Source organism: Staphylococcus sp. GDY8P85P, from assembly GCF_017892405.1.
GTDB lineage: Bacteria > Bacillota > Bacilli > Staphylococcales > Staphylococcaceae > Staphylococcus > Staphylococcus borealis.
In genome coordinates this window covers 44037-85943 of sequence record NZ_JAESLA010000021.1, presented here as the reverse complement: position 1 = coordinate 85943, position 41907 = coordinate 44037, and the positions used below count along the sequence as shown (strand labels likewise).

Sequence of the window (41907 nt, the reverse complement as noted above, 5' to 3'; positions counted from 1 at the left end):
CTGGGTATGTTTTTGTCGTTAAAAACATTGTACCGTAAAAGGACTGTTATATGGCCTTTTTACTTTTACACAATTATACGGACTTTATCAAAGGAGGTAATAGCTAAAATAGCTATTACCTCCTTTGATTGGCCATTATCAATTTGTTCTTGTGATGTATCATTATTATCTGTAGGTTGTTGCTCATTTCCATTGCTACATGATTTAAACAACAATATTACTAAACCAATCAATAATACTACAATGACTGCTACTAACCATTTATTTTTTCTTTTAGCTTTAGTGTTCTCTTGCTGCTGTTCTAAATCACGTCTAAAATCACGTTCATTATAGTAATCTTCCGGTCGATTTCTTGTTGATATATTTTCATTATATGAATCTTTATTTTTTTCAACTCTACTTAAATTATCATTAACATAATCATGATATAATAATTTAAATTTCAAACCGAAAACTTTTATCGAATCTTCATCAGTTATTGTGTTTGTATAAAATTGACTGTTTACTCTACCATGTTTATCTAAAGCAATGATTCTTCCATCATTCTCTATTTTTAAAATTTTAGGGTACTCTCTGAAATCTCCTGATTTACTCATAACGATTACCTCCATAATAAATTAATTATCTATATCTTTATATATTCCACTTTGATAATCTTTTTTTATTCTATATATGGTTTGTCTTGATAATCCTACTTTTTTAGCAATTTTACTAATTGCCATACCTTGATCTAAAAAACTAACAACACGATAATATACTGCCTGTTTATGTGGGTCTTTAGCAATAGGACTATATAATTTGGGTCGCCCTTTATATATACCTTTAGATTTTGCAACAGCTATTCCATCAGCCTGTCTACGTCTGCTATCATTTCGTTCTTGTTCTGAAATCATTGCCAGTAATTGAATAATTAAATTTTTTAAGAATTTATCTAACAATTCATTACCGATAATTTCATTCATCATTGGTAGGCTTGTAATTATTAATCTAACATTTTTTTCTTTAAGAAAATCTACTGTTTTAATTACTTCATCATAATTTCTGCCTAGCCTATCTAATGCATCGACTATTAAAGTATCTTCTTCTCGTACAAAATTCATTACTTCTTGAAATACTGGTCTTTCTTTAATATTTTTTCCTGATTGTTTTTCAGTAAATATTTTTTCTGCACCATTTGCTTTCAGTACTTCAATTTGTCTATCTAAATTCTGATTTTTAGATGATACTCGGGCATAACCAATTTTCAAAATCTCACCACCTTTTTGTTACACCCTAATCATACAATTTAAACCTTATGTCACTTTGCTTGATATATGAGAATTATTTAACCTTATAAATGAGAAAAAAGCAACGCACTTTAAATAAGATTAAGTAGTTCAGTTTTGGAGTACAAAATGACAAAATGTACTTCAAAATGGACTACTTTTTTCATTTTAACTTACATACCAAATTACATACAAAATGATTTATAAAATGCAATTGAAAATGATAATTGAATGAAAATTTGTGATTTTGTGGTATTATGATAATATAACTTATAGAAAAAATTGCTTATTCAACTAACGGGCAGGATAATGAGAAAAGGTTTTTTGATAGAAATAAGAAATTAGATGGTAAATTAGTTAAAAAGGCTGTGTTATAAATGAAAGTTTCTTTGATTGCTGCGATGGATAAGAATAGAGTGATTGGCAAAGAGAATGACATTCCTTGGAGGATTCCCAAGGACTGGGAATATGTTAAAAATACTACAAAGGGACATCCGATAATATTAGGTAGGAAGAACCTTGAATCAATCGGAAGAGCCTTACCTGACAGAAGAAATATTATTCTGACGAGAGATAAGGGGTTTACCTTTAATGGTTGTGAAATTGTTCATTCAATAGAAGATGTTTTTGAGTTATGTAAAAACGAAGAAGAAATTTTTATTTTCGGAGGAGAACAGATTTATAATTTGTTTTTCCCTTATGTTGAGAAAATGTACATCACAAAAATACATCATGAATTCGAAGGAGATACTTTTTTTCCAGAAGTGAATTATGAGGAATGGAATGAGGTATTTGCCCAAAAAGGGATAAAGAATGTTAAAAATCCGTATAACTACTATTTTCATGTATATGAAAGAAAAAACTTATTGAGTTAACGGGTGCGTTAATTGAAGAAGAACAGTAAAGATAAAGCACAAGAGCTTGGGATTACTCCAAGCTCTTTTTGTCATTTGAAATAAATTATATCTTTCCAATCAAATTGTTTATCTGTAATCCCTAATCTTTGAGCAGGTGTCAAAACCTTTTTATCCGCTGATTTAAAAGGGCGACAAAAGTTGTAGTAAGTTCTTAGAATTGTAATCGCAAATTGAGCATACTTCGGATTGAAGTTAGCGTAAATATAGCTCTTCTTATCACCACGAGCTGTTGTTAATGGTCTTTCAAGAGATGATATATAACGTCTTATCTGTTGAATAAAGCTATTGGTCGAATGGTCATTAACATTTAATAGCATCTTTGCGATTTCGTTTGGTTCCAGAGCAGATAAATCCGTTCTACAATCAACTGAATAAAATCCTTTATCCTTAGTGGCTAATGGATGTTTGATAGGGTTATCGGCATATTTGCGATATCTTTCTCCATCTTTACTAATAGCCTCTTCGTGGAATTGATGACTTGTTAGTAATTCAGTTAGATAATGAGATGCCAAAGTCCGTAGAAACTTTGTTTTGAATCCTCTGATATCTCCCCAATCGAGCAGTTCTGCTTTTGCTTGTCCGAATTCTTTTAAGCATTGTTTTCTGCTTTTCGTCTTGTTAACTTGGCAAATAAAATGATGTGCATCGCTCAACCTTAATTCTTTCGTGAATACTCTATAAAAGGCGTTTCTAATAGAGAAGTCATCATCACTAATCATTCGCCATTCGTCGGCATTAACCATTTGTTTAATTAACCAATAGTGAGCAGTTGTAGTATAAGGAGCATCAACATTTAAACCATCGACAAATCTACTCCTATTAGTAATTTTCCCTAATTCGTGAAGATAAGCATTCCTATTTTCGCTATCGTTAGCGGATGGTTCTTGTGGATAATAAGACCAATCTAACCTATCATTTTTACGACTAAAAGTATTGAGATGGTCTTCTTTGAATTTTCTTGTATCTTCATTTAATTCATCCATTGAAATATTCCAATCATAGGCAACATCAGAACGGAACACATATCTTGATAAGACCTCAGCAGATACAACTATATACGTTTGCATATTAAGGTCTTCAAACCCCGTATATTTCTTTGAACCTTGTCCTTTCTTACGGACGTTATTTAGGTAGTAGTGCATCTTGTCCGTATTAAGCCACATCTCGTTAAATTTCTTTGTTTGAAGGGGTTGTGTCTCATATCGTTCTAAAAACTCCAAACAACGCCTATACAGCCACTCCAGCTTATGATAGTAGGTTCCAACTCCAATTCCTAAAATATCACAAGTACGACTGACTGAAACCCTTCCAACAACCATCTTAGCGAACATTGGAAGAATGGTGTTCTTTTGTTGGTGATAAGTAGTGGTTTCTTCTCTTTTTGGTAGAACATTAGTGAACTTCTTACACGCCTTACATTGATAGCGTTGAGATTTGCCCCTACTTTTCCCCCTTTTGTAAAATTGCTTCGGCTCATTGAATGGGGTTGATTCTTCTTCCGAGCAGCCTTCTTTATGAAATTGATAATCTGGCTCAACATCTTGGATGCTATTGATTTCTATAAGGCGTTTAATTTCTTCAACAACAGACCAATTAGATAAAGGGGTTACTGTACAGTTTTGCGATACACCTCTGCCAATAGGATTGTCATTGCAGTACATACCTTTATGACCTTTATCTTTGGAACTACCAGTCATTTTATATCGACTTGGTTTCCCTTTTACATCTTTGAATTTGTGCTGTTCTTTCCCAAAATTACAACAAAACGGATTGATGCAGTAATTATATTGAATGGGATATTCAGAACCGTTCCATTTAAAAGACGTTGGCAAGAACAACATTTTGTTATACCTTGTTGCAAATCGTTTTGGAGTTAATAAATCATATTGTTTAGCCCTATCTTTTAATTCTTCGTTTGAAATCGGAATTTTAACATCTACAATTTCATCTTCCTTCGTGGCTAATCTTTTAAGCTTGGTCATTGTCTATCAACCCACTCTATCTTTGATACCCATTTTTTCAACAATCCGCTTATTACTTCGCTTGTTGGCAATCCATTCAATAAACTTCTTATCGTCTAAAATGTTCAATAAGAATTCATCCACTGCTTCGCTTTCAGTACGCTCTGCATATTCAGCGTATTGCTTAACTATCACCCTTACTTGCTCTGATATTTCCCAATCCACAGACTTAGCGTTCTTATTTTTTGGCTCAAGAAATTGCATAGGAAAATGCACCCCTTTTTGCTTAGTAAATTGTAACCATTTTAACACACCAATTTGCATTCCTACAATAATTATTTCACGTTCGCATTTTTATATACATTTTAACTTACATTTTGTGGTGTAAATTAACAACAAACGTTGATTTAACAATAAAAAACGAGTATCAAATTCAGTTGCAATTTGATACTCATTTAGGTTTACATTTTCACTTTTTGTACTCCAAAACTGAACTACTTAATTATTAGTATATTACCTTTAAAACCATGTAGAGCCTTCTTTACTTTATAGTAAAGGAGGCTCTTAATTATTCAAAATAAATAGTATTATTATTTTGATAAATAGTAATTAATGATATCTTGAAGATCATTATTAAGTAGTGTTGTGATAGAGTCATCATTCATAAAATCTTCATAGATTTTATCTAGTATTTCTTCATCTTCAATCGCTGTAAAATGATGTACTAAACCTTTCACTATTGAAACGTAATCTTGCGCTGCTAAGCAACTAGCAACCGTTCGCCAATCTGATTGTGTAGTGTTATGGTTCATAGATAATCCTCCTTTATTTCAATGTCCATTTTTGACGTGCTTTAGGATTAAGCGGATGCATAATGTCATTCGTTGCTGGATTAATGAGCTTTTTTACTTTCTTTTTATGAGGTTTTAACATTTCCATCACTTGCTCAACACGTTCGACGACAACAGGTCGTTTCGCATAAGCACCATAAGCTAGAATCACTGTGTCACTTTCACTAATTGCTTTCATTAAATGTATGTCCGTGTGTTTATCGTAAGGTTCTTTATCTTTGAGATGCTTTATACTCATAGGTGTTTTAATATTAGAGAAAAGATTAACGAGATAAACAGCGCCATATTGCTCAGAATTAGCTAATTGATTGAGGATAAGAACAGTTGTGAGATCGAGTGATAATACACCATCTAAATGAGGATACATCGTTATCACTGTACAAGCGGGTTTCTTTTCATCCCATGTCTTTTTGAGTAAGTAGCGATGTTGTTCATCATCGCTAAATATCGCTTCTGTGTGTATCGTACTTTTGATTGTATTCATATATCGTCACTTCCTTTAGTATTCTTCTGGCAAAAGCATCACATAATAAAAAGCGTCTACATCATCTTCTCGGATGACGTAGACTTTCTTAGGTAATGCATTTTGATTTTTTATATAGTTTGTATAGTGATATTCCAATTTGTATGCGGGTTGTTCTTGTTCATGTGTGATTGTGAGTATATTTTCATCTTCTTGCAGTCTAAAGATGTGTAGGTAATCTGTATAGGGTTGATTATCTCTTTCTTTCACCATATTCCAAAGTAATATTTGAAGCTCTAGAGATAGGTGTTCACTAATGCCTCTTGTGATGTATCGATTGATGTTCATACTATTTTCCTCCATTCTGCTTTTCTTTCATGATGTCAATCACTTCGTTAATGACTGTAACAGATAGTTGAGCAACCTTGATCCAGTTCATAATTACTCGCCCCCTTTTTGTAACAAGTAGCGTTCATCAATAATAATTTGATGAGTGTCATTTAAAAATATAAAGTCTAAATCAAAATTATCTAAATAACCTATTGCTATTAATTCCTTATCTAAATAGCATAAGAAAGGATAAATACTGATTTCATGTAATTCATCGTTATAATAAGTAAATGTGTTCAATATTTTATGTTCGAGTGGACTATTTTTAATATGTTTTTCAGGTAATACATCTTCTGCCACCGCGTCTACGGTTTCACAAGCCCAAGTTTCTTGATGATTTAATTTAAATCGTTCAGTAATATACGTTTTAAGTTGTTTGCTTAGCGTCATTATAATGACCTCCTTAATTAATAATGTGTACTCCATAAATAAAATATATATTTATAAAATATTTCAAAATTCCTTCACTTTTGTCACTCTAAAAAAGTGGTAAAAGTGATAAATTTTCAATCCTATTTTCATTTGTGACATTTATCACAAAGTTAAATTTAGGCATAAAAAAATTCCCACAATCCTTTTTAATGGATTGTGGGATAAGACTTTCGTCAATTTTATACCTTACAAGTTTTACTTGTTTATCTGTCGTAATTTCAATTGAATCAATTAACACTTTCATAAGTTGATTTTTAGCTTCGGGTGTAGCCTTTCTTAAGTACACGCTGAATCGTGTTATCATCAAAGTGAGTCGTCCTTTTAATTTATCAAAATTGGGTATTTCATCCTGTGATTGATTTGCTTGTTGCGCTTCTTTAATTTGTTGATCTAATACTTCTAACTGTTGATTCATTTGACTTTGTTTAGCTTTTAACATTTCGCTATCCATTTGATCATCTAAGAACAATTCTAACAATCGTTCTTGTTGTGTTTTAATCTTGGCTTTTTGTTTTTCCAAACTATCAATGTCATATTTAATTTCTGGTTGGCCACTGTGCTTTTGTTTCAATTCTTCGATCACATTTGACGCAATCTGCTTGATAATATCTGGTTGAGATAGAATACGATTCAAATGAACATTAATTACACGCTCGACTACTTCTGCATTGATGGAATTACTGTGACATGCTGAACTCCCGGAACGATTGAATAAGGAACAAATGTAATAACGCTTGATTGTCCGTTCTTTGGACTTTTTGGTTTTATAATAAGTCCGTCGACATATCATATTATTACCGCATTCTGGACATTTAATAAGGCTACGAAGGTAAAAATCTCCGCCAATAGGTCTGCCTGGTTTAAAACTTTTAGATGCTAATTTCTCATGAACTTGATCAAATACTTCTTCACTTATAATGGCTTCATGTTTCCCTTTGACCAATATCACATCATTTTCGTCACTTTTACCACTTCTTCGTTGAACTGACCAGTTTTGATGATTATTGAATCTAACAAAACCTTTATAAACAGGGTTGTTCAGAATATATTTGACACCAAATACCGAAAATGGATTTTTTTTGATGGTACGATATCCTTTTTTGTTCAATATTGTTGTAATTGCCTTAAGTCCTTTATTATGATTTAAATACAAATCGAATATTTCTCGAACAATGTTAGCTTCATTTTCTTCTATGACTAAATCGTTTTTCTGTGTCAATGGATTAAATGATAATTTGTAGCCTAAAACTCTACCTGTGATTGCTTCTCCACTACGTGCTTTTGCGTTCATTGACATTTTCACATTGCTGATTAGCGTTGAACGTTCTATAGAGCCTATTAATCCAAACATAGTCACGAGCACTTCCCCAGAGGCATTGGATGTATCAATATTCTCAGAAATCGATTTATACCCTACGCCATGCTCTTTGAATTCATGAATAATATTAAACACGTCTCTCATTGAGCGAGAAATACGATTCAATTTCCAACTTAATACCATTTCGATTTTATTATCCTTAACATCTTGTAATAGACGTTTCATTGCTGGTCGACCTTCAATATTTTTACCTGATATACCAGAATCGATATAAGTTTCATAGTCATAACCTGGATAGTTTTTCACAACCTCTTTGATAAGCACTTGTTCTTGTTCATGGATTGAGTACCCATGCTCCGACTGCTCTGACGTACTAACACGTGAATAAAGTGCAATTTTACCCTTCATATCATACCGCTCTCCTTTTATTAAATTATTGCTACAGACTACTGGTCTTGTAACATCATATAGATAATATATATTTATAATTTCGTTTCATTTTTATCACTTTTACCACTTAATCATATGAGTACTACAGGCAACTGCCTGTAGTACGTAATTAGCCTTACTTACCTTTATTGAGACGTTCTTCAATGATAGGTACAAGCACTTCTACAAATGCTTCAATTTGTTCATTATTCATCGTCAAAGTCCTCCCAATCAAAATCCAAATTCTCTTCATCTAATGCCTCATCGTCTGTTATATTTTCATTTTTATCTAATGAAATAATATTATCTTTTTTCGAAATATCATGAATCTCTTTTTTATCGGCTTCTTTCCAACCTAAATCAATCCAATAATCGTAGCCATTGTATAGTTTGGTTTGAGTATCAAAGTTTGCTTGAATTAACTGATTAATAACCTGAGAACTCACCTTTATTTCTTCATTAATAACTTTATTTAACTCGGATACTTTGATTCGTGATCCTGGTTTGATTTCTATAAGTTTTCTGAGTAAATTAATACACGCTTTCTGATTTGCAATACTTGCTGATTTACTAGAAACAAATTCATATCCAAAATTTAACCAATCGTGAGTAATTTCAGTGACACGACTATTTTCAAGGTACTCGATTTCTGCTTTTACAATCTGTTGATACACATACATCAAGTAAAGAAAGATTTCTTTCTTCTCACTCTGGAGCTTATCAATCAATGAAGTGTCCGCTTTTTCAACATAATATTCACATGGAATAACATTAATTCGACGCTCCAAAGCTTTCGCATGTTCAGCAGGAAAATTAAGTACCGCATTTGTACCAAAAACAAGTTTCAAATCCAAAGTGACCTCCACTTGAGTTTTTCCTTTACGATCAACATGCATTGATTCTACAGATAATAACTTTTTGAAGTCATTTACAATCTTTTCTTGAATCCTAGATTGCCCAATTTCATGACTTGCCATTAGACTTTTGTCAATTAAACTTTCCTTGTCAAAACGACCTTCAAGCTCATTAAGTGCCTTAGACACAATATCTTTACTATAGAAAAATGATTTAACTAGTTCAATATATACAGATTTACCATTCTTAGCTCCACCGTATAATATGAGACCCCTACGGTATTTAGTATTAGCTGTAAGTAATACTGCTGTATGTTGGAAAAGAAAATATTGTAAATCATGGTCATAATTCGCAAGTTGTAACATATATTGGTTAAAATAAGGCGGTATCTTATCAGTAATTACATCATTTGTACTTAATGATAAATTCAATCGTGTTTTTGGGAAAATATCGATTGAATTTTTAACGACTTGAAACGTATTAAGATCGAACATATTTTCACCACAACCAATATAGTGCTCATTCTCAACAAGTTCTTCTACATCTGTTGATTTTTGCAATCCATCTACGACATTTCTTAGAGTACTTAGTGAAGGCTTATAATCTACAAGCAATACTTGTATCATTTTAGATATCAAGTCTTGTAATTCATCTCCATTTATCTTTTGCCACCCGTTATCTTTGAAAACAAACAGTTCTGAATTAAAACGTTTGATATGAAAAACCTTTATCATCATTTCCATGAGTACTGTGTCATTGGGATTCTTCTTAATACCAAAATAGCTATAGATGTTAGGTCGATAGTCCGTATCTTTTGAGATGTTAAGTCGTAACTGATCGATAAGTTCGTTATACACGGTTTCACCTTGAGCCGTTTCTTCTATTTCATTGTCATTATTAACAGGAATAGTTAGGATAGCAATCAGACCTTGACGGTCGATTGCCTCCTTAGCCACACTTATTATTTTAGTTAACATTTCGAATATACTGGTCATTATAATATGCCTCCAGTTTCATTTAATGGTGCTACATCGTGTACATAATAATTACCATTATATTGACCAATATGGATTAAATGCTTTCGGTCAATGTAAGGTTCATACGTTTTATGACTCAGGTTATAGTTGCTATGACGTTTAAGCCAATCATGAATTGACAACTGATTAGCGCTCGGTTTTGTTGGAATATTACGATTCGCATATACAATCTGATTGTTCACTTCAATTTCATACGTGAATTGGTGCTTTATTTCACCTGAGAAATCTGTTTGGATCACAGAATGTAACGTAGCTACATATATATTATTTTCTTTGATTGGTGTACTACTTGGGATGTGTAGGCTTTGTCCTCTATCATTATTCATGGTCTACGCCTCCTATTTCTTCCACTGTCACATGTGCAAATTCACCATTGAACAACTGGTTAGCCGTATATTTCATTAACTGACCCACATTTTGTGCAATTTCTTCATCTTCACATTCAATCATAATCGCATCGTGTATCGGTATTATAATCTTGAACGTTTTTTGATCACACTGTGCTTTGTACACTTTTAGCAGAATGTGCTTGAAAATATAACTCGCTACAGTTTGTACGTAGATTGCCATAATACTGCTACCTTGAAATGCGCTCATATCATGTTCAATGCCGTAAGGCATAGGCATGGTTTTATGCTCTTCGATTTGTTTCTTAAGTTCAATGACTTTTGTAAATTGGCTGACCGCATCCAACCATTGCACTTCACTTACATAATGTTTCAACTTGAATTTAGGACTATTGAAGTTGCCACCAAATAGAAACGAACCAATAAATGCACGTTTAACAAATACTCGTAGCTCATCTGGTAAGTCTAATTCACTTAGCAATGTGTCATACAGTCCGTCTTTCTGATTTAAAAAGTCAATCAGTTTTGAATCTTGAGTCATGTACGCTACAACTGATGGTTCAAACGATTTAAAATCGACTGTATACACCTTCTTAAATTTTGAAGGTAAAATCGTATGTTGTACTGCTTTAGGTAAGCCTTGAAGATTAAAATTTTTAGTTGTAATTCGATGTGTTCGTGTACCAATCAACGATAATTGCGTATATAATCGATTCGTACCATTTAATGCCTGTTCTAACCTATCAAATAGCTTTTCGATCTTATCAGAATGTTCATCATTCTTGGCTCTTTCAAGCATTGTTGCTTTGATATCGGGTAATTTATCGATATTAAGCGAAATAGGTTCTGATTCAATCTCTTCCTTTAATGATTCCAATCCTTGATGTACTTCCACGTATTGGTCTAACTTAGCTTGTTCATCAGCTAAAAGTGCATTATATTGTTGATCTAGCTGCTGACTGAATTGTTGTTGCAATTGTTGAACGTCATCTTGGTTAGATGATTTGTCCATTAACCACTGCTGTGTTTTGTTACTTTGAGTCAACGACATCAGTTTGTCTCTTGTCTCCATGTAAATCTTCTCCTTTATAGTTAAAAGTGGCGCGCTCACTTTCAACTTAAAATTTGTTCAAAACGTTTTGACAAGACAATCTTAATACTAAATAGAGGTCGTTGATGAAGTGGCAAAAAAATTCAAAAAAATTCCCACCAAGCAAATAAGCTCAATCCCTTTATATGAGGGATTGAGCTTATAAATTATTAATCAACTTTCTACTTAACTTCAATTAGAGCTTTTCCGGTTATTCCTTCTTTTTAACAGTTGATTCTTAAATTGCTTCATTAACATTGCCATTGGGATGTTATTTTCGTGCGTCTTAGTCACTTCAATTTCATTATTATATGCATTATAAAATGATTTATATTCATTAATATAGCCATTTTTCATATCATTATAATGTTCAGTCTTATTAATGTATCGGTCTATCAATGTTACAACTTGCTGCATATCATCCATAAAATATTGAAACATTTCATTGTCTATGTATGAATGACTTTTCTGATTTAATACTGCTGCAGAATGAAAGTCTAATCGTTTACGTAACTCTAGTAAATGCTTTCTAATTTGTTCATCTTCATTAAAAAACTCAATATTGTCATTAATGACCTTTATCTTATTATCGAAGTCATATTTTTTAGATTGTTTATTTAAATTTTCCTTTTTGTTAAGCTCTTTATCTATCATCTTCGATACATCTCTAAGGAAATAATGCTCCATATCTCTAAATGTTTTTGTTCTATGATGCGGTTTAGCATTTCTCATTCCCCATCCATCCGCAGCTCGTTGAACTTTATTTAATATATTAATCAATAACCAATCTAATTGTTCATCTCTATCATATATAAATGCTCTCTCTTCATCTATACCTTCAGTTATTACATTATCTGTTAATTGATTTACAAAATAATTATATCGAAAATCATGCTGACTTGACCTTTCACTCGTTTGATGATGTTCATTAATTCGTTCATTATATTTGCTTTCTGAAAATGATGAATAAATAGTTTCGTGTATAGCAAGTGCAATTTTGTCACTTAATTCCACTTGTTTATCTATAGGTAATTGACTCATTACTTCAGAAGCTAATTGTAACTTATTGTTTATTTTACTCCCTGAATCAAACACTTTTTTTACATCTTGGTATGCTTTTTGTGCATGTATATGTAACTTTAATGGTTTAAATTCAATTTTATCTATGTCATTCTTAACATTTTTAATAAAATTCGCATATTGGGTAATATCAATATGCCCTATCGCATCTTTTCTCAACCTTACATCTTTATCCGTAATTGCTTTCGGTATATTATCATCTGTCATATTATTTAATAAGACACATAATATATCAAAAGCAACACCGTTGAAACTATATGCAGCTCTTTCGCTCTCGCCAGAATTTTTTTGGAATTTCTTCATATCAACCTTATAAATATCAACTAATTTATCAATTCTTTTCTGTAATTGAGCTTTATTTTTAAGACCTAAAGCTTTCTCAAGATCTTTTTTTGTATATGTTTTTTGAATTCTTTCTCTAAAAGTATTTTTCGTCATAATCTCAACTTTCCTTTTACTTTGTTTATATTAAACGCCTTACTAATATTATTTATCTTTAAACAAGAAAAATTAATATTTACTTTCCATTTAAAATTTCTATCGACTGCTCTAAACACTTTAGCATACCATCCATTATTTCCTTAACTTTTTGAGATGTAGTGAAATCACCAATACACGCAGTAACCATACCGTTGTCATAGTTAGTTATACCTGAAGATATATACTGTGGATGTTGATTATGGGTAATGTCGTGTCTATGTTTAGCTGCATTTTCAAACTCATGGGAATTACGGATTTTATCTAGTGCATAAAATTTTAATGAATCTTTATCTTTAAGTTTATTTATTGCTTTATGAAAACTAATTTCATGACTTTTTAATTGTATATCATAAATATTTACTATAATATGTCCCAGTAACTCAAATATGCTAAACCCTTGAAAAAAGAAATATTCAGAAAAGTAATTAAAATTAAATTGTTTAGTAAAGTCTTCGTCTTTAAAATTAGGAAAAAATTCAACTGATTGTCCTTTTGAACCAGGTGACTTATACCAAATTTCATCAGGTATACGTTGATTATAGTAGAATAACATGTATGTATAATTTCGAATTAGAAGGTTCATGCGATTAAATAACATATTTTGCCAATACTCGATTTCGTGACTTTTTGTTAAATCAAAAAATGAATCAGTTTTCTCAAAATCAAAGGATAAGTTTTCTAATATAGAGTAATTAAATGGGATCTGATCATGCAAATCATTCATGTTAGCAGATTCAATATGTTGTAACGGATGGATTATATTTGTCATTATAGCAAACCTCCTTTTGTGCAATATTACTATTTATAATCTAATTTACACACCAAAATATTAATAATTTAAGGCTACTTAACTTGTATATTTAATATTATATATATTTGTCTGGACGCTAAGCTTTGGTTTCACCTTCACATACTTTTCTCAAAGAAGTTATAGTGTTTTTTAATATCTGCCTTTTATTTTATTTAAAAAGCGTTTCCACTTTCTTTTAATAATACTTATTTTACTTTCTCTACCAAGTTTAAATCGTTTTCTAAATTGATCTTCAAATGAATCTAAATATCGTTCATAATATAGCACTTTTCTTTTATATTCATGAGTGAAAATATTTTCAAAATTTAAGTTTTCTTCATTATCCACACAAAAATCAACCATATTATTCAAATAACTTAAATCGCTTTCATATTCATGGACACATTCTATAGTTTTGGCTACAAAATCATAATCAAAAAATACCTGGTTAGTGCTAAAAATATTATTAAAATCATGTTTTAACTCTTCCATCAGTCTGACATGTTGTTTCAGACTTAAAAGTTTTCTATAATTTATATTTTGCAAATAAAGATCTTGATATTCTTGATTTAAATCTTTTAATAAATCTTGATTAACTCTTTCAAAAGTTCCTTCTTGTGTAAATGGAGTTCTGTACGCTCCTATCATTTTCTTAACTGAAATAAAACATTCTGTATAAATTGGATAAAGTGTTTCTAAATTTAACTTTGTATTAGCAATTCTGGTATCAACGTATAACCTTATCCATTCTTTAGAGCCATATAAAACTACTCCAGTTATCAATGCTGTCCATATATTATTTTCCATTAATTCACCTCATATTATATTTTTTACAACCTATTTTTTAGCTTTATTTATGATACGCTTCTGCGTATCGTTTTATACTGGGGTTTTTATAATAATAATGGTCCTTACATTTTCAAAGACTAAATTCACGTGTAGACATATTGAATGCGTCTTATTAGGATCTAATCTAATCAAACAAAAATTTAAGAGAGAAATCATATCTACAGGTTTTTTAACCAGAAGATTATTTTGATCTATTTCAAAAATTTTCAAACCGTTCTTAAAAGTGTATTTTTATAAAAGTATGATAAAAGAGAAATTTTAGTCGCTTACTTCGTTTCAAGATATTACTGATACAATAAGGTTAAAAAATCGGTACGTTTAACAGAACAAGTGTAGGTATTATAATAAACGTTTTTGATTTTGATGAAAAATAAGCTGTTCAATTTTTGATTGAACAGCTTTACCTAGTTATCCTTACTTTTATTCTTTTACCCTCAAAAGGCGGAGAGCATTCAGTATTACAATAATAGCAGCTCCTGTATCACTTAATACGGCCATTCATAGTGTAAGTATTCCCAAGAATATCAGAACAAATGCCGCCAACTTTATTGTGATGGAAAACCAGGTGCGGTTGGGAAAATCCCCTTCCTGCGATTACCGTTCACAAACGCCCAAAAAGAGCAACTGGCTCTTTTAGCTCTGGGACTGTCTTGGCATAGAGAAGGTAAAACCTTTCCCACTTAAAAGAACGGAAAAAGACGCTCTGTCCTGGCATTATCTTTGGCTCGACGCTTGCCCCCATACGGATATTAATCGTTTCGAAACTTTTAATACAGTCAATTTAACTTTTGAATGTAAACTGGCTGCCTTAAGTCACTGTTTATGATTTTATGCTTCCCATGCTCTTTAATTGCTTATTTGACCGCCCGTATGATAAAAACGGTATGCAAGGCATTGTTTTTACTCATAACATCTTTATTAGATTGCTCTGTTTTTTAGTGTCCAATGTTATGGGAACATTGTAGAATCCACACTTCAAAGTTCATTCATGTCAATCGATTCGTTCATTATTTAGATCTTAATAATCGAAGTCCATTTAGTATAACAACTAAAGTACTTCCTTCATGAACAATTACACTGATTGTAATATCAGTTAATCCTAACAAACTAACGACAACTAAAAAGGCAACAACTGCCATTGAAAAAATAATATTTTGCCTAATAACACGACCCATATTTGAGGAAATTTTATGAGACTGTACTAATTTAGATAAATTGTTCTGCATTAAAACCAAATCAGATACTTCTACTGCCACATCAGTACCGCCCCCCATAGCTATACCAACATCAGCATTAACAAGGGCCGGTGCATCGTTCACACCATCTCCAACCATGGCAGTAACTCCAAATTTTTCTTTTTGTTCTTCTATAATTCTGGATTTATCTTCAGGCATTACATTAGCGATAACTTCGTCTATTCCCAATTGTTCGCCTACAGCTTTTCCCGTCATTTCCGAATCACCAGTAATTAAAGTCGTGTGGATACCAAGTTTCTTAAAGTAATTAATTGTTTCTTTAGCATGCTCATTCGGAATATCCATTAGAGCTATAATCCCAATAACTTCTTCATTTTCTGCTACGTATACAACCGTCTTTCCTTCTGATGCCCAATCATGATTGAACTGGGTATACTCTTCAGAAGCACTTTCAAAAGAAGTAGGCTTACCAATACGATAATTTTTTCCATTATAATCTCCTGTCAGACCTTTTCCAATTTGATTAGTAACTTCGATGTCTATTTTATTTTTAACTTCAAATTTTTCTAAAATAGCATTAGCGAGTGGGTGATTGGATTCCTTTTCAAGGGCGACTATAATATCAATAATATTTTCTTCGTTCACAGAATGAGTGAAATAGTAATTTGTTACTTTAGGTTCTCCGTTCGTAAGGGTTCCTGTTTTATCGAAGGCAATTGCATCTATATCCGCTAATTGTGATAGGTAAGTACTTCCTTTTGAAAGCACGCCTTTTTTAGCTAGGTTAGATGTTGTAGACAATGTTACAGATACAGTAGCTGCTGCCAAAGCACACGGTGAAGCTGCGACTAAAATCACTAATCCCCTGTAAACACTTTGCGACCATGTCCAATCAAATAGAAAAGGAGCAAGTAACATTACTAATGGTATTGCGATTAAAACTATATTAACATATTTAGGCTCGAATTTTTGAATGATACTGGCAGCTTTTGTTTGATTATCTTGGTTTTGACTAACTAATTGTAAAATTTTAGAGAATACAGTATCCTTGTTTTCCTTAGTGACTTCCATAGTAAAAGTACCTGTTCCATTAATCGTACTTCCAAAAACTTCGTCACCCTTAGATTTCTCTTTCGGTATACTTTCTCCATTAATAGAAGATTCATCAATTGAGGTAGTACCGGATAAAATAATCCCATCAATTGGAACTTGATCACCGTTCAGCACTTGGAGTTGATCTCCAACTTTTAATTCACTGACATCAACAATTTTTGTGTTTCCATCAGGTAGGATTAATTTAGCTGTCGTTGGGTTCATTTCGAGTAGCTTAGTAATTTCTCTTTTACTTCTTCCTTCAGCGTAATCTTCAAGAAAATGAGCGCCGGAAAAAATAAGTATCAAAAGGGTTCCTTCCCAAAAACTCCCTATCAGAGAAGCCCCGATTGCAGCTAATCCCATTAGAATATGAGAATTAGGAGTGAATTTTCCCTTTAATTTAGTATTTTCAACTGTCTCTCCAATTCCTTCGAGAATAATTACATGGTAGCCGGCTGTGATTGTGGCAATTGAAAATAAGATGTTTTGTATTAATAAATTTGCATCACTTAAAAAAAGCCCAATTATAGCCAACACTAAGCCAATAAAATATGAAATAATTGGCATTTTTCCGTGATCATGATCATGACTATGATCGTGGCTATGACTTTCGTGTGCTTGTTGCTCTTGAATATTTTTCATTTCTATCACCTTTCTAAATAAATATGATATATCGGGTTCCAATATATTCGCAGTAAGCTTTACTAAACCAGGACGTTAATTGACCACATCCAAACTTTTTGTATCCAATAATACATCCTATGAATTTATCAACCGTATTCACTAACCCTCTCTGCTACACCCATCTCACTTTCCTTCGAGATATCATACAACGCTTTCCATTCTGTTTTTTTGTTTTCCATATCCATTGCAAAACCCCCTTTTCATATGCCTATAATATTGTTATATGATCATATAACAATATTAATGACGTGAATTATTATTAACACTCATTACTGGTTTACGGAATACTAGTGATGACAGGCGTGATCGATCGCCTGTTTTAGCATATTCATAGTATGTTCATCATCATGGGAATAAAACAATGTTGTGCCTTCCCTTCGGAATTTTACTAACCGTAAATTTTTCAAGAACCGCAATTGATGGGAAACTGTTGATTGTCTAAGATGTAGCGTTTCAGCAATACCGTTTACCGAATACTCCTTATAAAAGAGCAAATGGAGAATCCGGATTCTCGTAGGATCACCTAACGCTTTAAATGTTTGCGATACGACAAATAATGTTTCATCATCTAAATCCTTATTATTTACTTCCTCTAATTCCTTTTTTTCTTCCATTATCCTTCCCTCACTTTAGGTTTCAATTCAAAACCTTATATATAATAATCACTATTTATCTACATATATTAATATATGTTCATATATATGATATAACCATCTGAATAAAAAATCAAATAATATTTAATATGAATTCATATATTTTGTTTTGATTTTTTAGAGTAAAATAAACAAAGCCTTTTTAAGAATAGTGGGATGAGTGCAGTATGGATGATCGGGCGTTAGCTTCCGCACTTGTAATTGGTGTTGGCGGTGGACTCGCTTGGATAATGGAAGGTTTTCAAAGTGGTCATGGCTTTATTTATTCATTATGTGCAGGCCTTATAATTGGCTTATTATTTTTTGAAATGATTCCGGAAAGTATTGAATTAGGCGGGTGGGTAATTTTACTCGGTGGAATAGCAATAGGCTTAGTATTATTCCAATCCATTCATCTATTAATGGATAAAATTACAATTATCACTAATAGTCATCAAAAAGATATTTTCGTTCGATCGGGGGTACTTTTAATTATCAGTATAGCAATTCATAATTTCCCTGTTGGCAATATTCCTTTATTTGTGTAATTTGACCATTAATACTAAATTTATCAATGTCTTGAGAAATTATTGAAACTCTAACATAACATCCTACAGATTTTCTTTTCATTTCTTTCATATTTTTCATCCTTTCATTAATTAAGCAATCGATGATTGCGTAGCTTGGTTTACAATGTTTAGCGGTTCATTTTTGAAATAGATTCCCACAAGGCTTTTGTTTTTAGAAATATGAATTTCATCAATATATCGGTATAACATGCTTAACGTGAAGTGTTGTTGAATTACATTTTCAAAAGACTTTTGAATTTGTTGCTCATTTATTGATAGTGTTGGTTTTGATTGTTGAAGTAACGATTGAGATTGTTTTCTGAACGTTTCTGCATCGATGGCTCCTTTAGCTAATTTATCTATCAATTGTTCTTGTGTAAGTGTGCTCCTAGTTTCTAGGGCCCTTTGTTTTTTGATCCGTTTTTGAATTACATCATTGGTTTAAAGATAAATTGAAGGATGAAACAAATAATACTGGTATTCGTATGTTTAAGCGCTATGCGGCTATCACTACTTCGGCCAAGATTCTTAGTCATGTTTTATCTACAGATATTGATATCACTAAAATAAAAGATTACTTTATTGATTATCATACTCATACAGTCTCTGAACGATCACTGGCAGATAAAGCGATTGAAGTCGTTACGCAATTTGTAGCACAAAATCGTGGTAAGTTTTCTGATGACACAGCGTTAAAGAATATGATTGAGAATTATGGACTAATTGCCTTAAAAGATGATTATATCGAAGTCAAAATCATTGCGACTGTATTTAAAGATATGCTGAAAGAACAGCACTTTCAGGATGTCAACAATGTCGTGAATGCACTAAGAGATAAAGGTTTTATTGAATCTGACCGTGATCGAATTACGACAAAACGAACAGTTAAAGATGACTATGGTAAGAAACAGTCACTTGTCTTTTACCATTTAAAACTAGATTCAGAATATGCATCTATTTTTGGTCTAACTAAAGATGCTGAACCTATTAAAGCTAAAATTAACTTGGATAACAAAAAGATGCTTGAATCATGGAAAAAACAGAATGATGATTTAATTGATTTTTAATAACTTAAAGATGCAATCGTACAGGAGTAGATAAAATGGATGAATTGATTGAATTACTAGCTGATTTAGTTATTGAAGAGTTACAGAACGATAATTAATCATTGCGGTCCAACGTGCTTTTAACACGTTGGACCTTTCATTCTAATTCATTCATAAACATATATTATCTCTATGGAGGTGTATAACATGGAAGAAGCCGTTGCTTACGTACGTCAAAGTACACTAAAACAACAAAGTTTAGCGACTCAGAAATCTCTCATTTTGAATACTGCTAAGCAATATGGATGGCCTAATGTGACGTTTTATGATGATAAGAGAAGCGGTCGAAATACGAAACGGTCGGGTTATCAAAAGATGGTAGAAATGATTACGTCCGGAAAATGTAAAGTATTGTGTTGCTATCGCTTGAACCGACTACATCGTAATTTGAAAAATGCCATACAATTCTTTGAAATTTGTAAAAAGCATCACGTCACAATCATCAGTGTTAACGATGGATATTTTGATTTGTCTAAAGAGTTTGATTGCTTTCGCTTGAACATACTTATGAGTCTAGCGGAAATGGAATCAAACAATATCAGTGAACAGACACGAAATGGGATAAGAGAAAAAGCCAAACAAGGTAAGCTAATCACAACTCATGCACCTTTTGGCTATCGTTATAGACAAGGTCATTTTGTTGTACATGAAGAAGAAGCGTATACAGTCAAAGCTGTCTATCGCTGGTACTTACAAGGTCTAGGCTACAAAAAAATTTCCCAACATTTAGATAACAATCCTAAGCTTACTCCACGTAAGCCCTATCAAGTTAGAAATATTCTCTTGAACCCTAACTATTGCGGTCGTGTCATCAATAAGTATGGAACATTTAATGATTTAGTACCTTCTATTGTCGACATTGATACCTTTGAACAAGCACAGCAACGTCGCTTGAATAAACATCATAAACAACACATTTCTGAAAACAAATTAAAGAAGCTACTTAAATGTCCTTACTGTCAATCAACATTAACAAACTTAACAATAAAAAAAGAACATCATTCTCTACGTTACTATGTCTGTCCTAAAAATATGAATGAAGCTTATCATACGTGTCCATTTAAAGGTATCAATGCGCAAATGATTGAAACAGAGGTCCTCAACACTTGTAAAGCATATTGTAACAATCAGTCATTTCATGACAAATTAAATGAGACAATACTAAAAGCTCTAAAACGCCAACAAATGAAACACAGACAATCACATCTAACACAAGAACAACTCATCGAAAAGCTAGCACAAAATCAAATTGATATCGAGACGTTTAAACATTTATCTGCTGGCTCTGAAAGTGAAGAACGTTACTCTAATTATTCACATAAACAAATTACCAAAACAATCCGTCATATAATCAAAGATAAATTGACATTAGAAACCATAGCACCTTTTATCGATTGCATCAACATAACTCAAACTAAACAATTACAAGGAATCTACTTTAAAAATAGTCCACTCAATATCGTTGAACAATCACACTTAATAATATCTGAAAGGAATGAAGTCGTATGAAACAACTCAAAAAGAAACGTATTGGATTATATGCACGTGTATCAACTGAAATGCAAACGGATGGTTACAGTATTCATGGTCAATTAAATCAACTTACAGAGTATTGTCAATTTCAAGGTTATGAAGTCGTTGATGAATATACCGATCGTGGTATATCAGGTAAAACAACACAACGTCCTGAATTACAACGTATGTTAAAAGATGCTAAAGAAGGTAAATTAGATGGTATTATGGTATATAATACTACTCGTTTAGCTAGAAATACCTCAGATTTATTAAATATTGTCGAAGAATTGTATGAGATTAATGTTGAATTTTTTAGTCTAACTGAAAAAATAGAAATTGCGAGCTCCACAGGTAAATTGATGCTCCAAATCTTAGCGAGCTTCGCAGAATTTGAAAGAAACGTTATTGTAGAAAACGTGTTTAATGGTCAAAGACAACGTGCCATTGAAGGTTATTACCAAGGTAATTTGCCTCTAGGCTATGATAAAGTACCTGACAGTAAAAAAGAGCTCATGATCAATCAACATGAAGCAAATATTGTTAAATATATTTTTGAGTCATACGCTAAAGGTCATGGTTATCGTAAGATTGCGAATGCATTAAATCACAAAGGTTATGTAACTAAGAAAGGTAAACCGTTTAGTATTTCATCCATTACCTACATCATCTCAAACCCTTTTTACATTGGAAAAATACAGTTTGCGAAGTATAGACACTGGAGCGATAAGAGACGAAAAGGACTCAATGAGGAACCTATTATCGCTGACGGTAAGCATGCACCTATTATTGATAGAAACTTATGGGATAAAGTACAGTTTAAACGCCAGGAGAGTCGCAAGAAACCACAAGTCCATGGTAAAGGGACAAACCTACTGACTGGCATTGTAAAATGTCCGAAATGTGGTGCAGCAATGGCGGCAAGTAATACAACCAATACATTAAAAGATGGCACTAAGAAAAGAATCAGATATTACTCATGTAGTAATTTTAGAAACAAAGGTTCTAAAGTTTGTTCAGCCAATAGTGTTAGAGCAGATATATTGGAAAAATATGTTATGAACCAAATATTGGAGATTATCAAAAGTAAAAAGGTAATGAAACAATTGGTTGAAAAAGTAAATGAAAGAAGTCAAATAGATGTCTCTTCTTTGAATCATGACATCGCTTATAAACAGTCACAATGTGAAGAAATCAAAGCCAAAATGCATACACTAACGAAAACGATCGAAGACTCACCTGACTTAGATAGTGTGTTGAAACCAACAATACTTAGCTATCAAGATGAGTTGAATCAAATAAACAATCAAATCCATCAACTAGAACAAGATAAACAAGTGGAAGCTCCACATTATGATGCTGATATGATTGCCAATATACTACAAACAATATTCAAAGATATAGACAAATTAGAGAAATCTCAATTGAAATCACTATATCTAACAGTCATCGATCGCATTGACATAAGAAAAGATGAGCATTGTAAGAAGCAATTTTACGTTACACTCAAACTGAATAATGAGATTATCAAACAACTATTTGATAATCATCCACTTGACGAAGTGCTCCTTAGCACTTCGTCTTTATTTTTGTCCCAAACATTATATCTTACTATTTATTAAAAGAAGTGAGTATAAAAGTTAACTGAAATAATAAATAATTAAAAATATAGTAGATACAATTATAAAAATTAGATAAAATTAATTTGTTAAATTTTAAATATTACAAATAAAGGGGAAAAATGAATGAAAAAAATTATTAATATCTTATTAATTGCGATACTTTCAGTCGTCTTCATTGGATTAGTTTTATTTGTTCTTAATTTCGCTAAAGATATGTGGAGTGACAGTGATACTAAAATTGTTGATAAACATCAACATGAAACGTCTAAAGATAAAAATAACAAACCTTCAGATAGTTCTTCTCAAAATAATAGCAATGAACAAAGCACCACTACTAGTATTGAAGAGCAAGATAATAGCACTACTTCTACTAATAACAATGAAAATCAGTCAATTGAAACAAATACCTCTCAACAACAAGCTAGTACAAATAATCAACAAAACAGCACTACAAATGAAAATTCTGAAAGTACTTCTAACGTAGACGATATGTCAAACAAAGAATTGATGGATTACTATACTCAAAATATGAGCGAAGATGATAAAAAAGTCGTCGAAGGAAGATTTGAATATCAAAAAGGTAATGAATACTCAGACTATATTAGAGATCAATTAAAAAGTAATCCAGATGCTATCAATGCTACTAAGTAAATAAGGAGTAAAATATGAAAAAAAATTATTAATATTCTATTAATTGCAATACTATCAATCGTATTTATTGGTTTAGCTTTATTTGTAGTAAATTTTGCTAAAGAGTCTTTTAATCACAATGAAAATAAAGAAGACCAAAAAACTACTCAGCAAAGTACAAAAAAAGATAAAAAAGAAAATAAAAACGATAAAGATGAAAATAGTAATTCACAAGAAACGAACAATAATGAAAGTAACATCTCTTCTGACGATGAATCTGCAAATAATAACGCAACTCAACAAGATACCGCTCAGAACAATAATACACAAGAAAATAATCTGCAAAACAATAGTAACAATGAACAAAATACTGCTCAAACAAATAATACTAGTGAAAATAACACTACTCAGCAAATAGAAGGCCAAGAGGAACCTCCTGGAAAAAATAATTTTAATCAAGATGCTGTAAATAGATCTCTTGATGAAGCAGCTCAAAATCCGGAGCAATTTGATGAAGATGGAGATGGAAAAATTGAAGATAGCGAACGAACAGTAACTACAGATTTATTAGAATCTCAAGGAAGATTAAAAATATATGGTGAAGAGGACAGCGAGGAAGAACAATGAAAACTGCAATAAAAATATTAAGTATATTAAATTAGATAATTTATCTAAAGATGAACAAGCATTCATAGGTTATAATCCAAACAATCCCCGCGGAGATGTAGGTAGTCCTAAACCTGTATATTCAGATGATGATACCGGCTCTAGTGAAGAAGATTAATAATACCAATTGTAATATTAACGAAGTGCCCTCAAGCACTTCGTTTTTTCTTTCTTTAAAGTTTCTAACTAAGTTTAAGAATTCTCTTTATCAATTTCAATAACACTTATCTAATGAAACAGTCATTGTCGTAAAATTTTTCATAACTACACGATGCTTATATTGAAATTGCTAAAGAACATCCCACGATGATTTTTTACCGGGAAATGAATGGGATTTGCTTACTCGATGAAGCAGAAGGATTGTGCAAGCACAATCCCAAAATCCCGTTATTCTTTATAAATAAATAATATATATAAGGAAATAGTGACCCAGCACAATTATTAATACTTATAAATAATGAGTTGATTGTTAGTCAAAATGAGTGGGATTCCGGGATTTCCTTGTTACACCAACGTTTATCCCGGGTTTTTGATTGGAATTTTCTCATATTCCCACCGGGATTCGTAATAAATGATAAATCAAATATATATTATCTCAGTGATGTATATGAACTACATCACTATCACACTATCTAGGAGGCAATGATATGGAAACAATCACTCAAGAACTCAAACAATATATAACTCGTCTATTCCAACTATCTAACAACGAAACATGGGAATGTGAAGCACTTGAGGAAGCAGCAGAAAATATACTCCCTACTCGTTTTGTAGAGCATTCTCCTCTTGCTCATCTTACACTTGAAACTTATACCTACTATAACGATGAGCTGCATGAGCTAAGTATCTATCCATTTCTAATGTACGCCAATAACCAACTCATCAGCATTGGTTATCTGGATCATTTTGATATGGATTTTCTCTACCTCACTGATACTAAAAATACGATTATCGATGAACGTCATCTACTAAAAGAAGGAGGGAATCACCATGAATAATTGGATCAAAGTGGCACAAATATCTGTTACAGTCATTAACGAAGTGATTGACATCATGAAAGAAAAGCAAAATGGAGGAAAATAGTATGAAAATCAATCGATACATTACAAGAGGCATTAGTGAACACCTATCTCTAGACCTTCAAATCTTATTTTGGAACATGGTAAAAGAACGGGATAATCAACCTCATACAGATTACCTACACATTTTTAAACTGCAAGAAGATAATAATATACTGTCAGTCACACATGAACAAGAACAACCCGCATACAAATTGGAATATCACTATACAAACTATGTAAAAAATCAAAATGCATTACCTAAGAAAGTCTACGTCATTCGTGAAGATGACGTAGACGCTTTTTATTATGTGATGCTTTTACCAGAAGAATACTAAAGGAAATGATGATATATGAATACAATTAACAGTACAATACACACAGAAGCCATATTTAGCGGAGATAAAAAACACCGCTACTTACTCAAGAAAACATGGGACGAAAAGAAACCCGCTTGTACAGTGATAACGATGTACCCTCATTTAGATGGTGTATTATCACTCGATCTCACAACTGTTCTTATCCTCAACCAATTAGCTAATTCAGAACGATACGGTGCTGTATATCTTGTAAATCTATTCTCTAATATTAAAAGTCCAGAAAATCTCAAACATATCAACGAGCCATACGATGAGCACACAGACATTCACTTAATGAAAGCAATTAGTGAGAGTGACACAGTCATTCTAGCTTATGGTGCTTATGCGAAGCGTCCAGTTGTCGTTGAACGTGTCGAACAAGTAATGGAAATGTTGAAGCCTCATAAAAAAAAATTAAAAAGCTTATAAACCCAGCAACAAATGAAATCATGCATCCACTCAATCCTAAAGCGCGTCAAAAATGGACATTGAAATAAAAGGAGGATTATCTATGAACCATGAAACCATACAGTCAGACTGGCGAACGGTTGCTAGTTGCTTAGCATCGCAAAATTATATTTCAATTGTAAAAGGGCTAGTACATCATTTCGCAGCAATTGAAGATGAAGAAATATTGGATAACATCTATGATGATTTTATGAATGATGACTCTATAGCAACCGTACTTAACAATGATTTACAGACAATTATTAACTATCACCTATCAAAGTGAACATTATACTAAATACTAATTATAGTGAAAACAGAGCATCCTTCACTTTGCGGTGAGGGATGCTCATGAATTTATTTTTTATTTTTTAAATTATTATTTTAATAACAATGCCAACAATATTCTTCGATTATGGATGAAGGCTAATATATTTATTATACTACCAGTTAATTTGGGGTATATATACTTTTTTCACTAATATTTCTTTTTGTTGTTTTCAGAGCATCCTTATATTTTGTATTCCTAGCTAGTAAATTCATCAATAAAAAATAAGTATATTTATCACTTAAAACAGTGAGGATAAATGAGTAATCTCTAATTAGTACATATGAAAAGAATAAAATATCAATATTTTATAAGAGAGTCTCATTGATAATAGCCAATTTTGCAAAGCTTTATTTTGAGTAGTAAATCTTAAAAGTTGATTTTTACTATTAGGATGTTTTATTTTTCAAAATCCACGTCTTCTAACCATTCAGTCACGTATTTTCTATTTACCACTGAATCATTATGACCTTTTAGCTTTTGTATACAAACTTCATATTCTTGTGGTAAAAAGTAACAATACGGTTTAACTACATTTCTATACAAAAAACTATGTATTGTAGATACGTCTACTCTATTTGACACGCTTTTTCCTAATCTTTTAAAACTGTCTCAACAGCTATATTAGTATATGTAATACAGGCAATCTTTCTCGTGCGTTGAAGATTTTCAGAAGTTTGTATTACGTTTTTGATATGATTAACTAAAGATTCAGTTTTCCTTGCACCTGCTTGTACTTTAAAATCTTCTTCAATTTTTCTTGAGCATTAATATTCATGTTATTCACGCACCCATTGAATTGCATCTTCTATATAATTAGGTAGTTAAAATACTTGATATTCATATTGCCCCTTCAACCCCAGATTATCTTTTAACACCGTAGCTAACTCTAGAGCATTTTCACCTTTTCTTAAGGAATTGAGATATCTAGATGCTATTAAAGCTTTCTTTGTTCATCTTCATTCCAATCGCTGTTTTCATTATTTTTAGTACTTTTATTTGTTGAATTAGAGTTCTTAAAACGACGTATCTACTACATGGTGGTAATCCTTGTATTTAAAGTGATTGGCGCTATTACTGTTTTAACAGGGAGACGTTACATAGCACTATTTCAAATCCTATTTTCAGATGATTTAATTGAAATTTTTTAACCGCCTATATAATGAAAGGCGGTTTATTTATTCTAATATCACTGATTATAAATTTGAATATTTATTATTCTACAAAATGAACATTCATAGAAGATAAAACATCTAGTAAATATATTAATTTTATACAATCTAATTTTTTAATAGTTTCAATATCCATTATGCCATGCATTAATCTATTTCTGTTTATATATTTTGGATCTTCTAAGTCGTTATCACTGCTATAATAACTTTTAATCAGCTGCACGGTATATTGTGTAATAATTTCCTCTATACCCGATTCATTATCACGGACTTGCTTATTCAAAACGTTATTTATACTTTTGTACTTAGGTTCTCTTTTTTCATTGCATGCTCTATATATGGTCAGATAATCAATTACCGACAAGGATAACATAGCTACTTCAGTATACCGCTTATTTTCAAAATTATTTAAAATTCGTTTAATATATGAATTTTTAATATGATAAAAATCATTTTCAATTAGATTTTCTTTAATAGTGACAAAATGTTTTTTGAAAGTTACATAAATATCTTCATCTGTAATTTTATTTTTTTCAAGATAGATATCATAGTAATCAGAAAAATATTCTAAAGACATACTCATTTTATACTGCTCGCAATATTCAATGAATTGTCTTAAGCTTTCAGTTATTTGTCTAACTGTTTCTCTTATCTTATCAAGATCAACACTTGCGGTAATATTATTAATAAGATTTATTTTCACTTTTATACTATCATTCAATATCTTATTAACTTTGGCAACTGTTTCAGTGATAAGGTCATTTAGCGTTACAAAGTTCATTTTAGGTATTTTAAATGTTTCTAAATTCATTGTTACACTACTACTAACATTAAAATTTGGTATGTGAATTTTATTTAAAACATTAACGCTATTATTAATAAATCTTTTTTGTTTGTTTATCGCTTCTAAATAAGCAGATGGTATGTATGTTTTATCCACATTTTTATTTTTCGTTTTTATTGATGTATACAATTTATTGTCTATTCTTATCAATTTATATTTCATGGTTTCACTCCACTCCTCGATATATAACTGATAATAACTATAAAAAGAAAAGCCCTAAACTTATTTTTTAGATAAACAAGGACTTTTCTATTTTTTTTAATTTTTCAAATCAATTTCTTAAAGTAATCATTAAACAAATAGCTGTTCAATCATCTCAATAATTTCATCATTCTGCAATTGAGCTTTAAACTCTACATTCATTCCCTCGGCTTTCATTGTTTCAAAAAATGATTGTGCTGAACGAATACGATTTTTCTCTTCGCCACGTAGACCTTCACGGTTTTTAACATCCTTAGTTTCTACAATAAAGCCTACTCGATACTCTTCTTCATTATCTTCTAAAACGTACATAAAATCTGGACTGACTGTTCCACCAAAATATAGAGGTACTTGAATACTTTTTCTTGGTATTTTTCCAAAAACAACCACCTTATCTTTTAATCGATTAGAGGATGTTTCTTTTATTGTTGCTAATTCCTTTGGACTATCATATACCACTGTATCGTATAAGAAACTATCTGGTGTCACTATATGTTCTGCACGGTAAAGTCCCAGTGAACCTTGTACAATTTCTTTTTTCAATTTACCTTCATAATCTGTTAACGCTGTCTCATCACGATCGATATGCAATCTTTCATAGGTATAATGCCCATCATATTCTTCTATGAACCAAGATTTAAACTTTTGGATAAAATTACTTAACGTAGTGCGATTAAAATAGTAAGTAGGTATTTCTTTATTTTTAAAATAATTAACTAAACCTTGATGTATCAATTGTACAGGTAAACCTGTCCCTTTATTCAGCCGAATAAGGAACTCATTATAAGGTATCTTTTCATTTTGAAGATAAGTATCTACTATTTCTTCTTTAATAATCATGGCACCATCTTTTATTTTAGTTCGCTCTTCGGTAACATGGACATTTTCTCTAACATATATTGAATCTTGCTTATCCGATAGTATTTCTTCTATTGCTGACAACAACCGTTCATCATTCGCTTTTTCCAATTTCAAATAATATTTCTGATTAAGTTCTTTCCATAGAGATTTAATTTTCTTATAGTTCTCTGAAATTATTTTAACAGTTGTTTTCTTTTCCTTATTTGATTCAATGACTTTACCTGGTTTCAATCCGCGGTTAAACTCGGGATACTCTGTAAAGAAAGTTTCGCTATTTTCATATACAATTTCATAGTCCATAGTGATTAAATCTTTTTGAAGCAATTCAATAAAGAGTGCTTTTTCTTCCATTTTTCTATCTTCTGCTGCTTTTGAAATCAAGTCTCTGATATGTGTCAATTGACTAACTTCAGCATTAATTTCATTCGTTAAACGTTTTGCAAAATCAATTTCTGAAAAGTCTATCAGATAAGTCAAATAAAATTGTTCATCAGAGATGCGCTGTCCATATTCATCAACAGGTAACCTTAATCCGCGCCCAACCTCTTGCAGCTTAGATATATCACTCCCCGATGAACGTAATTTAGCAATTTGAAACACATTTGGATTATCCCAACCTTCACGTAGAGTCCATTTAGAAAAAATAAATCGACGTGTGTTCCATTTACCATTTTCACCTTTGAAAGCCAAAAGACTGTCTTTGTCTCTCAAGATTTGATCAACTTCTTTTTTGATATCTTCATCCTTTATAGAGTTATCCTCAGCAAAATAACCACCTGAACTAAAATCAATATCTTTTAAACTATCCTTTAGAAAATCAAGGTATTCATATTGAAGAGTATTTAATTCCTTCAAATCTTCGTATTCATTTATTAATTTTGTTGTTTCTTCAGCGAGTATTTCCTCAAATTTTACTCTTAAAGGACCCTTTGTATCATTGGATCCTCTATAAGAGTAAATACTGTCGATGAAGAACAAACTTAGCGTTTTAATCTTATTTGTTCTCATAAAATTTTCATGTTCAATTCGAAGATGATTGCGCACCGCTTGTCTCATCATTAATTCTTGATAGGTTGATGAAAAGGTTGATTCATGGATGATGTCTGTTTCATTTATAACAAGTCCATTTGTTATAGTTACTCCTTTACTCGCAGATGTAGTTTCAGAGCGACTTAGAGATTCAATTTTAATTCCCGAAAAACCTGAGTGAATTTCTCCTAGGTCATCACCTACAGTTAAAACATAATTTTTTTTTGTTTTTTCATTTCTGAAATGAACCTCTTTAGGTTTCATTGTATATTTCATTAATTTTAAACGTTCACCATCTTCATTTATGTTTTCTAAAGTTTGCGTTGCCACTCCTTTTACTAAGTTAGCATTAAAAGACTGTGAAGCTCCTAAATTATAAATTAGATTGTTATAATCTACCTCATCTGATTTATCAATATTAGGGAATGTTGCACCAAAGCGAATTATCATCTGTGGCTGTAGTTCCTCAACGATAGCTTCATATGCTTTATTCTCTCGCTTAAACCGATGTGGCTCATCAATTATAACTATTGGACGAGTATCACGTAATGTTTGGTAAGGTTGCGTATAGGTACCTAGTAATGTTTGATCATAATCATCCTTAGCCATTGTTGCTTTTGATAATAGCATCGAATCTGTCATCAGTAGTGTGTGTATCCTACTCTGATCTAAACGTGTCCCTCTAGCAAACTCAGAAATAGCTGTTGGAAACATCTTACGTCCTTTTGCTTTCTTTTGTGAAGTCAACACGCTCAAAACAATCTGGCGTCCTGGGTATAAATCAGAAAACTCACGCTTTGAATAGTCTGCCTCAATGAACTTTTGAGTACCTTCCCGAATCGGTGTGGAAGGAACTAAAAGAATAAATTTATTAAAACCTAGTTTATTTAGTTCATACATCATACGCGTATAAACATATGTCTTTCCCGTACCAGTCTCCATTTTAATATCTAATCCCAAAATACCATCATCAATACTTCGTCTTAATGCATGAGGAATTGGTTCCAATCCATCAACTTGTCCTTCCCAAATAGAACTTATATTGCTTTTTATTTTGGGATTGCTCAAATCGATAAGCGGATTTTGATGAACAGGATTCTCAGTCAACATATCAACATCCTCAAACACGGTATTGACTGCCTTTATAGCACTTAATTGGTGTGGCAAGTTTTTTTCTAATTTAATAACCATATTAATACCTCTCAATCAATAAGACTGATTGATTATTTTTCAAGTTAGCTAAATTTGTCTTTAATTCATGAATTACATTAAAATCTAGAGAATATGCATAAACTACTATACGATTAATCTGTAACTCATTCATTTCCAGGATTCTAACTAATTCCATTACATCTTCAGAAGAAAGTCCCGGTTTTACGATATAGATGCTATTCTGATATCGTTTAGCTATGTATGTATGTAATAAATAATCCACTGGTTTAGCAATAAGACCATATCCATCTTGATTTAACCATGTTGTTAAAATAGTTGTTTCACCTTTTTCACCATTAAATTCAAACGGTGTAATAAAGTCTTGAGAAATTAGCTCTATGTTATGCGGATCAAAATCGACGATATCATTCATTGTATTTTCACTCGGTTTATTCAATCGATAAAGCTTTACACCATAATCAATATCCGCTTCAGTTTCTACTCTTATTTTTTTAGCAGCCAGCATAATTCTCTCTCGCCCAATCTCATCTAGTGTTCTGTAACCAGCTTTATATGCTAATTCTTTTTCTTGAATAATCTCTGGTAACTGAACTAAGATAAATTTTCTATCTGCATTATCCTCTGAATTCAACTGCATAACAGCTTCTGATGTTGTAGCAGAACCAGAGAAAAAATCTAAAACATAAAAATCAGAATCATCAATCAACTTAATAATTTCTTTAATTAAACCCACATTCTTTGGTGCTGAAAAGTAAGGTTTTTCAGATTTAAACAATCTTTTCAAATGATTACCTGCACCTGTCGTAGTTAGTTCTATATTAAACATTTTTTCTTCGCCATTAACTATAGCTTTGTATTTTTTATTTGAAATTTGACTCTTAATCCTTATTGTATCTTTATAATTTTTTTCGTAAATTTTTCCGTCCTGAAAATCAAGTTGTTGTTTCTCAAACATTTCTTCAAGAGTTTTACTAGTGTATGTATTTTCCTTTAAGTTACCCTTGTAGTACGATTTATAGTTAGTATATCCTTGGGAAATTAGATTTTCGTCAATCTCTGAAAGAGACTCTTTTTTTAATAACATTTCATTCTTTTCTTTATTATAATAAACTGAATAATTTTTTTTAGATTCTATGTCTTTTACATCATCATTAAATGAGTTTTCACCAACCAAAACTCTTTTTCCACTATTATGTACATATCTTCCATTTTCGTCTAGCGTCATATCTGATGCATTCTTCGGAATTGTTTCTTTAAAATGAGAGAGATTAAAAGACTTAGAATAAATATGAATATACTCTGAGCTTACTGAAACATGATCAGAGTTTTTTCGCCCTTTTGGATTATTTTCAATTGAAAGAGTACTAACAAAGTTTTCTTCACCAAAAATTTCATCACAAAGTATTTTCAAATTTGCTTGTTCATTATCATCAATTGAAATAAAAATAAATCCGTCATCTGTAATTAAATCTCTAGCTAGCATTAATCGAGGATACATAAACGTCATCCATGCAGAGTGGGTACTTTTTCCGTTTAAATCAAGAATACGCTTTGCTTCTTCCTCTTCAATACCTAATTTTTGTGTTAGTTCGTCAACGCTGAACCTAAATGTGTCTGGATAAACAAAACCATCATTACCCGTATTGTATGGTGGATCTATATAAATACACTTAATCTTGCTTGCATATGACTTTAATAAATGCTTGAGCGCATCAATATTATCTCCAACAATGTATAAATTCTCACTATTTTTATTTATTTCAAAGTTATTATGTTCTGTATCAGGTGTAATAACTGTTTCAGTTGCTAATGAAGCTTCATAACGTGCATATGATTTACCTAAAAAATCTAACTCATATCCTTCTTTTGTAAAATCAACCTCATCTTCTTGTAACATAGACTTAAATGTATCAATCTTAAAGTTACCATCTTTATCAAAGTATTGTGGGAAATATAACTTTAGCTTTTTAATTTCTTCGCTATTTGCCTTAATTTGTTCATTTTCTTCATAAATTTTCTTTAACATATAGAGAAACACTCCTCATGTTTTATTTTAATGATTTAATTACTCAAATTTCACCATGTTCATGATTATTTTCAGTTTAGCAACATTTTTTCCTTTTTAATAGAATTACTTTAATCATAGTTTCATTGTAAATTAATTATATCAAATTAGGATTGGGAAAATAAACCGCATCATTTATGATACGCTTCGCCTCGCATGATCTTAAATGCTCTGTATACTTGTTCGATTAAGACGACGCGCATCATTTGATGTGGAAATGTCATTTTACTGAATGAAAGTGTGTAGTTGCTGCGTTTTAAGACGTCTTCATGTAATCCGTTTGATCCGCCAATCACAAAGACGAAATCACTTTGTCCTTGTGTCATGCGTCGTTGCATTTCCTCAGATAAACCTTCTGAGGACAACATTTTACCTTGTATTTCTAAAGTAATGACTGTGGCTTGTGGTTTTATTTTAGCTAATAAGCGTTGGCCTTCTTTTTCTTTCACTTGTTCTATTTCTTTATCACTCATATTTTCAGGTGCTTTTTCATCAGGTACTTCAATAATTTCAATTTTGGAATAAGCACCTAATCTTTTTTCATATTCTGATATAGCCTGTTTCCAATATTTTTCTTTTAATTTACCCACAGCTAAGATTGTTATCTTCATAAAATCCTCCATAGATGTTAATAGTTATCCTACTTATCCACAAGTTATCAACTTGTTAACAGAATTCCCTCTAATTATAACAGTAATGTATACGAATTACGGGAAAATCTTTTAAAATATCCCCATTTCGTGAGATTATCCTTGTATATATGTGGATAAGTCTGTGAATAATGTGAGTATTTCTGTGTGTATTATACACAAAAGTGGATAACTCACCCTCATTTTGGGGATAACTTTAAGTAAGTCTTAAATATTTATTCACAGATTTAAGCTAAATCTTGTTATAATAAGGTTCATTTTGAATAATCATGTATAGTCCAAATTATTAGATAATTAACTCAATACATAAAAAACGACCTACTTACAAATACTAAGTTTATAAGTAGGTCGTTCGTCTAAATAATTACAATGTATATATCGGTGTAGCTTGGGCTTTATCTGTATCACATAATAGCACTTCTTTTTCAGTGTCTATATCATGTTCATTTAATACTTGTCCAACGCTCATACGTGCTAAATCTTTCATATTGTTATCCTGTGATAAGTGTGAAAGGTAGATACGTTTCGTATTACCTGTAATCACGTCCGTCATCGCTAGTCCTGCATCTTCATTAGACACATGCCCCATATCACTTAAAATACGTTGCTTCGTCTTCCAAGGATAGCGGCACATACGTAACATATCCACATCATGATTACTCTCGAACATAAAAGCATCACTACCTTGAATCATACCTTTCATTCTATCTGAAACATAGCCTGTATCTGTGATTATAGTAAACTTCTTATAATTGTTATGGAAAATGTAAAACTGTGGATCAATCGCATCATGCGATACATTAAATGATTCAATATCAAAACCTGCAATTGATTTTGTTTCATACGGATTAAAAATGAATTTTTGATCCATTGGAATTTTACTATCCTTCTTCTCTATTGCTTTCCAAGTATTTTCATTCGCATAAATCGGTAAACCATATTTACGCGCAAGTACACCCAAACCTTTAATATGGTCACTATGTTCATGAGTAACTAGAATGCCGTTTAAATCTTTTATATTTCTATCAATTTGACTAAATAACGCTTCCATCTTCTTGCCAGTGAGTCCAACATCTACTAATAGACTGCCTTTATCACTTTCAACATAAGTGGCATTCCCTGTACTACCACTCGCCAATACACTCATACGTATCAAGCGGCTCATCCTTTCTACTTCCGACAACTTACATTATGTTTAGAGTGCCTTCAGTCTAATTCCTTATATTCTGCACTCTTTAATTAAAAAAATGAAGTTTCGAACAAACCATATCATTCGAAACATTCTAGTCCTCTAAAATACCTTTATATTATACTATACCAATACAAAAATTAAAGTTCCAATCCCTTGTTTATGTACAACACTCACACATATAAATAAAATAAGTGCATGAGACCATCGTAGCCCCACACACTCACTAAACTTCACACACCAAATACCATTTCTTTCTAATTAAGAACAGAGAAGGGTAATCTATTGAAAATAACCATTCACACACTTACATACGCAGTTCTAAGATAGATAACGAAACATAGTTGCGGAGACTCCTATGTTTATTATTAATGAACATAAGTGCTAGCACACTTATGTAAGAAATTCTAAAGATGAACTACGAATGACGTTGTGTGACGCCTGAGGGAGTAGGATGAGTGTCGAGACCGCGGCTCGACCCATCCCCCTAGGCAAGCATCACAACAGAATGAGTAAATATTCATCTAAGAATTTCTTTACAACCCTGCTCCCTAGTTATCAATCACTTTTGGATTTGATGATGTCGCTTCAACATAATAGGTCTTCACGTCTTCCTTACCTTTATGTTTCACTTTAATTTCCCAGTTGGCTTGCAACAACTGCACGTTCGTTTCTCTCACAACAGAATAATATCCTAATCGTGCATCCAACACTTCATCGCCTGATTTTAAGTAACGGTTAAAGTATAACGTTTCAATCGCTTTACGTGGTGTGATGACCTGTTTCTTAGGATTATTATCACTCTTCGCAGGTTCAATCTTATTCATTGCAGATTGCTCATAACTTGTCGCTTTACCATCATTTACATTAAAACGTAAACGTGCTTTGTTATTATTCATCAAAGGATAACCTTCATACGTTTGCTCGTATGTCACAGCATTAGATGAAACATCGCCAAGTTGATACATCTTACCATTGTAAATGTTGCTCATGATATAGTCTTTTAAATCACTTAAATTACTATCACTCACATTAACCGTACTATCGATTTCACCTGTTAACGTATTACCTGAATCCTCCGTTTCTAATGAGGACTTACCTTTCGCATAACTCTTAAAGTCTTTAGACTTAGCTGTAATCATCTGCATCTTCGTACCACTCACATCTTTATTTAGCAGATCATTCGAAATTTTAATTTCTTCTTGTTGAAATTTAACTTCATTATCACTTTCAGATTCATTGATTTGAGACTTCGTAACCTTATTCACGTATATCAATACAAGCAGGATATTGACTAGAATAAATACGAAAATAAACAATGTCTTCGTTCGTTTCCAATTCATTTATTCAAGCCTCCCATCCTTATAAGCATACCAATCGCCATCGTATTGAATATACCACGTTGGCACAAGCTCACTATTACGTTGCACTTCTATATCATCTTTATCAGGTCGATCATCCTCTTTATAGCCAATGACCATATTCGTAACCTTTTCAAAATCTAGGTTATGATTATTTGCCAATGAAGAACGCACACTTTCAACGCTATCCAGTGACTTCGTTTCACCCTCTAGAGGTACACTAGAACGTAATAAAGCGCGTTTATAATCATAAATACCTTTGTCTCCCCAAGTCACTTCAATATCATTTAATTGTTGATCATTAAATGTTGGATAGCCATTGAGGAAGAGTTGATACGTTAATTCACCGGATGAATTATCTGTATTGAACAGACGGAAATCATCGTTAAAGAAGCCACCATGCCCATTAATATATTCAAATGTGCTTGGAATGGTTGAGTCCATATCACTCGAACTCGATTCATCTTCAGATAAATTTTTATAATGATATTTTTTGCTTTCATCATTATAGTTCGCTACACCAGTGTTGTTATTATACGTCGTCGAACCACTCTTACCGCTTCGGATAATCACTGAATCGTCAAATAAAATCGCATTCATGGTTTCGACTGGAATCGTATCATAAACCATACGGTATGAACGCATATCTTTCGGATGACTTGGTGCGAATATATGCGTCGCTTTATCAATCGTATCTTTATTCGTAATCACTTCTGAATATTTCTGCATTTCATTATTTAAATGATCCATCACTTTAATAAAGTGATTTGCCTTTGCAGTCATCGTTACTTTCATAACTTCATGACGGTCTTCGCTAATCGCAAACAATTCTAAATTACCTTTAGAGTTTTGGCTAACGATGATTCGATTAAATTTGAAATTTTTTGGTACTTTCGCTGATGAATTTAACACTTGGCCTAAATACGTTGTTAAAGGCATATCATAAGTGAAATCCAGTACAGTAAAGTGGTGGTCATTTAACATTGGGATATTTAAATTATAATCTCGTTGAATGTGTTCCACTTTACTGACTTCGTGATTTTTCAATGTACCTATGACTTGAGACAACTGCGCTCGAGAAGGTGCCAAACCTTTCACTTTATCGCCTTTAACTTCTACAATTTGATACGGCGCTATGACATTTTCGATATTGGCAGACATTGGCTTACCGATTGTCTTAGTATTGCTCTTTTTACTATCTGTACTATCGATGTTATTCAAGTCTGGCGAGAAATTCCATACCATAAACGTTAGTACCACACTCATCATGACTAATAGGAAAAGAATAATCGATTTAATATGTTCTTTACTCTTCATCCCAATCACCGTCGTCTATAACTTCACATGGAAGTGTAATAAATATCGATGTACCTTGTCCTTCAACACTGTTTGCCCAAATACGTCCATTGTGTGCTTCTACAATCTCTTTCGAAATGGCTAGTCCTAAACCAGTACCACCCATTTTACGTGTACGCGCTTTGTCTACACGATAGAAACGATCAAAGATTTTATCCACTTTGTTAATCGGGATACCGATACCATTATCTTTAATACGAATCGTCATACGATTATATAACGCATTCTGTTTCACGTGGAACTCGACGCGTTTTTCACCACGAGAGTATTTCATCGCATTCGTAATGACGTTATCAAACACTTGCGTCATCTTATCTGGATCGATTTCTGTGAAGATCGTTTCAGATGGAATTTCACGTACAAATGTCGTGTCCTTGGCTGCCATTTCATGACGATTAATAATCTTATTGATGAACATGTTAAAGTCGACAATTTCTTTCGTAATTTGTTCAGATTCGTTATCCATTTTCGATAATTGAAGTAAATCATTAACAAGACGAATCATTCGTTCTGTCTCTTCACGTGTAACGGATAAGAATGATGGTGCTAAATTGTCATCTTTCCAAGCACCTTCTTCAAGTGCCTCTATATAACTGTTCATAGATGTTAAAGGTGTACGCAATTCGTGTGATACGTTTGCAACGAATTCACGACGTTCACGTTCAACTTGTTGTTGCTCAGTAACATCATGTAATACCGCTATGTAACCCGTCACAAATCCAGTTTCTTGAACAATTGTACTGAAATTCACACGTGCGATAATCCCTTCATCTTCATTCATATCTAGTAAGAAACTATCATTATTCTCTTGAATTTCATCCAATGAGAACTCATCTTCTAAATTCAATACACTAAGCATATAGTAGCCAATTAAATCTTCTTTAGCCATACCTAGCATTTTGATGGCCATATCATTGACGATACGCACACGACCACGTCGGTCTGTTGCGATAATACCGTCACTCATATGTGTGATAACTGAGTCTAATCGACGTTTCTCACTCTCAGTATTCGCTTGTGCTTCTTGAACACGCTTAGATAGGTTATTGAAGGCTAAAGCTAATTCACCGATTTCGTCATTACCATATATCTTAACGCGTTGTGTGTAATTACCTTTAGACATCTCTACCGTCTGATTACGCATATCCGTAATCGGCCTTGTAATCGTCCTTGCGATAAAGAAACCAAGTATCACTGTAATGAATAGGGAAATCGCAGTACCAATAATGAAGATTTGATTGATGTTGTTCAACTGATTATAGACATCATTGATATTCGATTCTATGTAAATATTACCAATCGTCTCATTGCCATTTTTGACTGGCAAATTGTAAATCCAAATTCGTTCTTTACCGCTGCCATAGTCTTTTAAGACATTATGACTATTAGATTCACCTAGCGATAAGGCTTTTTGAACGGAGTTATCATTTACCTTTTGATTGATCATGTTATGCGATGATATCTTCGCTGTAGCCATTATGATTTGATCTTTGTCAATAAAACGAATTTCTTCAATTTCTTGACGGTTGGCATACTCATTTAATAAACTTTGAACTTCTTTTTGAGCATTAGATGGATCATCTCTATATATACGCTCAATATTAACTTCAAGCTGTGTCGCATATTGCTTAATATTCTTCATGAAGTTATTTGTCAGTTCTTTTTCTAAACTATTAGTGAAATACAGACCGATAATCTGCATTCCAATAATAATCAATAACACATAAACAATAACGAGCTTGGTGTGAAGGGATTGTAACTGTTTCAGCCACTTCATAGTCGCAAACTCCTAATCGTGTTGTTGGAGGAAGTATCCAACGCCTCTACGTGTCACAATATACTCAGGGTGTGAAGGATCGTCTTCAATCTTCTCACGTAAACGACGAATCGTTACGTCAACTGTACGCACGTCACCAAAGTAATCATAGCCCCACACAGTTTGTAATAAATGTTCACGTGTCATCACTTGACCCATATGTTTAGAAAGATAGTGGAAGAGTTCAAACTCTCTGTGTGTCAATTCAATATCTTCCCCGCGCTTCTTAATAGAGTAAGCGTCTGGATAAATCACAATATCTTTGATTGTAATTTCATTTGTCGTACCACTTACCTCTTGCGCTGGCTGAGAATAATGACGACGTAAGTTCGCTTTCACACGTGCGATTAATTCACGTGTACTGAACGGTTTCGTAACATAGTCATCTGCACCCAGTTCAAGGCCTAATACTTTATCGATTTCAGAGTCTTTCGCTGTTAACATAATAATAGGCATTTCAAATTTCTTACGTACTTCACGGCACACTTCCATACCGTCACGACCAGGTAACATGATGTCTAATAATACGATATCTGGTTCTTCTTCATATATTAAATCTACTGCATCATTACCATCATAGGCACAGTAAACATCATAACCTTCTTTTTTCAAATTAAATTCTAAGATGTCCGCAATTGGCTTTTCGTCATCGACAACAACTACTTTTCTTGCCATATCTATAAACCTCATTTCTCAAATTATAGTTCTATATTTCAATATTCATTCTTATAAATTAGTAAAGATTAAACTGTGATTTGATGCGTTTTAATAAGTTTATAGCGCATATTAATCTACTATATAATTTACCATTAATATTCATGTAATTCTATTTTCATATTTAAAATTATAGAATAATATTCGTTTAAAGTTTACCACTCTAATTTAATATTACAAATAAGTTGAACCCTTTGAATACGGGACAAAAGTCGTAGTGACGCCTATTCAACGGATTATTACAGAAAGATGATACGACTCAATAGTTGTGTAGCAAGCATTCTATTTTAAACCGATGATTAATATTAAGATTCTGTTGCGACGTCATCTATTTGTAATGCAAATGAATGTCTTACAATATTTTGATTTAGTTTGTATTGATTTTTTGGGAAAAGATTTCAAAAAGGTATTAAAAATAATATATGATAAATAGCATGATGAAGGCATAAAAAAATGCCTATCCTTTTGGATAAGCAATACGGTCTCGACGGGAATCGAACCCGCGATCTCCTGCGTGACAGGCAGGCGTGTTAACCGCTACACTACGAGACCTAAAAAATGGTGACTCCTACGGGACTCGAACCCGTGTTACCGCCGTGAAAGGGCGGTGTCTTAACCGCTTGACCAAGGAGCCGTTCTTAAGCACAAGATAGATTATAGCACAGGCTTTATTTTGAAGACAAGACATTTTTTACATAATTTTAATATTTTTTTATAAATCCCTTAATTTTTAGAAAAGCATTATTGTAACAATGGTTTTAAGATAAAATATGTACCATTTTATAATCTTTTCACACTCATATTTGTATAAAAAAATAGGCACTGAACGAATCAATGCCTACAAAAATAAATGGTATTTCCGGAATGATGAACGGGTTTCAGTGAGCAGATTGCTCAACAATTATACGCATCGCGCTAAAACTAAAGAACAGTTTTTGCTTAACGCTAGTAATTGCTCACAACCTAAACGCTCACTTCCACACCTTGTTTTGATAATCGGGTTTCAGTGAGCAGATTG

35 protein-coding genes, 2 tRNA genes and 3 pseudogenes are annotated in these 41907 nt (G+C 32.2%); 11 read left to right on the top strand and 29 right to left on the bottom strand.

The features are described from left to right. Positions 1 to 65: 65 nt before the first annotated feature. Complete coding sequence (locus tag KA828_RS05365) at positions 66 to 596, bottom strand: hypothetical protein (protein ID WP_210125650.1); 531 nt, start codon at positions 594 to 596, stop codon at positions 66 to 68. Positions 597 to 617: 21 nt separating this feature from the next. Further along, positions 618 to 1247 (bottom strand): recombinase family protein, encoded by a 630-nt coding sequence (locus KA828_RS05360; RefSeq protein ID WP_031588345.1) that lies wholly within the window; start codon positions 1245 to 1247, stop codon positions 618 to 620. 395 nt (positions 1248 to 1642) lie between these two features. Here KA828_RS05360 and dfrG point away from each other — a divergent pair, with 395 nt between their 5' ends. Continuing rightward, positions 1643 to 2140 (top strand): trimethoprim-resistant dihydrofolate reductase DfrG, encoded by a 498-nt coding sequence (dfrG, locus tag KA828_RS05355; protein WP_193838860.1) that lies wholly within the window; start codon positions 1643 to 1645, stop codon positions 2138 to 2140. A 71-nt stretch (positions 2141 to 2211) separates the two neighbouring features. Here the strand turns inward: dfrG and KA828_RS05350 are convergent, their stop codons facing one another. The 15 genes from KA828_RS05350 to KA828_RS05280 all read right to left on the bottom strand — a co-directional run bounded on the left by KA828_RS05350 (position 2212) and on the right by KA828_RS05280 (position 18143). Continuing rightward, positions 2212 to 4164 (bottom strand): hypothetical protein, encoded by a 1953-nt coding sequence (locus KA828_RS05350; RefSeq protein ID WP_000163792.1) that lies wholly within the window; start codon positions 4162 to 4164, stop codon positions 2212 to 2214. 6 nt (positions 4165 to 4170) lie between these two features. After that, positions 4171 to 4407 (bottom strand): hypothetical protein, encoded by a 237-nt coding sequence (locus KA828_RS05345; protein WP_001159903.1) that lies wholly within the window; start codon positions 4405 to 4407, stop codon positions 4171 to 4173. 326 nt (positions 4408 to 4733) lie between these two features. Further along, positions 4734 to 4955, bottom strand: coding sequence for a hypothetical protein (locus KA828_RS05340; RefSeq protein WP_210125648.1), 222 nt, complete (start codon positions 4953 to 4955; stop codon positions 4734 to 4736). Between the two features lie 13 nt (positions 4956 to 4968). After that, positions 4969 to 5478 (bottom strand): DUF1643 domain-containing protein, encoded by a 510-nt coding sequence (locus tag KA828_RS05335; protein ID WP_210125646.1) that lies wholly within the window; start codon positions 5476 to 5478, stop codon positions 4969 to 4971. 15 nt (positions 5479 to 5493) lie between these two features. After that, the gene (locus KA828_RS05330; protein ID WP_210125644.1) at positions 5494 to 5805 is read right to left on the bottom strand and encodes a DUF960 family protein; all 312 of its coding nucleotides are present in this window, start codon (positions 5803 to 5805) and stop codon (positions 5494 to 5496) included. A 93-nt stretch (positions 5806 to 5898) separates the two neighbouring features. Continuing rightward, complete coding sequence (locus KA828_RS05325; protein ID WP_210125642.1) at positions 5899 to 6237, bottom strand: SAUGI family uracil-DNA glycosylase inhibitor; 339 nt, start codon at positions 6235 to 6237, stop codon at positions 5899 to 5901. An 88-nt stretch (positions 6238 to 6325) separates the two neighbouring features. Then, positions 6326 to 8005 (bottom strand): cassette chromosome recombinase CcrC, encoded by a 1680-nt coding sequence (gene ccrC, locus KA828_RS05320; protein ID WP_210125640.1) that lies wholly within the window; start codon positions 8003 to 8005, stop codon positions 6326 to 6328. Between the two features lie 227 nt (positions 8006 to 8232). Further along, positions 8233 to 9876, bottom strand: a complete 1644-nt coding sequence (locus tag KA828_RS05315) for a DUF5906 domain-containing protein (RefSeq protein WP_210125638.1) — start codon at positions 9874 to 9876, stop codon at positions 8233 to 8235. Continuing rightward, the gene (locus tag KA828_RS05310) at positions 9876 to 10244 is read right to left on the bottom strand and encodes a hypothetical protein (protein WP_210125637.1); all 369 of its coding nucleotides are present in this window, start codon (positions 10242 to 10244) and stop codon (positions 9876 to 9878) included. The genes KA828_RS05315 and KA828_RS05310 overlap by 1 nt, the downstream gene beginning before the upstream one ends. Continuing rightward, positions 10237 to 11337, bottom strand: coding sequence for a DNA polymerase (locus tag KA828_RS05305; RefSeq protein ID WP_210125635.1), 1101 nt, complete (start codon positions 11335 to 11337; stop codon positions 10237 to 10239). Before KA828_RS05305 ends, KA828_RS05310 begins: the two co-directional genes overlap by 8 nt. Before the next feature lie 210 nt (positions 11338 to 11547). After that, positions 11548 to 12873 carry a DUF6038 family protein gene (locus tag KA828_RS05300; RefSeq protein ID WP_210125633.1) on the bottom strand — a complete coding sequence of 442 codons (1326 nt, stop codon included), beginning with the start codon at positions 12871 to 12873 and terminating at the stop codon, positions 11548 to 11550. Between the two features lie 79 nt (positions 12874 to 12952). Beyond that, on the bottom strand, positions 12953 to 13684 hold the full coding sequence (locus KA828_RS05295; protein ID WP_210125631.1) for a Cthe_2314 family HEPN domain-containing protein: 732 nt from the start codon (positions 13682 to 13684) through the stop codon (positions 12953 to 12955). 171 nt (positions 13685 to 13855) lie between these two features. Beyond that, a complete protein-coding gene (locus KA828_RS05290) occupies positions 13856 to 14512 on the bottom strand; it encodes a hypothetical protein (RefSeq protein WP_050958479.1) in 657 nt (218 codons plus the stop codon). A gap of 1049 nt (positions 14513 to 15561) precedes the next feature. After that, positions 15562 to 17487, bottom strand: coding sequence for a heavy metal translocating P-type ATPase (locus KA828_RS05285; protein ID WP_017175150.1), 1926 nt, complete (start codon positions 17485 to 17487; stop codon positions 15562 to 15564). Between the two features lie 329 nt (positions 17488 to 17816). Next, the gene (locus tag KA828_RS05280; protein ID WP_000391495.1) at positions 17817 to 18143 is read right to left on the bottom strand and encodes an ArsR/SmtB family transcription factor; all 327 of its coding nucleotides are present in this window, start codon (positions 18141 to 18143) and stop codon (positions 17817 to 17819) included. Positions 18144 to 18349: 206 nt separating this feature from the next. Between KA828_RS05280 and KA828_RS05275 the strand changes: the two genes are divergently transcribed. Next, entirely contained in the window at positions 18350 to 18709 is a 360-nt protein-coding gene (locus KA828_RS05275; RefSeq protein WP_017175149.1) for a ZIP family metal transporter, read from the top strand. 111 nt (positions 18710 to 18820) lie between these two features. Here KA828_RS05275 and KA828_RS05270 read toward each other — a convergent pair. After that, a pseudogene (locus tag KA828_RS05270) lies at positions 18821 to 19159 on the bottom strand (cassette chromosome recombinase CcrA); the annotation flags it as partial. An 8-nt stretch (positions 19160 to 19167) separates the two neighbouring features. Here KA828_RS05270 and KA828_RS05265 point away from each other — a divergent pair. The 9 genes and pseudogenes from KA828_RS05265 to KA828_RS05225 all read left to right on the top strand — a co-directional run. Continuing rightward, positions 19168 to 19797 (top strand): annotated as a pseudogene (locus KA828_RS05265) (cassette chromosome replicative helicase); the annotation flags it as partial. 186 nt (positions 19798 to 19983) lie between these two features. Further along, positions 19984 to 21345 (top strand): cassette chromosome recombinase CcrA, encoded by a 1362-nt coding sequence (gene ccrA / locus KA828_RS05260; protein WP_070442253.1) that lies wholly within the window; start codon positions 19984 to 19986, stop codon positions 21343 to 21345. Next, positions 21342 to 22970, top strand: a complete 1629-nt coding sequence (gene ccrB / locus KA828_RS05255) for a cassette chromosome recombinase CcrB (protein ID WP_100442605.1) — start codon at positions 21342 to 21344, stop codon at positions 22968 to 22970. Before ccrA ends, ccrB begins: the two co-directional genes overlap by 4 nt. Before the next feature lie 123 nt (positions 22971 to 23093). Continuing rightward, positions 23094 to 23621, top strand: coding sequence for a hypothetical protein (locus KA828_RS05250; RefSeq protein WP_100442606.1), 528 nt, complete (start codon positions 23094 to 23096; stop codon positions 23619 to 23621). Between the two features lie 574 nt (positions 23622 to 24195). Further along, positions 24196 to 24384 carry a hypothetical protein gene (locus tag KA828_RS13125; RefSeq protein WP_232726261.1) on the top strand — a complete coding sequence of 63 codons (189 nt, stop codon included), beginning with the start codon at positions 24196 to 24198 and terminating at the stop codon, positions 24382 to 24384. Between the two features lie 529 nt (positions 24385 to 24913). Beyond that, positions 24914 to 25264, top strand: coding sequence for an SAUGI family uracil-DNA glycosylase inhibitor (locus tag KA828_RS05240; protein WP_210125627.1), 351 nt, complete (start codon positions 24914 to 24916; stop codon positions 25262 to 25264). A gap of 86 nt (positions 25265 to 25350) precedes the next feature. Then, the gene (locus KA828_RS05235; protein ID WP_210125625.1) at positions 25351 to 25662 is read left to right on the top strand and encodes a DUF960 domain-containing protein; all 312 of its coding nucleotides are present in this window, start codon (positions 25351 to 25353) and stop codon (positions 25660 to 25662) included. A gap of 15 nt (positions 25663 to 25677) precedes the next feature. Further along, positions 25678 to 26180, top strand: a pseudogene (locus tag KA828_RS05230) (DUF1643 domain-containing protein). A 14-nt stretch (positions 26181 to 26194) separates the two neighbouring features. Then, on the top strand, positions 26195 to 26416 hold the full coding sequence (locus tag KA828_RS05225; protein ID WP_210125622.1) for a hypothetical protein: 222 nt from the start codon (positions 26195 to 26197) through the stop codon (positions 26414 to 26416). Between the two features lie 1257 nt (positions 26417 to 27673). On the opposite strand, the gene KA828_RS05220 is transcribed toward KA828_RS05225, so the two are convergent. From KA828_RS05220 to KA828_RS05170, 11 genes are all read right to left on the bottom strand, one after another. Beyond that, positions 27674 to 28636, bottom strand: coding sequence for a hypothetical protein (locus KA828_RS05220; protein WP_210125621.1), 963 nt, complete (start codon positions 28634 to 28636; stop codon positions 27674 to 27676). 129 nt (positions 28637 to 28765) lie between these two features. Then, a complete protein-coding gene (locus KA828_RS05215) occupies positions 28766 to 31756 on the bottom strand; it encodes a type III restriction-modification system endonuclease (protein ID WP_210125619.1) in 2991 nt (996 codons plus the stop codon). Position 31757: 1 nt separating this feature from the next. After that, the gene (locus tag KA828_RS05210; protein WP_107389453.1) at positions 31758 to 33764 is read right to left on the bottom strand and encodes a site-specific DNA-methyltransferase; all 2007 of its coding nucleotides are present in this window, start codon (positions 33762 to 33764) and stop codon (positions 31758 to 31760) included. Between the two features lie 170 nt (positions 33765 to 33934). Then, the gene (rlmH, locus tag KA828_RS05205; RefSeq protein ID WP_210125617.1) at positions 33935 to 34414 is read right to left on the bottom strand and encodes a 23S rRNA (pseudouridine(1915)-N(3))-methyltransferase RlmH; all 480 of its coding nucleotides are present in this window, start codon (positions 34412 to 34414) and stop codon (positions 33935 to 33937) included. Between the two features lie 403 nt (positions 34415 to 34817). After that, a complete protein-coding gene (locus KA828_RS05200) occupies positions 34818 to 35618 on the bottom strand; it encodes an MBL fold metallo-hydrolase (RefSeq protein WP_053030343.1) in 801 nt (266 codons plus the stop codon). Between the two features lie 575 nt (positions 35619 to 36193). Continuing rightward, on the bottom strand, positions 36194 to 36985 hold the full coding sequence (locus KA828_RS05195; RefSeq protein WP_053030342.1) for a two-component system regulatory protein YycI: 792 nt from the start codon (positions 36983 to 36985) through the stop codon (positions 36194 to 36196). Next, on the bottom strand, positions 36986 to 38320 hold the full coding sequence (locus KA828_RS05190) for a YycH family regulatory protein (RefSeq protein WP_210125615.1): 1335 nt from the start codon (positions 38318 to 38320) through the stop codon (positions 36986 to 36988). It lies immediately after the preceding gene. Beyond that, positions 38310 to 40136, bottom strand: coding sequence for a cell wall metabolism sensor histidine kinase WalK (gene walK / locus KA828_RS05185; protein ID WP_107629409.1), 1827 nt, complete (start codon positions 40134 to 40136; stop codon positions 38310 to 38312). Before walK ends, KA828_RS05190 begins: the two co-directional genes overlap by 11 nt. 12 nt (positions 40137 to 40148) lie before the next feature. Continuing rightward, positions 40149 to 40850, bottom strand: coding sequence for a response regulator YycF (yycF, locus tag KA828_RS05180; protein ID WP_011274375.1), 702 nt, complete (start codon positions 40848 to 40850; stop codon positions 40149 to 40151). A gap of 518 nt (positions 40851 to 41368) precedes the next feature. Continuing rightward, a tRNA-Asp gene (locus KA828_RS05175) sits at positions 41369 to 41441 on the bottom strand. A gap of 7 nt (positions 41442 to 41448) precedes the next feature. Then, positions 41449 to 41523 (bottom strand) — tRNA-Glu (locus tag KA828_RS05170). Positions 41524 to 41907 lie beyond the last annotated feature (384 nt).

Excerpts from the sequence above, each read along its gene's own strand:
- KA828_RS05290 (WP_050958479.1), bottom strand. The coding sequence starts at position 14,512 with ATGGAAAATAATATATGGACAGCATTGATAACTGGAGTAGTTTTATAT.
- KA828_RS05195 (WP_053030342.1), bottom strand. The coding sequence starts at position 36,985 with ATGAATTGGAAACGAACGAAGACATTGTTTATTTTCGTATTTATTCTA.
- KA828_RS05215 (WP_210125619.1), bottom strand. The coding sequence starts at position 31,756 with ATGGTTATTAAATTAGAAAAAAACTTGCCACACCAATTAAGTGCTATA.
- KA828_RS05190 (WP_210125615.1), bottom strand. The coding sequence starts at position 38,320 with ATGAAGAGTAAAGAACATATTAAATCGATTATTCTTTTCCTATTAGTC.
- KA828_RS05210 (WP_107389453.1), bottom strand. The coding sequence starts at position 33,764 with ATGTTAAAGAAAATTTATGAAGAAAATGAACAAATTAAGGCAAATAGC.
- KA828_RS05335 (WP_210125646.1), bottom strand. The coding sequence starts at position 5,478 with ATGAATACAATCAAAAGTACGATACACACAGAAGCGATATTTAGCGAT.
- KA828_RS05340 (WP_210125648.1), bottom strand. The coding sequence starts at position 4,955 with ATGAACCATAACACTACACAATCAGATTGGCGAACGGTTGCTAGTTGC.
- KA828_RS05315 (WP_210125638.1), bottom strand. The coding sequence starts at position 9,876 with ATGACCAGTATATTCGAAATGTTAACTAAAATAATAAGTGTGGCTAAG.
- KA828_RS05200 (WP_053030343.1), bottom strand. The coding sequence starts at position 35,618 with ATGAGCCGCTTGATACGTATGAGTGTATTGGCGAGTGGTAGTACAGGG.
- KA828_RS05350 (WP_000163792.1), bottom strand. The coding sequence starts at position 4,164 with ATGACCAAGCTTAAAAGATTAGCCACGAAGGAAGATGAAATTGTAGAT.
- walK (WP_107629409.1), bottom strand. The coding sequence starts at position 40,136 with ATGAAGTGGCTGAAACAGTTACAATCCCTTCACACCAAGCTCGTTATT.
- ccrB (WP_100442605.1), top strand. The coding sequence starts at position 21,342 with ATGAAACAACTCAAAAAGAAACGTATTGGATTATATGCACGTGTATCA.
- KA828_RS05310 (WP_210125637.1), bottom strand. The coding sequence starts at position 10,244 with ATGAATAATGATAGAGGACAAAGCCTACACATCCCAAGTAGTACACCA.
- KA828_RS05325 (WP_210125642.1), bottom strand. The coding sequence starts at position 6,237 with ATGACGCTAAGCAAACAACTTAAAACGTATATTACTGAACGATTTAAA.
- KA828_RS05300 (WP_210125633.1), bottom strand. The coding sequence starts at position 12,873 with ATGACGAAAAATACTTTTAGAGAAAGAATTCAAAAAACATATACAAAA.
- rlmH (WP_210125617.1), bottom strand. The coding sequence starts at position 34,414 with ATGAAGATAACAATCTTAGCTGTGGGTAAATTAAAAGAAAAATATTGG.
- KA828_RS05275 (WP_017175149.1), top strand. The coding sequence starts at position 18,350 with ATGGATGATCGGGCGTTAGCTTCCGCACTTGTAATTGGTGTTGGCGGT.
- KA828_RS05330 (WP_210125644.1), bottom strand. The coding sequence starts at position 5,805 with ATGAACATCAATCGATACATCACAAGAGGCATTAGTGAACACCTATCT.
- dfrG (WP_193838860.1), top strand. The coding sequence starts at position 1,643 with ATGAAAGTTTCTTTGATTGCTGCGATGGATAAGAATAGAGTGATTGGC.
- KA828_RS05365 (WP_210125650.1), bottom strand. The coding sequence starts at position 596 with ATGAGTAAATCAGGAGATTTCAGAGAGTACCCTAAAATTTTAAAAATA.
- ccrA (WP_070442253.1), top strand. The coding sequence starts at position 19,984 with ATGGAAGAAGCCGTTGCTTACGTACGTCAAAGTACACTAAAACAACAA.
- KA828_RS05285 (WP_017175150.1), bottom strand. The coding sequence starts at position 17,487 with ATGAAAAATATTCAAGAGCAACAAGCACACGAAAGTCATAGCCACGAT.
- KA828_RS05305 (WP_210125635.1), bottom strand. The coding sequence starts at position 11,337 with ATGGAGACAAGAGACAAACTGATGTCGTTGACTCAAAGTAACAAAACA.
- yycF (WP_011274375.1), bottom strand. The coding sequence starts at position 40,850 with ATGGCAAGAAAAGTAGTTGTTGTCGATGACGAAAAGCCAATTGCGGAC.
- KA828_RS05220 (WP_210125621.1), bottom strand. The coding sequence starts at position 28,636 with ATGAAATATAAATTGATAAGAATAGACAATAAATTGTATACATCAATA.
- KA828_RS13125 (WP_232726261.1), top strand. The coding sequence starts at position 24,196 with ATGGTGAAGAGGACAGCGAGGAAGAACAATGAAAACTGCAATAAAAAT.
- KA828_RS05250 (WP_100442606.1), top strand. The coding sequence starts at position 23,094 with ATGAAAAAAATTATTAATATCTTATTAATTGCGATACTTTCAGTCGTC.
- ccrC (WP_210125640.1), bottom strand. The coding sequence starts at position 8,005 with ATGAAGGGTAAAATTGCACTTTATTCACGTGTTAGTACGTCAGAGCAG.
- KA828_RS05225 (WP_210125622.1), top strand. The coding sequence starts at position 26,195 with ATGAACCATGAAACCATACAGTCAGACTGGCGAACGGTTGCTAGTTGC.
- KA828_RS05295 (WP_210125631.1), bottom strand. The coding sequence starts at position 13,684 with ATGACAAATATAATCCATCCGTTACAACATATTGAATCTGCTAACATG.
- KA828_RS05280 (WP_000391495.1), bottom strand. The coding sequence starts at position 18,143 with ATGGAAGAAAAAAAGGAATTAGAGGAAGTAAATAATAAGGATTTAGAT.
- KA828_RS05345 (WP_001159903.1), bottom strand. The coding sequence starts at position 4,407 with ATGCAATTTCTTGAGCCAAAAAATAAGAACGCTAAGTCTGTGGATTGG.
- KA828_RS05240 (WP_210125627.1), top strand. The coding sequence starts at position 24,914 with ATGGAAACAATCACTCAAGAACTCAAACAATATATAACTCGTCTATTC.
- KA828_RS05235 (WP_210125625.1), top strand. The coding sequence starts at position 25,351 with ATGAAAATCAATCGATACATTACAAGAGGCATTAGTGAACACCTATCT.